The organism is Erythrobacter sp. W302b (genome assembly GCF_046452395.1).
Lineage (GTDB): Bacteria > Pseudomonadota > Alphaproteobacteria > Sphingomonadales > Sphingomonadaceae > Erythrobacter.
In genome coordinates this window covers 1-56,832 of the sequence record NZ_JBKFDH010000005.1, presented here as the reverse complement: position 1 = coordinate 56,832, position 56,832 = coordinate 1, and the positions used below count along the sequence as shown (strand labels likewise).

The following is a 56,832-nucleotide window of genomic DNA, read 5'->3' as shown; positions in this document are numbered from 1 at the left end:
CGCGGCGGTGGTGACGTCGGTGGCAACTTCATCGCCAGCCGCTTCGGCATCGGCGGCCATCGCGTCGACAGCTTCTTCGGTTTCGGTTTCGGTGGATTCGCTGCACGCGGCCAGACCGAGGGCCGAGGTGGCGATGGCGGCAGCGAGGATGATCTTGCGCATGGTTTGAATTCCTTATCTCTGCGATTGCAACGCGATGCTGGGCAATGCGCGCCGAAACCGGTTTCTCTCTCGTCCGGTTCACAAAAGTAGATAGGGGGGGAAGCCCGGCTCGACAAGGCAGAATAAGGCGGCTCGCCCCAATTTCGCCGTATTTTTGCCACAATTGAGATGCGCATCGGCGTGATCCAGACCCCTACCCGCAACGCACGGCGGGTGCTAGCAGGCGGCATGGCCGAAAAGCACCACCTCTATCTCGTCGATGGCTCATCCTACATCTTCCGCGCCTATCACCGGCTGCCGCCGCTGACGAACCCGGAAGGCACGCCGGTCGGCGCGGTCTATGGCTACACCACTATGCTGTGGAAGCTGGCCGCCGATCTCGACGCGGCGGAGGGGCCGACACACCTCGCCGTGATCCTCGATGCCGGATCGATCAGCTTCCGCAATGATCTCTACGAACATTACAAGGCGCACCGGCCCGAGCCGCCCGAGGACCTTGTCCCGCAGTTCCCGCTGATCCGCGACGCCACCCGCGCCTTCAGCCTGCCCTGCATCGAAGTGCCGGGGCTGGAAGCGGACGATCTGATCGCCACCTATGCCCGCCGCGCGCAGGAACGGGGCTGGGATGTCACCATCGTCAGCTCCGACAAGGACCTGATGCAGCTCATCGGCGAGGTGAATGGTGCCCGCATCGACATGCTCGACACGATGAAGAACCAGCGCATCTGGCTTGAAGAGGTCGAGGAAAAATTCGGCGTCGGCCCGGAACTGGTCGGCGATGTGCTGGCCTTGATGGGCGATGCGGTCGACAATGTGCCCGGCATCTACGGGATTGGGCCCAAGACCGCATCGAAGCTGATCGCCGAACACGGCTCGCTGACCGCCGCGCTCGATTCGGCGCCGGCGATGAAACCCTCCAAGCTCAAGGAGCGTCTGATCGAAGGTCGCGCCGATGCAGAGCTCAGCAAGGTGCTCGTCACGCTGAAGGATGATTGCGACCTGCCGCAACCGCTTGAGGACATGGTGCTGGGGCCGGTCCCGCCCGAACCGCTGGCGGCGTTCCTCCAGCAGCACGGCTTCACCTCACTGCTGCGGCGGCTGGATGCGGGAGCGGGCAGCCCTTCGCGGACGACCGATCTCAACCCGCCCAAGCCGACAACGGCGGCGGCGAACGGGAGCGGCGAGGGAAGCCGTCAGCCGCTCCCCGAAATGGCCCCGATTGACCACAGCGCCTATGAAACGGTGCAGACGCTCGAACGGCTCGAAGCGTGGGTCGCGCGCGCCACCGCCGCGCGGCTGGTGGCGGTCGATACCGAGACCACCTCGCTCGATCCGATGCGCGCGGAGCTTGTCGGCGTCAGCCTCGCGCTCGGCCCGAATGATGCCTGCTACATCCCGCTCGCGCATCATAATGTCGGGGGGGGTGGCACCGACATGTTCGCGCAGAAGCCCGAGCAGGTGCCGGTGGCGCAAGCCCTCGCCGCGCTGAAGCCGCTGCTGGAGGACGAGGCCGTCCTCAAGGTGTTCCAGAACGGCAAGTACGATCTCAACATCCTCGCCCGGGTCGGGATCGCCGTCGCCCCAATCGACGACACCATGGTAATCAGCTTCGCGCTCGATGCCGGGCGCGGTGAGGAGGGCATGGGCGGCGGCCACGGGATGGACGAATTGTCCCAGCGCCACCTCGGCCACACCCCGATCCCGTTCAAGGACCTGTGCGGCACCGGCAAGAAGGCGATCCCGTTCGGCGAAGTCCCGCTGGACCGCGCCACCGCCTATGCCGCCGAGGATGCCGACGTCACCCTGCGGCTTTACCGCCACCTGAAGCCGCGCCTTGCGGTGGAGGGCGGCAGCCGGGTGTACGAGCGGGTCGACCGCCCGCTGATCCCGGTCGTCGCCGCGATGGAACGCGAAGGCATCCGGGTGGACCGCGCGCGGCTCGCCAAGCTGTCGGAGGAATTCGCGATCGAAATCGGCCGGCTGGAGGGTGAGATTCACGCATTGGCGGGGCAGGAATTCACCGTCGGCAGCCCCAAGCAGCTCGGCGACATCCTGTTCGACAAGCTCGGCTACAAGGGCGGCAAGAAAGGCAAGAGCGGGCAATACTCCACCGATGTTTCGGTTCTGGAGAAACTCGCGGTCGAAGGTGCGCCGATTGCCCGCAAGGTGCTGGAATGGCGTCAGCTGGCGAAGCTGAAGTCGACCTACACCGATGCCTTGCAGGAAGCGATCAACCCGGCCACCGGGCGGGTGCACACCAGTTACTCGCTGGTCGGCGCGCAGACCGGGCGCTTGTCCTCGACCGATCCGAACTTGCAGAATATCCCGATCCGCACCGCGATCGGCCGCCAGATCCGTGAGGCCTTTGTGCCGGAGCCCGGCAACGTGCTGCTGGCGGCGGACTACTCCCAGATCGAACTGCGCCTCGCCGCCCACATGGCCGATGTCGCCAGCCTCAAGGAAGCCTTCGCCCACGGCGAGGACATCCACGCCCGCACCGCGCGCGAAATGTTCGGCGATGTTACCCGCGACACCCGAGCGCGGGCCAAGACCATCAACTTCGCGATTCTATATGGCATCAGCCGCTGGGGTCTGGCGGGCCGTCTGGAGGTGCCGCCGGAAGAGGCGCAAGCGATGATCGACACCTATTTCCAGCGCTTCCCCGGCATTCAGCGCTATATTCACGAAACGCTCGAAAGCGTGCGGGCCAAGGGCTATTCCGAGACGCTGTTCGGGCGCAAGACGTGGTTCCCGCGGATCAATTCCAAGAACCAGGCCGAACGCCAGGGATCAGAGCGTGCCGCGATCAACGCGCCGATCCAGGGCACCAGCGCCGACATCATCAAGCGCGCGATGGCGCGGATGCTTCCGGCACTGGCTGACGCCGGGTTGCATGACGTGCGGATGCTGTTGCAGGTGCACGACGAGTTGGTGTTCGAACTGCCCGAAGCCCGCGTGGAGGCGGCGACCTCGATTATCCGGCAGGTGATGGCCGAGGCGGCCTTGCCTGCGGTCGAGCTGTCGGTGCCGCTGGGTGTCGAGATCGGGACGGGGCTGAGCTGGGACGCGGCGCACTAGCCTAATCGTCACCCCAGCTCTGTCTTTCGTCACCCCAGCGAAAGCTGGGACCTAGAGCGGCCAGCGCTGTACTAGACAGCCCTAGGTCCCAGCTTTCGCTGGGATGACGGGTTGTCGCTGGGGTGACGCGTCACGGCAATGTTTCACGTGAAACATTTCACGAACATCGCCGGCCTCAATCGTGCTTCCTGTCCCGTGTCGGGGTCAACGTCTCCGGTGGGAAGAAGCCGATCGGCTGGACGGCGGCGGCGCGCTTCTTCAGCTCGCCGCGCATCTTCTTGTATTCGTCCTCCATCTCGATCGTGACCGTCGCGCGCGAATCCGCCAGCGCGGCCTCGAAGTCCTGCGCCGCGACCTCGGTGACATCGCCGCCCAAGCGCCGCAGCGCCGAGAGGCCCGCGCGGCGCACCACATCTTCCAGGTCCGCGCCGGTGAAGCGCTCGGTCTTGCCCGAGAGCATCGCCAGATCGACGTCCTGCGCCAGCGGCATCTTGGCGGTGTGAATGCGGAGAATATGCTCCCGCCCGGCCTTGTCCGGGGTGCCGACATAGACCAGTTCGTCGAACCGTCCCGGTCGCAGCAATGCCGGATCGACCAGCGTCGGCCGGTTGGTCGCGCCGATCACCACCACCGATTGCAGCTCCTCCAGCCCGTCCATTTCCGCAAGGATGGTGTTGACCACGCGCCCCGTCACCTGCGGCTCGCCCTGCCCTGATCCGCGCGCCGGAACCAGCGAATCGATCTCGTCGATGAACACCACGCAGGGCGCCACCGCGCGGGCGCGGGCGAAGAGCTTGGCGATCTGCTGTTCGCTCTCGCCGTACCACTTGGAGAGCAGGTCGCTCGACTTCATCGAGATGAAGTTCGCCTCGGCCTCCTTGGCGACAGCCTTGGCGAGCAGAGTCTTGCCGGTGCCCGGCGGCCCATAGAGCAGGAAGCCCTTGGCCGGACGGATGCCCAGGCGGCGAAACGCATCGGGGTTTTTGAGCGGAAGCTCGATCCCCTCACGCAGCTTGTCGGTCGCCTCGCTTGCGCCGCCAATATCGTCCCAGCCGACATTGGGCACCTGCACCATCACTTCGCGCATGGCCGAAGGCTGGACACGCTTCAAGGCGCTGAGGAAATCGTCGCGCGACACGCACAGGTCTTCGAGCACTTCGGGCGGGATGGTACGCTCATCAAGGTCGAGGCGCGGCATGATCCGGCGCACGGCTTCGATCGCGGCCTCCCGCGCCAGCGCGGCAATATCCGCACCGACAAAGCCGTGGGTGACGCGGGCGAGCTCATCCAGATCGACCGCGCCTTCCAGCGGCATCCCGCGGGTGTGAATGCCGAAAATCTGCCGCCGCCCGCGCTGGTCGGGGACACCGATCACGATTTCGCGGTCAAACCGGCCGGGACGGCGCAGCGCTTCGTCGATCGCGTCCGGCCGGTTGGTGGCGGCGATGACGACGAGGTTGGCGCGCTTTTCCAGCCCGTCCATCAGGGTGAGGAGCTGGGCGACAAGCCGCTTTTCCGCCTCGCCCGGCACCTGCGTGCGTTTGGGGGCGATGGAGTCGATCTCGTCGATGAAGATGATCGCAGGCGCAGCGCGGCTGGCTTCCTCGAACACTTCGCGCAGGCGCTTTTCCGATTCGCCATAGCCCGAGCCCATGATTTCCGGGCCGTTGATGATGAAGAATTCCGCGTCGCTTTCATTCGCGACAGCCTGCGCGAGCCGGGTCTTGCCGGTACCCGGCGGGCCGTGGAGCAGCACCCCCTTGGGCGGTTCGACACCGAGGCGGATGAACAGTTCGGGGTAGCGCAGCGGCAGCTCGACCATTTCGCGCAGGGCGCGGATGGTCTCCTCCATCCCGCCGACATCGTCATAATTCACCACCGCGCGGCCATGGCTCGGATCCTCGAATTCGGCGCGCAGTTCGACTTCGGTGTTCTCGTCGATATGGACGATGCCTTTGGGGCTGGTCGACGCGACGATGAGGCGGATCTGGGTAAGGGCATAGGCGGGCGCGCGCAGCAATTGCCGCACGTCGGCGGGCATGTTCTGCACCGGCTGCTGCCCGGTGGTGGCCACCAGATCGCCCGCCATCAGCGGACGGCGGAAGAAGTTGCGCTTCAGCGCCTGCGTCGGCCCTTGCAGCCGCATCTCGCGCTGGGCCGGAGCGAAGACCACGCGGGTGGCGGGGCGCGATTCGCCGCGCACGATCTCGACATGCTCGCCCGATCCACCCTGGGCATTGCCGCGCTGGAGGCCATCGAGCCGCACAACATCCAGTGCGTCATCTTCGGGGTAGGCGGCCATGGCGATCGCCGCGGTGGTGCGCTTGCCGCGGATCTCGACCACATCGCCTTCGGTTATGCCGAGCTTCTGAAAGGCTGAACGCGGCATCCGCGCGATCCCGGCTCCCGATTCTTCCTGCCGCGCGGGGGCAACCTGTAACCGCACGCTGCGGATGGATGGGGCGATGTCGGCGTCGGCCATGGGGCGTTCCTGTGCATTCGAAGAGATTCTTTTAGCGAGACCGATAGCTAGGAACGGCAGCAATCGAATGCAATCGGAGGCTTGGCCGACAGAGGCGGACACGCGCCAGGCAACAGCCAACCAACGCCCGGCGACGCAGAGCGAGCGCGCAAGAAAAAAGCCCGGCACTGGGTGCCGGGCTTGAAAAGTTTGGGAGAGGATGCCTGAAAGGCAGGTTCTAAATGGCGCAACCGGCCTCATTGTGCAAGTGCGAAACAGCCCTATTTTGTTGCAAAGAACGCAACTTGACCCCGAAAATGTGCAGGTTTGTGCGCAATCTTGCAAATTTCTGCCCAAAACGGCGGCAGGCGCTTAAGGATTGGGCAGATTTCAAGAGTGTGACGGTATTGCGACGCAACATGAACCGCGATTCGACTTTACCCATCGGTGGGCGTGACAGCGGCACGGTAACGCTCTAGTCACGGCGTCGATCCCGAGAGGAGGGATTGACCTTGCCCATGACGACAAAAGGCAGACAGGCCCGATGACCAAGCTCTATCCCGACGCCGCCAGCGCGCTCGCCGGTGTGCTGCGCGATGATATGCTGATTGCCGCAGGAGGCTTCGGCCTGTGCGGTCTGCCCGAGCGGCTGCTGGATGCCATCCGCGATTCGGGTGTGAAGGGGCTGACCTTCGCCAGCAACAATGCCGGGATCGACAACGAGGGCATCGGCAAGCTGCTGCGCACGCGGCAGGTGAAGAAGATGATCTCCTCCTATGTCGGCGAGAACAAGGAGTTCGAGCGGCAATATCTCAGCGGCGAGCTGGAAGTCGAGTTCTGCCCCCAAGGCACGCTCGCCGAACGGATGCGGGCGGGCGGCGCGGGCATCCCCGGCTTCTACACCCGCACCGGCGTCGGCACCGAAGTCGCCAAGGGCAAGGAGCACAAGGACTTCCCCGACCGTGACGGGGTGATGCAGACCTACATCCTCGAACACGGGATCTTCGCCGACCTCGCCATCGTCAAGGCGTGGAAGGCGGACGAGACCGGCAATCTCATCTTCCGCAAGACCGCGCGCAACTTCAATCTGCCCGCCGCGACCTGCGGCAAGGTGTGCGTTGCCGAGGTCGAGGAGGTGGTGCCCGCAGGCGCGCTCGACCCCGATCAGATTCATCTGGCGGGCGTCTTCGTCAACCGGATCGTCTGCGGCGCGCCTTATGACAAGAAGATCGAATTCCGCACTGTCCGGGAAAGGGAGACAGCATGATGGGCTGGAACCGCGACCAGATGGCGGCCCGCGCCGCGCGCGAGCTGAAGGACGGCTACTACGTCAATCTCGGCATCGGCATCCCGACGCTGGTGGCGAACCACATTCCCGAAGGGATGATGGTGACACTCCAGAGCGAGAACGGGATGCTCGGCATCGGGCCCTTCCCCTATGACGACGAGGTTGATCCTGACCTCATCAACGCCGGCAAGCAGACCATCTCTGAACTGCCGCACTCGGCCTATTTCGATTCTGCGATAAGCTTCGCGATGATCCGCGGCGGGCATATTGATCTCACCGTGCTCGGTGCAATGGAGGTGGCCGAGAACGGGGACATCGCCAACTGGATGATCCCGGGCAAGATGATCAAGGGCATGGGCGGGGCGATGGACCTGGTCGCGGGGGTCAAGAAGATCATCGTGGTAATGGACCACACGTCGAAGGACGGCGCGCCCAAGTTCATCCCGCAATGCACCCTGCCGCTCACGGGTGCGGGGGTGGTCGACATGATCATCACCAACCTCGCGGTGTTCCAGCGCCCTGACCACAATTCGCCGTTCCGCCTGATCGAGATGGCGCCGGGGGTGAGCGAAGCCGACATCGCGGCGACCACCACCGCGCATTACGTGGTCTGATGCGGCGTGGCATTGCGCTTGGGCTGTTTGCGCTGGTTCTCGTGATCGGGAGCATGCTCGCCTTCACCTCGCCCCCGCGGCTGCTTTCGCTCTATGACCGGGCGCGCGGTGGGACGGCGGGCGCACAGCAGGTGGCTGAGGGCGTGGCGTTCGGCAGCCACGGGCAGATGCTCGATATCTGGGCGCCCGAAGCGGCGGGCGGCGCGGCGCGGCCGGTGGTGATCTTCTGGTACGGCGGCGGCTGGGCCAAGGGCGACCGTACCTCCTACGCCTTTGCCGGACGGGCCCTGGCGCGGGCGGGCTTTCTGGTGGTGATCCCCGACTATCGCAAGGTGCCGCAGGTGCACTTCCCCGCCTTCCTCGATGATGGAGCCGAGGCGGTGGCGTGGGTCGAAGACAATATCGCGCAGTTCGGCGGCGATCCCCGGCGTCTCGCCTTCATGGGTCATTCCGCCGGGGCTTACGAGGCGGTCATGCTCGCGCTCGATAGCAAGCGGTTGGTGGCGGCGGGGGCCGATCCGGCCAATGTGAAGGCAGCGGTTGGGCTGTCGGGGCCCTATGACTTCTACCCCTTCACCTCCGATCGCGCGATCAACGCCATGAGCCGGTGGCCGCGCCCCGAAGAGACGCAGCCGATCACCTTCGCCCGCGCGGACATGCCGCCCTTGCTGCTTGTGACCTCGGACGGCGATGAGACCGTTCGCCCGAAGAACGCCAACAACCTCGGCGCCAAGCTGCGCGCGCTGGGCGCGCCGGTGGAGGTGAAGAACTACGGCCCGCTCGATCACGAGGAGATCGTGATGGCGCTCTCAGTCCCGTTCCGAAGCAAGGGGCCGGTGCTGGCCGATTCGGTCGCGTTCCTCCGCAAGCATCTGAGGGAATAGGCCATGTGGCTTTCCGAACCCCGCAACCCCAACGCCCCGCTCGCCGGGCTCAAGGTGGTCGAACTCGCACGGGTGCTGGCCGGGCCGTTCTGCGGGCAGATCCTCGCGGATCTCGGCGCGGACGTGATCAAGGTCGAAAGCCCCGAGGGCGATGGCACGCGGCTGTGGGGCCCGCCATGGGTTGAGCGCACCGATGCGAACGGCACGGTCCACCGTGAGGCGGCCTATTACCATGCCTGCAATCGCGGCAAGCGCTCGATCATCGCGGACTTCGGCAAGGTCGATGACCTTGCGCAGGTGCGCGGCTTGTGCGCCGAAGCCGACGTGGTGATCGAGAACTTCAAGACCGGCAGCCTCGCCAAGTTCGGGCTCGATTACACCAGCCTGGCCGCCGCCAATCCGGGCCTCGTCTATTGCTCGATCACCGGCTTCGGCCAGACCGGGCCGCGGGCGCACGAGGCGGGGTACGACTTCGTCGCGCAGGGCATGAGCGGGCTGATGTCGCTCACCGGCGAGCCGGAGGGTGACCCCGTCAAGATGGGGATATCGATCAGTGACCTCGCCACCGGGGTCTGGGCCGCCAACGGCGTGCAGGCGGCACTGTTAATGCGGGCGCGCACCGGCAAGGGCCAGCAGGTCGACATGAGCCTGATCGAGTGCTCGGTCGGTCTCCTTGCCAATCAGGCGACCTACTTCTTCACCACCGGCCACAATCCGCCGCGGATGGGCAATGCCCACGCGCAGGTCGCGCCTTACGGGGTGTTTGCGGTGCGTGATGGCCACGTGATCCTCGCCCCTGCCAATGACGGGCTCTTTCACAAGCTGATGGCGGTGCTCAGGCTCGATCATCTCGCCAGCGACCCACGCTTCGCCACCAACGGCGACCGGACGGCGAATGCCAAGGCGCTCGACGCCGAGATCGCGGCGGCGACGGCAAGCTGGACCAAGCAGGGCCTGCTCGATGCCTGCCACGCCGCGGGCGTTCCGGCTGGGCCGATCAACCGGCTGGACGAGGTCTTCGCCGATCCCCAGATCATCGCGCGCGGAATGCGGGTGGAACTGGGGGGCATGGCAGGGGTGCGCAGCCCCTTCGTCTTCTCGGACGCGGAACTCGCGCTCGACCGGCCCTCCCCAATCCATGGGGAACACACGCCCTAGGGTTTCCGCTTGCGCCCATCTCGAATTTCTGTATTTTCAGAAATTGAGAAAGGAGCGGCGAGTCGTGGCCAATCTGATGGACATTCCCGAGGCCCGCGCCTTCATCCTCCACTGGGGGGAGATGGGCAGTGCCTGGGGCGTGAACCGCTCGGTCGCGCAGATCCACGCGCTGCTCTATCTCAGCGACGGGCCGCTCCATGCCGAGGAGATCACTGAGGTGCTCGGCCTCGCTCGCTCCAACGTCTCAACCGGGCTGAAGGAGCTGCAAGCCTACGGCATCGTCCGCCGCGTCCATATCGAAGGCGACCGGCGCGACCATTTCGTGGCCGAGACCGACCTGTGGGAGGTGCTGATGCGTCTCGCAGAGGAGCGCAAGAAGCGCGAGCTTGACCCCACCATCCGCCTGCTTGGCGAACTCACCGAAAGCGTCACAGCGCGCGGCGAAGTGCCGCCCCATGTGCGCGAGCGGATCGGACGGATGCATGAATTTATCGGCACGCTGACCGGCTGGTATGCCGATGTGCGCCACCTGCCCAAGCCGACGCTGGTGAAGCTGATGAAGCTCGGCCGCGGCATCGCCCGCTTCCTGCCGGGTATGGGCGGCGGCGAGAAATCCTGATCTGAACCCCTGACAAAGGAGAACCCTCTCTTGGAACATACCTGCATGTAGTAATTTCGGAACTTCCAGAAATAACAGGAGAAGAAGATGTACGATATCTATGCCTATGTCGCTTACCTGATCGTCAGCATCGGCCTCACCATCTGGGTCGCGCGGACCCTGTCGAAGAACGGCCTCGTCTTCCTCGTCGAATGCTTCGGGCATGACCGGACGCTGGCGGAATCGACCAATCATCTGCTGGTGGTGGGGTTCTACCTCGTCAATCTCGGCTGGATCCTGCTGACCCTGCGCTTTGGCGCCTCGCCCGAGAGCGCGGCTGACGTGATCCGCTTCCTCTCGACCAAGATCGGCCTCGTCGTCGTGGCGCTCGGGATCATGCACTTCTTCAACATGAACGCCATCGCCAAGTTCGGCCGCAAGGTCGGCACCTGGTTCCGCGAGGAACAATGGGCAGCCCAGGCGCGGCCCGCGAGCCCCGAGGCCTGATCAATCCGCCGAGGGGGCGGCCTGCCTGCCGCCCCCTTGGCTTGCGAGGAAACTGCCATGACCAACGCCTTGATCGCCTTTGCCCGCGCAGTCGGCTGGGGGACGCTGGCGGGCGCCGTGCCCTATATGGCGCTGCTGCTTGCGCCCATGCTTTTGAGCCTCTGGGACGGGGAGGATCCGCTTTCGGCCGCGATGCTGGTGCTGTTCCCGCTCGCCCTGTCTGGGGCCTTCGTGCTGGGATCAGCGCTGCTGTTCGGCTTGCCGCTGACCTTTTTTCTCAGCGAAAGCGCGCAGGAGCACGGTGGCACCTATGCCATGGCGGGAGCAGTTCTCGGCCTGCTGATGCCGGTGGCAGTGACATTGTCGATGAGCGGGAGCGTCGGCGGGGAAGTGCTGTTCCTCAGCCTTCCCGGCGGCTTCGCGGGCCTCGTCACCGGCACCAGCTGGGGCCGCTGGCGCGAGGCGCAGCGCGCGGTGCAGGACGCCCTTTAGGACAACGCCCTCGCGCCCGCCCGCCACAGTCGCTCGAAGGGGCCTTGCCCCACCTTCGCGACCCACCACGGCGACCACGCCAGCATCGCCGCCACCGGCACCAGCCCGAGCGCGAGTGATTGCCAGCGGGTGACCTCGCCGAACAGTCCCAAGCCCCAGCTTGCAAAGATCAGCGACAGGATCACGCTCGTCATCAGGTAATTGGTCAGCGACAAGCGGCCCACCATCGCCAGCCTGCGCGTCACGCCGCTGTCCCGGGTGAGAAACGCCATCGCCAGCGCGGCGTAACTCAGCGCCAGGGCCATGTCGAAGGGGGCCGAAAGCACCAGCGCGACCGGCCCCACCAGCGCGGCGGGAAAGCCGGTCTCTTCCAGCCACAGCGCCAGAAGCAGCAGCCCCGGCAGCGCCACCAGCGCGCTGATCCCGGCGATCCGTTGCAGCCGGAAGGTGCGCCATTCGCCCTTCAGCATCCCGCCCCGCCACAGCCCCATGCCGAGCGCGATGGCGGACAGGTTCAAGGGCAGGGACGCCGCCACCGTGGCCAGCTGGGCCGGAATGCCGAGGCTGCGGCGCGCCACCCGCTCCGCCAACCCCTCGCGGCCCTGTTCGAGCAGCATCGCAAGCGTCGGCGCATCGCGGCCGAACTGCCGCTCGGCCCAGAGCAGGGCATCATGCCCGCCTTGCCCCACATGATAAGCGACCAAGGGGGCGCCCAGCGCGACGAGGCCCAGCGCGACGTGAACCAGCAGCAGGCCCAGCGCGATGTTGATCAGTGCCCGCGCCGAAAGCCCCGTCAGCAGCGGCAGCGCCATTCCGGCCAGGGCATAGGCGCGCAAAACGTCATTGCTGGCGAGCAAGGTGGCGTGCGCAAGGCCAAGGACCAGCAGCACCGCCATGCGCGCATAATGCGCCCGCCATGGTGCCGGCCCGCTCCGTTCGATAAGGATCAGGCACCCGGCGCCGAACAGCATCGCGAACAGCGTGCGGAACTTGTCCTCGATGAAGACGAAGCTCCCGAGCCACACCCAGTAATCCACCGCGCTCGTCGCGCCGTAGGACAGCGGGTTGTAATAGGCTGGCCCCGGCAGGGCGAAGGCGTGGACATTCATGCCCACGATCCCGATCACCGCGATACCGCGCAGGGCATCAAGCGCGAGGATGCGGTTCGGGGATAAGGGCAGGGTCATGAACCCGACCATAGCGCATTTACGGGATGAACAGACCCACACCCGTTCGTCCTGAGCTTGTCGAAGGACTGTCCTTCTTCGTCAGGCCCGCGCAATAATTTCAACGGAAAAGCAGCCCTTCGACAGGCTCAGGGCGAACGGAAATGGGGGGCCGCGTCCCACTGCCGAGTCCGGCCCCCACGTCCCAAAAATCAGGCCAGTGCAGCCTTCAGATCGGCCACCAAATCGAGTCGCTCCCACGGGAAGAAGTCGCCCTCTGCCGCGCGGCCGAAATGGCCATAGGCGGCGGTCGGCTGGTAGATCGGCTTGTTGAGGCCGAGATGGGTGCGGATCGAACGCGGGGTCAGCCCGCCGAGCTTGGCGATGCCGAGGATCGCCTGCTCGATCTTGTCGTCGCCCACGGTGCCGGTGTCATGCGTGTCGACATAGAGCGACAGCGGCTTCGACACGCCGATGGCATAGGCGATCTGGATCGTGCAGCGCGTGGCGAGGCCCGCAGCGACCACGTTCTTGGCGAGGTAGCGGGTGATGTAGGCGGCCGAGCGGTCAACCTTGGTCGGATCCTTCCCGCTGAACGCACCGCCGCCATGCGGGGCTGCGCCACCATAGGTGTCGACGATGATCTTGCGACCCGTCAGACCCGCATCGCCATCCGGCCCGCCGATTTCGAACGTGCCGGTGGGGTTGATGAAATACTCGGTCTCACGCAGCAGCACCGGCGGGATCACGTCGGCGACCACCTTCTTGACGTAGGCTTCCAGTTCCGCCTGCTTGGCCGGATTGTTCTCGTCATAGCCCGGCTTGTGCTGGGTGGAGACCACCACCGCAGTCGCAGCGACCGGCAGCGACCCTTCGTAGCGCAGGGTCACCTGGCTCTTGGCATCGGGTTCGAGGAACGGGGCCGCGCCCGAGTGGCGGTCCGCCGCCATGCGCTCGAGGATCTTGTGGCTGTAATAGAGCGTCGCAGGCATGTAGCCCGGGGTCTCGTCGGTGGCATAGCCGAACATGATCCCCTGATCGCCCGCGCCTTCATCCTTGTTCTCGCCGGCGTCCACGCCCTGCGCGATGTGCGCCGACTGGCCGTGCAGGCGGTTGATGAATTCGAACTTCTCCCAGTGGAAGCCGTCCTGCTCATAACCGATGCGCTTCACGGTTTCGCGCACGGTCGCTTCGATTTCTTCCTGAGCGCCGGGTGCCCATTCATTGTTCTCGAACACGCCCTTGCAGCGGATTTCCCCGGCGAGGACGACCAGCTGAGTCGTGGTCAGCGTTTCGCAGGCGATGCGCGCTTCGGGGTCTTTCGAGAGGAACAGATCGACGATCGCGTCCGAAATCTGGTCGGCAACCTTGTCGGGGTGGCCTTCGGACACGCTTTCCGAGGTGAACAGGTAATTGGTGCGCATGAATACTCCGGGGGCTGGAGAGTGCGGATCGGGACGGACGTGAAGGCTGCCTTATAGAGATATAAGGAAACCTTTATGTCCTACTTTCCTACCGATCGCCCTAGCCGCGCGCGCGGGTGAGCGCAAGCACTCTCGGCAGCGCAAGGCCGAGGATCAGGAACAGCCCCGCCCAGGCCAGCGTCAGGGCGTGGCCGAACTGCGCGAACAGCGTAGCGGGCTTGGCGGCGGGGATCATGCCTTCCAGCTTGTCGGCCTTGCCCGTCGCAATATGCCCGCGCACCACGCCGTCCGCGTCGATCACCGCGCTGATCCCGGTGGTGGTCGAGCGCAGCACCGGCAGGCCTTCCTCGGCCGCGCGCATCCGCGCTTGGGCGAGGTGCTGCGGCGGCCCCCACCAGCCAAACCAGCCATCATTGGAAGGGTTGAAGATGTAGTCCGGGCGATTCGCCTTGTCCGCCACCGCGCCCGAGAACACGATCTCGTAACAGATCATCACCCCCGCCTGGCCATGCACCCCGAGATCGAGCGTGCGCGGGCCGGGGCCGGGGAGATAGTCGATGCTCCCCGCCACCAGCCGCGACAGGCCCAGCGGTTCGAGGATCGGGCGCAGCGGCAGATATTCACCGTAAGGGACCAGATGCGCCTTGTCATAGCCGCCGATGATCTGCCCCTCGCCATTCAGCGCCATCACCGAATTGCGTGCGCTGACGGCACCGGGGACGGTACCGGGACGCGGTGCGATGTTGAGGTTGACCACGCCGGTCAGCAGTGTCGATTGCGGGCCGATCACCGTGCCGATCCGCCGCCGCGCCAGCCTGGGATCACCGCCCGCGGTCATCTGGAGATAGTAGCGCGTCGGGTAGCCATCCTCGAGGTAGTCCGGCAGCGCGCTCTCCGGCCACAGCACTAGCCGCGATTGATCGCGCGACGGGGTGGTGAGCCGGGCGATGCGGACGAATTGCTCGTCGAACTTCGACCCGTCGTTGATTTCGGATTGCGGGAGATAGGGCTGGACGAGGGTGTAGCGGACGTCGCTCTCCCGAGCGGACGTCACAGGCACAAGCATGATCGCAGCCAGAGGCACCAGCGGCACGATCAGACCTGTTGCCCGTTTGCGAGTGATCGCGATCAGCACACCACAACCCAGCAGCACCGTGAGACCAGACAGCGCATAGGTGCCCATCCACGGCAGCACCCTTGCCAGACCCGGCGTACCCCACCCTCCCAGCAACATCAGTCCAAGTGGCGGCCACGGATAGCCCGTGAACACCCATCCCCGCAGCCATTCGGTGACGATCCACGCGCCCGCCAGCACCAGCCCGAAAGCCCAGAGCGGGCGCTTCTTCGCCAGCATATGCGCGGCAAGCGCTGCCAGCGCGGGATACCATGCGAGGTAGATGCACAGCAGCGGCACCGCCAGCCAGCCGAGGAACTCGGGCATCTTGGCCTGGTGGGTGAAGGCCGTCGCGATCCAGTTGTTGGCGAGCGTCAGATGCGCCCAGCCAAAACACCACCCGATCCCCAGGGCCGCGCGCTTCGTCGGGGCGGCGTGAACCAGCCACACGAACCCGGCCAGCGCGGCGAGACCCAGTGGCCACAGCTGCAGCGGCGGGTAGGCGCAGGCCCCGATCAGCCCGAAGAAGATGGCGGCAAGCGCCGGACGGCGCTGCATCAGCGCCGCAACCGCAGCCAGCCGCTCCATCATCGCAGCCTATTCGACCGTTTCGAGCGTGCCGCCGGTTTCGCCTGAGCCGCCATCGTCCCCGCGAATCGAGGGCGGGAGGATCGACGAATCGATTACGGAGCGGTCATCATCAGCCGCCTTGCGCGGGCGACGTGCCCGGACGGGCTTCTCGGCGCGGGGTTCAACCGGCTTCTCGGCCCGCGGCGCTTCATCCCGCTCGGGGCGGCTTTCGCTGCGCTCGGGGCGCTCGGCCCGTTCGGAACGCGCGCCACGCGGGGCGCGGTCATTGCGATCCTGACGGTTGTCGTCACGTCCGCCCTCTCTGGGCTTACGCGGCTGGCGACGTGCATTCGGCTGACGCTCGCCGCGATCATCTTGGCGCCCGTCATCGCGACCGGCGTCGCGATCATCGTTCAGAAAGCTCTCGCCTTCCTGACCGGGCTCGCCCTCTTCCATGTCGGAGCGCGGGGCATTGTCCGGCTGTTCGTAGCGCGAGCGAGTCGGCTGCTCGGTGCGGCGGCCCGAGCCGAAATCCATATCGTCATCGCCATATTCTTCGGTTTGCTCGCGCTCGTCATTGCGGCGCGAACCGCCGCGCTGCTCGTCCATGCGGGCCTTGTTGTCGGCGATCACGCGGAAATAGTGATCCGCGAACTGGAGATAGTACTCCATCTGCACGCGGTCGCCATTGTGGTGGGCGTCCTGCGCGAGCTTCTTGTACTTATCGAGCATCTGCGGGGCATTGCCGCGCGCCCGGCTGTCGATCCGGTTGAGCTGGGCGCCGTTGCCGCTCTGATTTCGGTTACCGCGCCCACGGCGACGGTTGTTCCGATTATTGTTATTGTTATTCAAGGAAGTAGTTCCTTATCAGCGACCCGCCGCAAAAAATGCCTGCACGCGCGGTCAACAGACCCCTTGTCCCTGCGCCTTACGTCAGGCCCCGACATCATGTCGGACCGGACGTGCTGCGCGCTCCGCGCTGCCGCAGTCGGGGACAAGCCCTGACGGCCGTATCAGCTGAGTTTAGGAGCTTGGCTCAGCGATTTGCGCCCTTCGCAGATCATCTGGCCTTAGGCGGACGTAGCGATGCCAAAGCGGTTTGCCAAGCCCTGCCTTGCTTTTCTGTCACATCAGAATCAACGCACGCGGCCGGCCGGCGAGGTCACGGCGCAGCCTCGTGGCAAAGCCTGATGCCGTTGCCAGCGCACCGACAGCCTCGGCCTGATTCGCTCCGATCTCGAGGATCGCGATGCCATCCGCGTTCAGCATGGCGCGCAATTGCGGGATCAGGACACGGTAATCGTCCAGCCCCTCCGGCCCGGCAAACAGCGCGCTGGCAGGCTCATGATCGCGCACCTGCGGGTCGAGCTGCGCGTCCTCCTCGACATAGGGCGGGTTGCACAGGATGAGGTCGAAGCTGCCGAGACCCTCCGTCCAGCCGGGCGTGTGCCAATTGCGATGATGCCATGCGCTCCGCTGCGTCAGGCCGAGCGCGGCAGCATTGCGTTCCGCCACCGCCAGCGCATCCTCCGAGGCGTCGATCCCGACCCCCTCCCAGCCTTCGCGGTTCGCCAGCACAGCGAGCAGCAGCGCGCCAGAGCCGGTGCCGAGATCAAGCGCGCGGCCCAGCTCACCCTCGTGTTCGCGCGCCGCTTCGATCAACGTCTCGCTGTCACCACGCGGGATCAGCGTGGCGGGGGTAACGGCCAGCGTGAGGCCGTAAAACTCAGCGGTGCCGGTGATATAGGCGACGGGTTCGTGCCCCACTCGGCGTGCGATCAGCGCCGCGAAGCCTTCGGGCGCAGGGTCGCGCATGTGGCGCAGCAGCATGTCGGAACGGCTCACCCCGAGCGCATGCGCCATCAGCCATTCGGCATCGAGCCGGGCGGTGTCGCTGACGGAGGCGAGCGTCTGAGTGGCGGCACGGATGGCTTCACCCACCAGAACCAAATCCGTTCGCCCTGAGCTTGTCGAAGGGCCGTCCTTCACTTTGACCTCGCACTGAAAAGATAAAAACGGTGCTTCGACAAGCTCAGCACGAACGGATTGTGAGTTTATTCCGCCAGCGCCGCCAGCCGCTTGCCCTCGTCCTCGGCGATCAGCGCGTCGACCAGCTCGGCGAGGCCCGGCCCGGCGAGCACTTCCTCGAGCTTGTGCAGGGTCAGCCCGATGCGGTGATCGGTGACGCGGCCTTGCGGGAAATTATAGGTGCGGATGCGCTCCGAGCGGTCGCCCGAACCGACCATCGCCTTCCTCGCCTCGGCCTCGGCCCCCTGCGTCGCCTCGCGCTGCGCGTCGTAGAGCCGCGTGCGCAGCACCTGCATCGCCTTTTCCTTGTTCTTGTGCTGGCTGCGCCCGTCCTGACAGGTCACCACTGTGCCGGTGGGCAGGTGGGTGATGCGCACCGCCGAATCGGTGGTGTTGACGTGCTGGCCACCCGCGCCCGAGGCCCGGTAGACGTCAATCTTGAGGTCCTTGTCCTCGATCTGGATGTCGACCTCGTCGGGCTCGGCCAGCACCGCGACGGTCGCCGCCGAGGTGTGGATGCGCCCGCCGCTTTCGGTGACAGGCACGCGCTGGACGCGGTGGACGCCGCTTTCGAACTTCAGCTTGGCGAAGACCCCGGTGCCGGTGACGTTGGCGATGACTTCCTTGTAGCCGCCGATATCCGAGGCGTTGATGCTGACCGGCTCGACCTTCCAGCCCTGCTCGGCGGCGTAGCGTTCGTACATGCGGTAGAGATCGGCGGCGAAGAGCGCGGCCTCGTCGCCCCCGGTGCCGGCGCGGATTTCGAGCATCGCGGGCTTGGAGTCCGCCGAATCGCGCGGCAGCAGCGCAATGGCGAGGCGGCGTTCGAGATCGGGCAGCGTGGCCTTGAGGTGGGCAAGCTCCTCCTCGGCCATGGCCTTCATCTCGGGATCGGCGAGCATGTCTTGCAGCCCCGCCATCTCCTCGCGCGCCGCCTTCACCTCGGCGGCGATTTTCGCCACCGGTTCGAGTTCGGCATAGTCGCGGCTGGCGCGCACGAAGGCCTCGCCCTCGAGCGTGCCCGAGGCCATGCGCGCTTCCAGCTCCGCAAAGCGGTGCGCGATCTGGTCAAGGCGTTCGGGGGGGATTTGCATTTCTGGTTTCTAACTCACCGTCCCGGCCACCGAGCCGGGACCCCGCTTTCTATTGGAGCGGCGGAAAAAGGGAAGCGGGGCCCCGGGTCAAGCCCGGGGCGGGGGTTGAGGCAATCAATCTGGACGATCGTAAACGACGCCTTTGATGCGCTCGGCAAGATCGTCGTCGATCGACTTCATCCGGATATCGGGATGCCCATCGACGAGCGAATACACGACGATTGCTGACGCACCCAGTTTAGCACCTTTATCGTAGCGTTTCCGCGGGCTCCCAGCAGCAACCAACTCGCTAGACATTCCCGCTTGGCGCAGGGCAGAGTTTGCAGAAATCCCCACTGAGACGAGGCTGTCATCCTCGACAATCACCGCCACTTGAAGCGCATCCTCCTCCCGCGCCCCCACCAGCATCGCCAGCCGCTCGATCCCCGCGGCCCAGCCGACCGCCGGCGTCGGGGCACCCCCCAACGATTCCATCAGCCCGTCATAGCGCCCGCCCCCCAGTACCGTGCTCTGGCTCCCCAAGGCCGCTGCCGAAGCACTCCCCTCGTCGGGGATGAATTCAAAGGCGGTGTGGCGGTAGTAGTCGAGGCCGCGCACGAGGCTCTCGGCGCGCACCCACTTCACGCCCGCCGCGTCCAGCCCGCTGGTGACGGCGGCGAAGAAGGCGCTCGCCTCCTCCGACAGGAACGCATCGATCTTGGGCGCGTCGGCGAGGAAGGGCTTGTCCCTCGGGTCCTTCGAATCGAGTATCCGCAGCGGGTTCTTCTCCAGCCGCTCCTGCGATTCCTCGGAGAGCTGGTCTTTCACCGCCCGGAAGTAGTCGATCAGCGCCGCCCGCCACGCCTCGCGGCTTGCGCCATCGCCCAGCGTGTTGAGGTGCAAGGTGACGTCGTTGATGCCCAGCTCCTTCAAGAGCTGGTCCGCCATAGCCAGCAGCTCCACATCCGCCTGCGGCTCACCTGCGCCGATCACCTCGGCGTCGATCTGGTGGAACTGACGGTAGCGGCCCTTCTGCGGGCGCTCGTAGCGGAACAGCGGGCCGTGGGTCGCCACCTTCAGCGGCGCATATTGCTGCCAGCCGTTGGTGAGAAACGCGCGCGCGATCCCGGCGGTGAATTCGGGGCGCAGGGTCAGGCTCTCGCCGCCGCGGTCGTCGAAAGAATACATTTCCTTCGAGACAACATCGGTGGTCTCGCCCAGCGAGCGGGCGAACACCTCGGTCTTTTCGAACACCGGCATTTCCACCCGGCGGAAGCGATACAGGCGGCGCACGCGCTCGAAGGTTTCGACCACGTAGGCGAAAGCCTCGGCATCGGCGCCGAAGATGTCCTGGGTGCCGCGGATGGCCTGGGGGGTCTTGGCGGAGGTTTTTGTGCTCATAGGGCTGCGCGATTAGGCTTACGCAGGCTCTTTCGCAATCCTGCGGCACGCATTAAGGGCCCGCGCGTTACCTCTCTCATTCCCAAGCCAAAAAGAGACCTGCCATGCGCATCGACAAGATCCCCACCGGCGTGAACCCCCCTGACGATCTCAACGTCATCATCGAAGTGCCGACTGGCGGCGAGCCGGTGAAGTATGAATTCGACAAGGAAAGCGGCGCGCTGTTCGTCGACCGCATCCTGCACACGCCGATGCGCTATCCGGCCAATTACGGCTTCGTGCCGCATACCCTCAGCCCCGATGGCGATCCGCTGGATGCGCTGGTGATTTCGCGCTCACCCTTCATTCCGGGCTGCGTGGTTCGCGCGCGTCCCATCGGCGTGCTGAACCTCGAAGACGAGCAGGGCGGGGACGAAAAGCTGGTCTGCGTGCCGGTGAACGAGACCTTTCCCTATTACGCGGAGGTCAAGGAAACCACCGACCTGCCGAGCATCATCTTCCAGCAGATCGAGCACTTCTTCACCCACTACAAGGATCTCGAAGCCGAAAAGTGGGTGCGCGTGGGCAAGTGGGGCGATGCCGCCGAAGCGCGCAAGATCACGATCGAGGCGATCGAGCGTTATCAGGCGGGGAAGTAAGCCCTCGTCCCTCCCCGTCCTGAAAGGATGGGGAGGGACTGATTTCAACCAATTCTGGCCGATATGCGCTAGGATCGGTCGCTTCAGCCACCGCAAGGCCGGAGTCCGCCTACCACGGAGCGAAAGAATAGCGCCGTGTATGAGCGGGCGAAGGCCCGCTCGCAAACTAGAACAGGCTCAACACCGCCTTGAACACCAGCGTCAGCCCGAAGGGCAGGCCGATCGCCAGCGCCCACAGCGTCATCACGTCGCGCTTGAAAACCGGAGCGTAGGACGGGTCGACCGCCTCGCCATCACTCAGCACCGACCAGCGCTTTTCGAACCAGCGGCACACCGGGATGATCCCGGCCACCAAAACCACCAGCGCAAGATAGGGCAGCAGGCTCGACGTGCCCTCCGCCAGCGCCTTGACCGTCACGAAGATTTGCAGCGCCGTATAGACCAGCAGGCCGTAAGCGACATGATCGCTCATCGCCTTGCGCCAGTCCCGCGCCCGCGTGGCGGACAGTGCCTGGCTTTTCGCCCCCTCATCGGATTTCATCATGCTCGCCGCTCCCCAACGGTCTGTCGTGTGGGGGGCAGTATCGCAAAGCTTCTCCAAGGTTGCAAGAAGGCGCAGAAATCCGCCATTTTGTTGCGTCAAACGCACAGAACGAGGTTCAAGCTGCTCAAATGACGGGGGCTTTGCCTGACGTTGCGGTAGGACGACCACGACTGGTCAGCACTAAGCAAAAATCCTGCCAAACGCCTCGCGCCCCTTTTCTGCGGCTCGAAGGCTGCTAAAGCTCGCAGACACATGACCACGACCCTTTCCGATCCGCCCAGCGAGGCAGTGCCGGTTCAACCGCTCGGCAGCGGGCTTGAAGTGATCTCGATCGCCAAGAGCTATGACAAGCGCGCGGTGTTGACCAATATCTCCTTCGAGGTGGCCAAGGGCGAGGTGTTCGGCCTGCTGGGCCCCAACGGGGCGGGCAAGACAACCTGCTTCTATTCGATCATGGGGCTGGTGAAGCCGGATTCGGGCCGCATCCTGATGGATGGCGAGGATGTGACCAAGCTGCCGATGTATCGCCGCGCGATCCTGGGCCTCGGCTATCTGCCGCAGGAAACCAGCATCTTTCGCGGCATGACCGTGGAGCAGAACATCGCCTGCGTGCTCGAACTGGTCGAGCCCGACAAGGCGACGCGCGCCAGCGAGTTGGAGCGGCTGCTCGACGAATTCGGCCTCACCCGTCTGCGCGAATCGCCCGCGATGGCGCTGTCGGGCGGGGAGCGGCGGCGTTGCGAAATCGCGCGTGCGCTGGCGGCCAAGCCCTCGATCATGCTGCTCGACGAGCCCTTCGCGGGGATCGACCCGCTCTCGATCAGCGATATCCGCGATCTGGTGAAGGACCTGAAGCAGCGCGGCATCGGGGTGCTGATCACCGACCACAACGTGCGCGAGACGCTCGACATCGTTGACCGCGCCTGCATCATCTATGGCGGCCAGGTGCTGTTCGCGGGCTCTCCGCAGGAACTGGTCGCGGACGAGAACGTGCGGCGCTTGTACTTGGGTGAGAGCTTCACGCTTTAGATCATGCGCTATGCTCCATCATCCGTTCGTGCTGAGCTTGTCGAAGCACTGCCCTTCTTTCTGACCAACGGAACAAAGGAAGTGCAGCCCCTCGACAAGCTCAGGGCGAACGGGGTCTGAGGCCACCGCCATGGCCTTGGGACCAAGGCTCGATATCCGGCAGACGCAATCGCTGGTGATGACGCCGCAATTGCAGCAGGCGATCAAGCTGCTGGCGGCGTCAAACCTCGAAATCGAAAGCTTCATTGCCGAGGCGCTGGAGGCCAATCCGCTGCTCGATACCGGCGGGCCTTCCGAACCGGGGGAACCCGAACGCATCGAAGTCGCCGCCCCGGCCGGGGAAGAGGCGACCGCCGATCAGCTGATGCTGGCAGGCGGGGGCGAGGGGGATGCGCCGCTCGATCTCGGCGCGGTGGATCGCGATTTCGATACGGGCGACGGCGAAGGCCCCTCCATGCGCGATGCCGAATGGGGTGCGGCCTCGGCGTCGGGCGGCGATTTCGATGACATGCCCGACTGGGAGCAGCTGCGCGCTGCCGAGGTGACGCTGGCCGAGCATCTGGAAAGCCAGATCGGCGCGGTGGCCAGCGATCCGCAGACCGCCTTCATCGCCCGCCACATCATCGGCCTGCTCGACGAGGCGGGCTATCTCACCATCCCGCTGGAGGAGGTGGCCGAGGATCTCGGTGTCGATTTCTTCGACGCCAAGGCTGGCTTGCGGCTGGTGCAGTCGCTCGATCCCTCGGGCGTCGGCGCGCGCAATCTGGCCGAATGCATCGCCATCCAGGCGCGTGAAGCGGATCGCTACGATCCCTGCATGAAGGCGCTGATCGACAATCTTGATCTGGTGGCGCGCGGCGAGGTGGAGCGCCTCAAACGCCTGTGCCGCGTCGATGACGAGGATTTCGCCGACATGCTGCGCGAATTGCGCAGCTACAACACGCGCCCCGGTCTCGCCTTCCTGCCGTCCGACAGCAGCTCTGTGGTGCCCGATATCCTGATCACCGCCAACGCCGCCGGCGGGTGGGACATTGCGCTCAACGAGGACACCCTGCCCAAGCTGATCGTGAACCGCGGTTACTTTCTGGAATTGAACGCCGGGACCACATCCAAGGAATCGCAGGGCTGGCTCAAGGAGAAGCTTGCCGATGCGCACTGGCTGATTCGCGCGCTCGACCAGCGGCAGAAGACGATCCTCAAAACCGCTGCGGAAATCGTGAAGCAGCAAGACGGGTTCTTCCGCCGGGGTGTTTCCGAACTGCGTCCGCTCACCTTGCGCGAAGTGGCCGAGAAGATCGAAATGCACGAAAGCACCGTGAGCCGGGTGACCAGCAACAAGTACCTCGCCTGCGCGCGCGGGACGTTCGAGCTGAAGTATTTCTTCACCAGCGGGGTCGCCTCGGCGGACGGCGAAGGCGCGTCCTCCGCCGCGATCAAGGCCCGCATCAAGGCGCTGATCGACGCCGAGACCGCCAAGAATATCCTGTCAGACCAGCAACTTGCCGAAATGCTCCAGAAGGAGGGCTTCGACCTCGCCCGGCGCACCGTAGCGAAATACCGCGAGGCCATCGGGCTGGGCTCCAGCGCGGAACGGCGGCGGGCCAAGAAGCTGGCGGGCGCGTCTTAGGATTTGCCTGCATTGGGCAACCCATCCGTAAACGCCTCACCCTGCGCCATAATTCGCTGCTGCGGGGGTGTGACTCGAAAGACTCACTTCAAAACGTTAACGCGCTAAACTTCTTATTAACCTTTTTTGGTGAGAAGTGGCGTGGTTAACAGACGGCAACCTCTCCTAAGCAGGGGTTACCAGGGGACAGACAGGGGACTAAGATGCGCGTTCTGCTGATCGAAGACGAACCGACCACTGCCAAGGCGATCGAGCTGATGCTCACCACCGAAGGCTTCAATGTCTATTCGACCGACCTCGGCGAGGAAGGTTTGGATCTCGGCAAGCTGTATGATTACGACATCATCCTGCTCGACCTGAACCTGCCCGACATGCATGGCTACGACGTGCTCAAGAAGCTGCGCGTCGCCAAGGTGCAGACCCCGGTGCTGATCCTTTCGGGCATCTCGGAAATGGATTCGAAGATCCGCAGCTTCGGCTTCGGCGCCGACGATTACGTCACCAAGCCGTTCCACCGCGAAGAACTGGTCGCTCGCATCTATGCCGTGGTGCGCCGTTCGAAGGGCCACTCGCAGTCAGTCATCCGCACCGGCAAGCTGGCCGTGAACCTCGACGCCAAGACGGTCGAAGTCGATGGTGCCCGCGTGCACCTCACCGGCAAGGAATATGCGATGCTCGAGCTGCTCAGCTTGCGCAAGGGCACGACGCTGACCAAGGAAATGTTCCTCAACCACCTCTATGGCGGGATGGACGAGCCGGAACTCAAGATCATCGACGTGTTCATCTGCAAGCTGCGCAAAAAGCTCTCGCTGGCGTGCGGCGGCGAGAACTACATCGAGACCGTCTGGGGCCGCGGCTACGTGCTGCGCGACGACGAAGCGGTCGTCGAAGCGGCGTAACTCATTGCGAGGGCGCCTCCGCGCCCTCGTCCTTGGCGCTGTTCCTTCGCTTCGCTCCGGGCGCCAGCGGATCGCGCCGTGCGCTCGCGGCCCTGCGGGCCGAAGCAACACTCTTTGTGATCGATAGCGCGCCATTTCTGTTTGCGGAGACGCCCGAAGACCTGGACCCCGGGCGTTCGCGCGGCGGCCTTTAGCGCACCGTCAGATCGGCCTCGATCCGCTTGAGGAAATTCTGCGTCGACCAGTCGAAATCGGTCATCTCGATATCGGGCGTGTAGAACTCTCCATTGCCGCGCGCGCGGTTCACATACATTTTCATCGGGATGATCCCGCGCGCCATGCCCGAAGGCAGCGCCGGGTTGCGAACCTCCATATAGGTCGAATCCGCGCTTGAGGGCGCGCCGATCAGGATCGTGTTGGGGAACAGCTTGAAGACGTCGATCGCATCGAGGCATGCACTGGCGCATTGACCGGGAACCACGACGTAGACCGGCACGGACAGCAGCGGTGCGGGCGGCGTGGCATCGGACTTGGCGGGTGGGTCGAAATCCGGTTCGACAAACCACGTCTCGCCCTCGGCGATGGCATTTTCGAACAGCGGGATGAATTGGGCCACGATCGCAGCCGTTTCGGCATTGCCCTGACTGTTGAGCAGATCGACGAAGCTGCGCACCTCCGCGAGGTTGCCGGCGGTCGGTCGCCACCAAACGGCGGTCTTCTCGGAGCGCTTGGCGGCACGCATGCTGACCGCCTCCTTTCCCCACAAGGATTCGGCGACGCGGCGGCTCCACAGCGAGGATCCGCCATTGTTGAACCGCAAGTCCAGCACGACCGCCCGCGCACTGCGCAAGGTGTCGGCCTTGGCGTCGAGCGCTTCGAACAACGTCTGATAGGCCGCCGCACCCGCCTCATCGGGAGCGAAATCGGGCAGCGCGATCCAGTGAATGCCGGGCGCACGCTCCTCCAGACCGATCGGCAGCAGATCGCCATTGATCGATCCATTGCGCCATTCCTGATAATAGTCCGGCACCGGGCTCCAGCTGAGCGTGCGATCCTCGGCTGCGCCGCCGGACACGAACCGGCAGATCTGTGGCAGGGTGGCAAAGGGATTGCCGTCGTCGATCAGCGCCAGCCGGGCCGACGCCCACCACGCGCCGGGGATGCTCGCACCGCTGCGCCAAGCGAACACCCGCGTCCTGACGAGCTCTGTGATCGGGGTGCCGTCGCAGCTTTCGATCCGGCTGCCTGCCGCCGGGCCGCCCTCGGCAGACTTGTAGACATACATTGCATCGCCGCGCCACGCCGCCACAAAGCCGGGCCAGCGGATGGTGGGGGAATATTCCTCGGGCAGAGTGGCGTAAGCGCCCGCGTGGCCATCATTGAGCACGGCGGTGAAGCGATCGAGGCTCGCTTCGAACCCGGACGCCGTGGTCGCCATTCTGGCATAGGCCAGCGCCTCGCTGCGCGCCTGTTCGAGCAATCCCGGGAAGCCGGGGTTGACCGGATCGTGCATCCCCGGATGGTTGGCCTTGGTTTCGGCATAAAGCGCCTCGACATCCTGCACGGCGAGCGCGGCCCAATCCGGGGTTTCAGCGGCGAGCGGCGTTGCAATCAGCGCAGCGGCACACAGGGCGAGATGCTTCACGTTGACCTCCTTGAACAGGCGGGGACATTCCTAACCCCCGCGCCGCCGGATCGCGAGAGGCGGATCGACGAACCGCAGCGGTTTTTCCATGCTGGAGCGGTCCGCAGCTTTTGCTAAGGGCTGCGCCCATGACAGCGTTCAAGGAAGGCGATCCGACCACCATTGCGCGGCTTTATGGCCGCTCGGTCGGGAAGAAGTTGCGCAAGTATCAGCAGGGGTTGGTCGATACCCTCCTGCCGCAGATTTCCGTGCCTGCCGAAGGCCCGGTGACCAGCGAAGCGCTGTTCGGCGATTCGCGCCCGCTGCATTTCGAGATCGGCTTCGGCGGGGGCGAGCATCTCGCTTACCGTGCCGATCTGCTCCCCGATCACGGCTTCATCGGCGCTGAGCCTTTCGTCAATGGTGTAGCGCAGGCGCTGACCCATGTGGCCGACCAGCGCCTCGCCAATATCCGGCTGCATCATGGCGACGCGCTGGAGGTGCTCCAGCGCATCCCGGATGGCGCGCTGACGATGGCCTATCTGCTCCACCCCGACCCTTGGCCCAAGGCGCGCCATGCCAAGCGGCGCATGGTCAATGACGGCCCGATCAAGCTGCTCGCCGCCAAGCTGAAACCCGGCGGCGAGTTCCGGTTCGGCACCGACCACGCGGTGTACCTGCGCCACGCGCTGATGGTGATGCAGCGCCACACCGATCTGTTCGAATGGGTGGTCGAGAAACCCGCCGACTGGCAGGTGCGCCCCTCCGGCTGGCCCGAGACGCGCTATGAGCACAAGGCCCGCACGGTCTATGGGCACGAGGTGTGGTACTTCCGCTATCGGCGGCGATAGGACTCAATCCCGGTCAGCGGGCAGGATCGCGTAGGTGACGACATAGGCGTCGTGATCCGACAGTTTGCCGCCGGCATCCGGCCCATCAAACCACGCTTCGATCCGCACCGGGCGGAGGCGTGTGCGGGCGCCGTCATCGTAGATTTGCAGGTCCTGCGTATCGAACCACGGCTCGTCCCCGTCGAAGCTCATGCGGATGTCGCAGGCTGGCTTGGCCGGATCGGCGCGCGCTTCGAGGCAATAGCGGCGCGCCAGTTGGTAGCCGTTCTGCTGCTCGAAAGCATCGAACCGCGCGGGGTTGCGGCGCATGTTGAAATCACCTGCCAGCACCAGCGGACTGGCGACCTGGCTGACCCGGTCGAGGAAGTCGGCCAGTTCGGCTGCCTGGGCATTGTGGGCGGCGAGGTGCTTTTCCGGCGGGGCCTTGGAAGCGCCTTGCGCGTTCATATGCGTGGTGGCGATCTCGATGGGATCGGCGAGGCCGGGCACCGCAATCCGCACCAGCATCACGCCCTTGTTCGCGAGACAATCCCACCCCGCGCAAGAGGTCGGGCCGTAGGGCTGGGAAAAGCTCGCCGTGATCGGATAGCGCGAGGCGATGGCGATGCCGCTGCCCATGAAGCGGATGCCCCATTCGCCGCGCAGATAGTTGCGCTTGCGCAAAATCGGATCGCGGCTCTTGGGCAAGCCGGAGCGGGTCGGCGCGCGCGGGCCAAGCGCGACATAGGGATGCGGGGTCGCGGTGGCGGTGCGCAGCGCGGCGGTGCTGAAGGCTTCCTGAAACAGGATCACGTCAGGCAGGACACCCGCCTGCTCCATCCGCGCAAATTCCGCTGTCATCGCCTCGAGGAACGGTGCGCGCCCGGTGCGCGCGGGCCAGGTCAGACCTTCGATATTGTAGGTCATCACGCTGAGCGTGGCGGGTGCCGGGCCTGATGCAGGCGCGACTCCGGCGACCGGCGCCGCCACATCGGGATAGGACACGCACCCACCCAGCGCCAGCGCCAGAGCGGCAGCCCGCCAGCCCGCGCGGATCATTCCGCGGCGCTTTTCACAATCACCCCGTCCTTCATGATGACGGTGAAATTGCGCGCCGGATCGCCGATCAGGTCGATATCGGCCAGCGGATCGCCGCGCACCAGAATGAGATCGGCGAGCGCACCCGGCTCGACCACGCCGAGCCGCCCTTCATAGGGCGTGCGCGGGCCGGACAAGGCGAGCAGTTCGGCATTGCCCGAGGTCACCAGCTTGAGCAGTTCGGCAGGCGTGAAGTAGGGTTTCAGCCGCAGAATGTAGGCGTTCTGCTGGGCGTTGAGATCAGGCTCGAACAGGAAGTCCGTGCCCCAGGCGAGCTTCACGCCCAAGCGTTTCGCCATCGGCCAGACAATCTTCTGCCCCTCGATCACGGGCTTGCGCTTCTCGCGCCGCTTGGGGTCCATCGCCTCGGTCGAATCGACCAGCATCTGCCCTGACAGCCAGATGCCCTTTTCCGCCATCAGCCTGAGCGTGTCTTCATCGAGCAGATTGCCATGCTCGATTACCTTCACCCCGGCCTCGATCGCGCGGCGCACCGATTTGGGGTGGTAGGCGTGGACGGTGACGTAGGTGTTCCAGTCGGAGGCGGCATCGACCGCCGCCTTCATCTCGTCGAGCGTGTATTGGGTGACGTCGAGCGGGTCATATTCCGAACTTGTGCCGCCGCCGGCCGCGATCTTGATCTGGCTCGCACCGCGTTTGAGGTTCTCGCGCACGGCGGTCAGCACCTCGTCGCGCCCGTCGGCGACGACGCTCGCCCAGATTTCCTCGGCCTTCGACATTTTGCCGGAAAAGCGGCGCGAGGGTTCGCTCGGATGGCGCAGGTCGGCATGGCCCGAGGTCTGCGAGATCATCGGCCCTGACGGCCAGATGCGCGGGCCGATCACCTTGCCGCTGTCGATCAACCGCTTCAGCTCAAACGAGGGCCCGCCGACATCACGCACCGCGGTAAAGCCGCGCAGCAGCATCGCCCGCGATTGCGCGGCGGAGAGCGCCATCACCTTCTCAAGGCTCATGTCAGGCGCGGCCATCTCGGCGGGCGAGAGGCTGTTGAACATCATGTGGACGTGGTTGTCGATCAGGCCGGGCATCAGCGTCTGCCCCGTGCCGTCGATGATGGTCGCTTCCGGCGCGGGGGGCGCGGCGTCAGGCCCGATGGCGGCGATCACGTTTCCGCGCACCACCACGGTGGTCGGCGCAGACAGACTGTCGGCGGTGCCATCGAACACCCGGACATTGGTGAACACCACCTCCTGCGCGGCGAGCGGTGCAAACGGTGCCAGCAGGCACGCGGTCAGCGCGGCAAGGCCAGCGCGCAGATAGGCCGACATCATGTTATTCCCCCCTCGTCCCATGATCGCGCGGCAAGGATGCCATGCCGCTTTCAACATGCCAATGTTTTGTCAGGGAATTGGTTTCCCAAGCTGTCCGCTCGGCCCCGCCCGCCACCACGGCATCAGCGCGAACACCGCCTGCCCTGCCAGCCCGAGCAGCGCGTGCGGTTGCCGCAGCCCCGCGAGCCACTGCGCGGGGGTCTCCCCCGAAAGCACCCCGGCCAGCGCGCACTCCGCCGCCATCAGGATCGCGAAAGCCAGCACGCCAAGGGTCAGCGCCTCGCGCCGGGTGGCTATGGCGAAGCGGCGCAGGATCCATCCGGCCGCAAACCAGCTCGCTGCCAGCATGATCGGCAGTTCCAGCAAAGTCGCGGGCATCAGCCCCACCAGCGGGATGATCCAGAGCACCCGCACGGTGCCCAGCACGAAGCCCAGCACAAACACGATGGCCCAATAGGTGACCGCCGCCGTCCCGACCCGCATGGCCCCTGCTCCCGTCTCGCCCTGCCGCAGCCAGCCTGCGGTTCATCCGATCCCCGCAGCTTACCACACCCATGTCAGAACATCGCGGACCGGTTGGGGCCAAAAAGGAATGGGGGTGCAATCATTCACCGGAGACGACCAACATGACCATCACGACGCTCAAGGATCTCTACGTCGATCAGTTGCAGGACCTCTACAGCGCCAATCGCCAGGCGATCCAGGTCACGCGCGAGCTGAAGGAAGCCGCCAGCTCGGCCCAGCTGCGCAAGGCGCTGACCGCAGGCGTGGACGGGATCGCAGAGGGCATGGAGCACCTCAAGACCCTGATCGAAAATCACGACGCCAACCCGCGCGGCGAACATTGCAAAGGAATGGAAGGCCTCGCCGCCGAAGCGCGCGCGCATGGGGTCGAAGCGGATTTTGCCGACGAGGACGTCCGCGATGCCTCGATCATCGCGCAGTACCAGCGCATGACCCACTACGGCATTTCAGGCTATGGCACGGCAGTGGCATTCGCGCGGCGGCTGGGGCTGGAGGATGATGCGAGCGTGTTGGCGCAGTGCCTCGAAGACACCCGCAGCGGCGACACACACATGACGCAGATCGCTTCGGGCGAGGTCAATCCCGCCGCCGCCGAAGCGTAAACGTGGCAGGAGCCCGGCGGACCACGCCGGGCTCCGCTACGATCTCACCCCACGACACCTGCCCCTGCCAGCACGGCCAGGGTCAGCACATCGGGCACGCTGGCGGTCATCGGCACGATCTGCACCGGCTTTTCCATCCCGATCAGCATCGGCCCGATCGTGGCATTGCTCCCCAATTCGCGCAGCAGCTTGGCCGACAGGTTCGCCGATTGCAGCCCCGGCATGATCAGCACATTGGCCGGGCCGGAGAGGCGGCTGAACGGGTAGAGCGCCATCACCTTGGGATTGAGCGCGGCGTCGGGCGCCATCTCGCCTTCATATTCGAAGCCCGGATCCTCCCGGTCGAGAATCGCCACCGCCTCACGGATCGAAGTCAGCCACTGGCCCGAGGGGTTGCCGAAGGTCGAATAGCTGAGGAACGCCACGCGCGGCTCATGCCCCATGCGCCGGGCAACCGCGGCGGTTTCCTTGGCGATATGCGCCAGCTCGGCGGAATTGGGCCGCTCGTTGATCGTCGTATCGGCGAGGAAGGTGGTGTGGTTCTTGCCGATCATCATGTGGATGCCGAACGGCAGCGCGCCCTGCTTGTGATCGAGCACCAGGTTCACCTCACGCACGGTCTGCGCGAAGGTGCGGGTCATGCCGGTGATGATTCCGTCCCCGTGGCCAAGCGCGACCAGCAGCGAGGCGAAGACGTTGCGGTCCTGATTGACCATGCGCCGCACGTCACGCTCGGTATAGCCGCGCCGCTGGAGCCGCTTGTAGAGGTAATCGACCATCGCGGGCACGTGCTCGCTATCGGCCGAGTTCTGAATCTCGAAGCTGCCCGGATCGCCGACCGACAATTGGTGCAGTTTGTCGAGCACCGCCTTGGTGCGGCCGACAAGAATCGGCGTGCCATAGCCGAAATCGCGGAACTGGATCGCGGCGCGCAGCACCACTTCCTCTTCCGCTTCGGCAAAGACCATCCGCTTGGGGTTCGCCTTGGCCACTTCATAGACGCCGCTCAACACCGACGTGGTGGGGTTGAGGCGGCTGCGCAGCTGTAGGCGATAGGCGTCGAAATCCTCGATCCGCGCCTGCGCCACGCCCGAATCCATCGCCGCCTTGGCAACGGCTGAGGAGACGACCTCGATCAGCCGCGGGTCGAACGGGGCGGGGATGATGTAGTCGGTGCCGAACTTGTGGTTCTTGCCATAGGCGCTCGCCACTTCCTCGGGCACCTGGCGGCGCGCGAGTTCGGCGATGGCCTCGGCAGCGGCGACCTTCATTTCTTCATTGATGGTGGTCGCCTGCACATCGAGCGCGCCGCGGAAAATGAAGGGGAAGCCGAGGACGTTGTTGACCTGGTTGGGGAAGTCCGAGCGGCCGGTGGCGATGATCGCATCGGGGCGCACGGCCTTGGCTTCGTCGGGCATGATTTCCGGGGTGGGGTTGGCCATCGCGAAGATGATCGGCTTGTCGGCCATCTTGCTGACCCATTCGGGCTTCAGGGCCCCCGCCGCCGACAGGCCGAGGAAGATGTCCGCCCCCACCAGTGCCTCTTCGAGGCTGCGCGCCTTGGTCGGCACGGCGTGGGCGCTCTTCCACTGATCGACATCCTCACGGCCGGGATAGATCGGGCCGGTGCGGTCGCACACGATCACGTTTTCATGGGGCACGCCCATCGCCTTGATCAGCGCGGTGCACGCGAGCGCCGATGCGCCCGCGCCGTTCACCACCATCCGCACGTCCTTCAGCGAGCGGCCGGTAAGGTGGCAGGCGTTGATCAGCCCCGCCGCCGCGATGATCGCAGTGCCGTGCTGGTCGTCGTGCATCACCGGGATCTTCATCCGCTCGCGCAGGGCGGCCTCGATGATGAAGCATTCGGGGGCCTTGATGTCTTCAAGGTTGATCCCGCCGAAGGTCGGCTCCATCAGCGCAACGGCGTTGATGAAGGCTTCGGGGTCTTCGGTGGCGAGCTCGATGTCGATCGAATCGACGTCGGCGAAGCGCTTGAACAGCACCGCCTTGCCTTCCATCACCGGCTTGGAGGCGAGCGCGCCAAGATTGCCAAGGCCGAGGATCGCGGTGCCGTTGGAGATCACCGCGACAAGGTTCGCCTTGGCGGTGTAACGCGCGGCGAGCGAGGGGTCGGCGGCGATGGCTTCGACCGGCACGGCGACGCCCGGGGAATAGGCGAGGCTCAGGTCGCGCTGCGAGGTCATCGGCTTGGTGGCGACGATCTCGAGTTTACCCGGGCGGATCGTCTCGTGATAGAACAGCGCCTCGCGCGCGGTGAAGCCGCCCTTGTTCGGTGTGGCGTTCTCATCGGCCATGATGCCTGATCCCTCTGCTTGTCCGAATGGAAAATCGCGTTCCGCTTAGCCTCACCAAGGCCGTTGCGATAGGCCGGAAATGGCGCGGCGCGGGGGAAAGCCGTAGCGGCGGACATTTGCGAATCGCAGGCGATGGGGCAATGCCGCAATGATGGCCGCGCTTCCCGATTCCAAACCCACGCCGATGATGGCGCAATACCTCGCGCTGCGCGAGGAGGCGGGCGATGCGCTGCTGTTCTACCGGATGGGCGATTTCTTCGAACTGTTCTTTGAAGACGCGCGCACGGCCGCCCAGATTCTCGACATCGCGCTGACCACCCGGGGCGAACATGGCGGCGCGCCGATCCCAATGTGCGGGGTGCCGGTGCATTCGGCGGAGGGTTACCTTGCGCGGTTGATCAAGGCGGGCTGCCGGGTCGCGATTGCCGAACAGGTCGAAACGCCCGACGAGGCCAAGGCGCGGGCCAAGCGCGAAGGCACGCCCTCGTCCAAGGTGCTGGTGGGCCGCGCGATCGTGCGGCTGGTGACGGCGGGGACGCTGACCGAGGAAGCGCTGCTTGAACCGCGCCGGGCGAATGTCTTGGCAGCGCTGGCAGAATTGCGCGGCACGGTGGGGATTGCCGCCGTCGATGTGTCCACGGGGGCGATGGTTCTGGAAGAATGCGCCGCCGATCAGCTCGGCGCAGCGCTGGCGCGACTTGGCCCAAGCGAGATCATCATTCCCGAAGCGGGTGCTCGTGAAGACGAGGCCCCCGTCTTCGCGGGGGTTCACATCCCTGTAGAGCCCATTCCCCGGCCGCGCGGCACTTTCGCGAGCGATGCCGGGGCCGAGCGTCTGAAGGCGGTGCATGGGGTGGCGACGCTTGATGCCTTCGGTGATTTCTCGCGCGCGATGCTGGGCGCTGCGGGGGGATTGATCGCCTATCTCGACCATGTCGGGCGCGGCAAGCTTCCGCTGCTGCTGCCTCCGGTGGTGCGCGCTGCCGAGGCGGGCATGGCGATGGATGCGGCAACGCGGGCGAGCCTCGAAATCCTGGAAAGCACCACCGGGGGACGCGCGGGCAGTCTGATCGGGGCGGTCGATCGCTGCGTCACCGGGGCCGGCTCCCGGCTTCTCGCGGAGGATCTGTCCGCGCCCCTGCTCGATATGGCGCAGATCGAAGCCCGCCTCGCGCTGGTGCAGTTCTGGCGCGACCGGCCGATTGAACGCGCGCAATTGCGGGAGGGCTTGCGCGCCATTCCTGATCTGGGCCGCGCCCTGGGCCGCGTGGTGGCGGGCCGGGGCTCTCCCCGCGATCTCGGCCAGCTGCGCGACGGGCTGTCCGAGGCCATGCGCCTGCACCATTGGCTGAGCGGTGCGCCGGATCGGCCCGCGCTGCTCGATGCCGTTCTGGCGAAGCTCACCGGCCATGGCGCGCTGACCGATCTCTTGAGCCGCGCGCTGGTACCCTCCCCCCCGACCGAGCGCAGCGGCGGCGGGTTCATCGCGGACGGCTATGACGCCGCGCTCGACGAATTGCGCGCGACCTCCGGCGATGCCCGCCGCGCGATTGCGGCGATGGAAGCACGCTACCGGGACGAAACCGGCATCGCCACGCTCAAGATTCGCCACAACGGCGTGCTCGGCTATTTCATCGAAGTGGGTGCGCGCTATGCCGATGCGCTGATGGCGCCCGACAGTGGCTTCACCCATCGTCAGACGATGGCCGGCGCGGTGCGGTTCAACTCGCTCAAACTGCACGAGGAAGCCGCCCGCATCGCCGAGGCCGGGGGCCATGCGCTGGCGGCGGAAGAAGCGCATTTCGAGGAACTGGTCGCCGAGATCGTCGCCGCGCGCCACGCCATCGCCGCCACCGCCGCCGCGCTCGCCCGGATCGATGTCGCCGCCGCCAATGCCGAACGCGCCGCCGAGGGTGACTGGTGCCGCCCCGAAATTGCCGAGGACGCAGGCCTTTCCATCATCGGCGGGCGTCATCCGGTGGTCGAAGCAGCCCTCGCCAAAGCGGGCGAGCGATTTGTGGCAAATGATTGCCAGTTGGCCGAGGCCAATCGCCTCTGGCTGATCGGCGGGCCGAACATGGGCGGCAAGTCCACCTTCCTGCGCCAGAACGCGCTGATCGTTCTGTTGGCGCAAGCGGGGTGCTTTGTACCATCATCGGCGGCGCGTATCGGCCTGGTAGACCGGTTGTTCAGCCGGGTGGGCGCGGCCGATAACCTCGCGCGGGGCCGTTCCACCTTCATGGTCGAGATGGTCGAGACCGCCGCCATTCTGGCGCAGGCGACCGCCCGCAGCTTCGTGATCCTCGACGAAGTGGGGCGCGGCACCTCGACTTATGATGGCCTGGCGCTGGCCTGGGCGGTGGCCGAGGCGGTGCACTCCACCATCCGCTGCCGGTGCCTTTTCGCGACCCATTACCACGAACTCGCCCGCCTCGCGGAAAGCTGCGAGGCGTTGAGCCTCCACCATGTCCGCGCGCGCGAATGGCAGGGCGATCTGGTGCTGTTGCATGAACTGGCCAACGGACCGGCGGACCGCTCCTATGGCCTTGCGGTCGCGCGGCTGGCCGGGGTGCCAGCGCCGGTGGTTGCCCGCGCCCAGGCGGTGCTCGAAAAGCTCGAAGCGACCCGCACCGCAACCGGGGGCATCGCCGCAGGTCTCGGCGATCTGCCGCTCTTCGCCGCGCTGGCTGCCGAACCGGCACCCCCCTCGCCCGAACAGCAGCTCGCCGAAGCCCTGCGCAATGCCGATCTGGACGCGCTTACCCCGCGCGAGGCGCTCGACCTGCTTTACGAATGGAAGCGGGCGCTGCCCAAATCGAAGCATTGAGCGCCAAGGCGCAACGCAATCACCGCGTCAGGGTTGGCCGGTTTCGTGCAAAGCATCAGGCCCGGCGTCGTCATCCTCCTCATCCGCGTCCGCGCCACTGTCGCGATAGCGGGTGGGCTCATCGTCATGTTCCGGCTCGCCGGCAAAGGCCGAATTGTCGATCGTGCCGGTCTCTTCCATATGGTTCATGATGTCGATCAGATCGGCCTCGTCCCCGTCGTCATCGGCGAGGCCAGTCGCAGGCGACTTGCGGCTTTCGGTTCCTCCGGCGCGGCCTGACTCGGGATCAAGCGCATCGGCGGCGACATCCTGCGCCTGTTCACCGCTCTCATCCTGTTCGGCGTTGCGGGTTTCATGCGCCAGCCCTTGCGGACGGCCATCGTCAGTGGAGGAATCGGGGGTCTTATAGTCGGACATGGTTCTTCTCCTTGCCCGCGCATAAGCCTTCACACCTCCCGCATGTTGCACCGCGGGCGACAGTCCGGTTGCCCAGCGGGACAGAGCACTTTGCACGAAGTTTTAACCGCAGTCGGGCTAGGCACGCGCCATGTACAAGTCGGTGTTCCAGAGCAGCAAAGCCGCGCTCGCTTTTGCCGGACTGACCGTGTTCAGCGCGGTATCGCTCGTCGGCACTTCGGATGACAGCGGCATCGTCGGCAAGGCAGCCGACTTTATCAGCGCCCAGCGCGCCAACATCGCGAGCGAGGCCCAGGCTTTTGCCGAGGGCCAGAGCCAGGGCGACACTCCGGGCCAGGCCGGCGCAGGCTCGGGCAGCGAGAATGCGGTCTTCGGCGACTATGGAGCGGACGACGCGAGCGGCGCGAAGGCCTCCGGCGGAACCGCAAGCCCAGCCGGCAATCCGATGACCGCGCCACTATCGCCGACCGCGACGGTGGATCACCGCGGACCCACGACAACCGGCGAGCCGTACATCTCGGACCGCGAAATGACGATTGAGCTGAAGTAACCCCTCAGCGGGTCGGAACGGGAACCTCGCCCGTGTAATCGTAGAACCCGCGCCCGGTCTTGCGGCCGAGCCAACCGGCCTCGACATATTTCACCAGCAGCGGCGCCGCGCGATACTTGCTGTCGCGGGTGGTGGTGTAGAGCACGTTGATGATGTCGAGGCAGGTGTCGAGCCCGACGAAATCCGCGAGTTGCAGCGGCCCCATCGGGTGGTTGAGGCCGAGGCGGCAGCCCTTGTCGATATCCTCGATCCCGGCCGTGCTCTGACCGAGCACGAACACCGCCTCGTTGATCATCGGCAGCAGGATGCGGTTGACGACGAAACCGGGTTCGTCCTGGCTCAGCACCACTTCCTTGCCCAGCCCTTTGGCGAAGGCGGTGACGCGGTCGGTGGTGTCCTGCGCCGTGGCGAGACCGGGAATGACCTCGATCAGCCCCATCACCGGCACCGGGTTGAAGAAGTGCAGCCCGATGAAGCGCGCCGGATCGGGCGAGTGGTTGGCCATGCGGGTGATCGGGATCGACGAGGTGTTGGACGCCATGATCGCTGCGGGAGCGAGCACCTTGCCCGACTTCTCGAAGATCGCGTTCTTGATCTCCTCGCGCTCGGTCGCGGCTTCGATGATGAGGTCGGCATCTGCGAAGGGCGCATAATCGGCGACGGGGGTAATGCGCGCCAGCAGGCTTTCGGCCTCAGCCGCTTCGATCTTGCCGCGCCCCATCAGCTTGACCAGCGCCTTTTCGACATTGGCCTTGCCGGCCTCGGCCCGGGCGAGGTCAACATCGGTCAGCATCACGTTCATGCCGTGGGCGGCGATCGTCTGGGCGATGCCGGTGCCCATTTGTCCGGCCCCGATGACGGCGATGGTGCGCATGATGTGTCCTTCGCAAGTGCAGCAATTGGCCGCGCTGTTAGCGACGGGCTCAGGCAAAAGCTAGCGATTAGCGCCGGGGACCCACTTCACATCCATCCGGCCATTGTCGTTCACCACGCGGGCAAGGACGAAGAGGTAGTCGGACAGGCGATTGATATAGGCCAGCGCCGCCGGGTTGACCGGGAGTTCCGCGGCCAACTCGACCATCGCGCGCTCTGCCGCGCGGGTGGTGGCACGGGCGACGTGCAGACGCGCGGCAAGTTCGGTCCCGCCGGGCAGGATGAAGCTGGTCAGCGGTTGGAGCGCGGCGTTGCAGGCATCAATCCGCTGCTCGAGCCATTCGACCTGCGCGGGCACGATCCGCAGCACCATTTCGGACGGGGTGAAGTCGTCTCCGGGCGTGGCCAGATCGGCGCCGAGATCGAACAGGTCGTTCTGGATGCGGGTGATCTCTGCCCCCGGTGCGCCCGTCATCTTGACGGCGGCAAGCCCGATCGCCGAGTTCGCCTCATCCACCAGCCCCATGGCGTTGATCCGCGCCGAATGCTTGGGGCAGCGCGACCCGTCGACCAGGCCCGTCGTGCCGTCATCCCCGGTGCGGGTGTAGATCCGGTTGAGCTTGACCATCGGGCGCTCAGCGCGAAGCGGCAAGGATGATCGCGACCACCACGATGGCGAGCGCCTGATACTTGATACGCGCGAACATTGCCTTGTTCTGTAGCAGTTGCATATCGGTGGCGGTCTCGCTCTTGCCGGTTTCAAGATCGATCTTGGTCGTCTTGAGGAAGGCAACGATCCCCTTGATCAGCGAAAAGGCCACCAGTCCCATGAGGACAAGCAATACGGGCACGAGGACGTAGTTCATGCGTGCCTAAATGGACGCATGAACGTCAGGTTCCAAGTGACAAATGTTGCAACCTGAGTTGCTCGGCAAGCATCCGCCCATCCTCACCCGCGGCGCGGCGCTCGGCCAAGGCCGGTGAGCCGCGGCGTTTGGCGAGTTTTTCACCGTCTGCGCCGAGCAATAACGGGTGGTGATGCCAGCGCGGCACCGGGAGGTCGAGCAGGGCTTGCAGGGTGCGGTGCACGTGGCTGGCGGCGAAGAGATCCGCCCCGCGCGTCACCAGCGTCACCCCGTCCGCCGCATCATCCAGCGTCACGGCGAGGTGATAGCTGGCGGGCAAGTCCTTGCGCAGCAGCACGACATCGCCAAGGCCGGAGAGATCCACCGCTTGCGATCCGGCGAGGGCGTCATCCCAGATCAACGGCCCGGTCTCCGCCATCGCCTTGGCCACATCGAGCCGCCATGCTGCGGGGCGTGCAGGGTCGGGCGGCTGGCGCTTGCAGGTGCCCGGATAGATAAGGCCATCCGAGCCTTCCACTGCTCCCGCCGCCTCGATCTCCTTGCGGGTGCAGGTGCAGGGATAGAGGAGCCCGCGCGCCTTCAGCGCCTCGGCCGCAGCGGCATAGCTGGCAAGCCGCGTCGATTGCGCGGGCACTTCGTCCCATTCGAGCCCGAGCCATGCGAGATCGCGGCGGAATTCATCCGCCAGCTCCGGGCGAGAGCGCGGCCCGTCGATATCCTCGATCCTGAGCAGAAACTGCCCCCCGCTTGCGCGCGCCAGATCATGCGCAACAATCGCGCTCAAAGCATGGCCGAGATGCAGCCGTCCGTTGGGGCTGGGCGCAAAACGGGTCACCTGAGGCACGCAAACCGACATGGCCGCCCCATGCCACAGGACATATTGTTGCGCTATCCACAGCCTCTCCACAGCGCGTCCCTGTGGATACCCACCCTGTAACGGGTTTGACTCTTTGTCGTGCCACGTCAGGATGCACGTCAATCAGGGAGGAACGCGCATCGTGTTCAATGCCGAACTGATCGAAAGAGTGGCACGGTTCCGCGGGGTTAATGAGGACCCGACGCGCAACCTGTCGGCCTGCCCGGCGCTGGTGCTCAACGCCGATTACACCCCCTTGTCCTATTACCCGCTGAGCCTGTGGCCGTGGCAGACCGCGATCAAGGCCGTGTTCCTCGACCGGGTGGACATCGTCGCCAGCTATGACCGCGAAGTGCACTCGCCCAGCTTCGACATGAAAATTCCGAGCGTGATCGCGCTCCGGCAATATGTGAAGCAGAGCGAATTTCCGGCCTTCACCCGGTTCAACGTGTTCCTGCGCGACCGCTTCCAGTGCCAGTATTGTGGCAGCACCGAACATCTGACCTTCGACCACGTGACCCCGCGCCGGCTCGGGGGCCGGACAACGTGGGAGAACATCATCACCGCCTGCGCCCCGTGCAACATGAAGAAGGGTGGCCGCACCCCCAAGCAGGCCGGAATGCCCGTCCACCAGACGCCGATTCGTCCGACCAGCTGGCAGTTGCAGCAGCATGGCAAGCTGTTCCCGCCCAATTTCCTGCACGAAACCTGGCGCGACTGGCTCTATTGGGACGTCGAACTGGAAGCGTAGTCGCGCCGAAACGGCTTGTCCTCAACGCGACCAGCGCGCCTCGCGCCTGCTGCGGCTGATGCGTAACGTGGCGGGATCATCGCCGTTCCGACGCGCATAGGTGAAGCCGTCAGTCGCCGGATCGTCCCACAGGGCAGGCGTCATGGGTTCGCCTTCCGGTGACAGCCACGCGCCTTCCTCGGCAAAGCGGATGTAGGACGCAAGGTGCCGTGCGCGCGCGGCGGCGAGTGCGGCAACATGATCCTCCAGCGCGAGATCGCGCCCCACCCAGTCCACCGGCATATCCTGGCAATAGGCGTTGTTGTTGCCGTGCTGGGTACGCCCGAACTCGTCCCCGGCAGTCAGCATGATTGTGCCGGTCGAGGCGAACAACGTCCCCAGCAGCGCCCGCGCATCGGCGGCGCGGCGGGCACGGATGGCGGGGTCGTCAGTCGGGCCTTCCACGCCGCCATTCCACGAGTGGTTTTCGCCATGGCCATCGCGGTTATCCTCGCCATTGGCGTGGTTGTGGCGGTGTTCGTAGGCGACCGTATCTGCCAGCGTGAAGCCATCATGCGCGGCGAGGAAATTGACGCTGCGGCAGTCGGCGCCGAACAGATCGGACGAACCTGCGATGCGGGTGGCGAGCGCTCCCACGCTCCCGGTCCCGCGCCAGAAGCGGCGGACATCGTCGCGGAAGGTGTCGTTCCATTCGAGCCAGTTGGCCGGAAAGCGTCCAAGCTGGTAGCCGCCGGGGCCGATGTCCCACGGCTCGGCGATCATCACCCGGTCGGCGAGGCGCGGGTGGGCGGCGAGTTCGGCGAAGATCGGGGCGTGAGGATCGAACCCCGGCCCGCGCGCGATCACCGGCGCGAGGTCGAAGCGGAAGCCGTCGATGCCGCAATGGCGCACGAAGTGGTCGAGCGTGTCGATCATCAGCCGCCTGACCGCCGGATTGGCGAAGTCGAGCGTGTTGCCGCAGCCGGTGTCGTTGATGAGGCTGCCATCGGGCGCGCGCGCATAGGCTTGCGGGTCAAGCCCGCGCAGGGAGAGTGTGCCGCCGTCGACGTCGCTCTCGCCCGAATGGTTGAACACGAGGTCGAGGATCACCCCGATCCCGGCATCGTGCAGCGCTGCGACGGTCTCGCGCAGTTCGGCCACACCGCCGGGGCACAGTCCGGGGTCGAGCGCCATCATCGCCACGGGGTTGTAGCCCCAGTGGTTGGCGAGGCCGAGTGGCGGCAGGTGCCGCTCGTCGATCCAGGCGATGATCGGCATAAGCTCGATCGCGCTGACGTGGAGTTTCTTGAGGTGCGCGATCACTGCCGGATGAGAGAGCGCAGCGATGGTGCCGCGCTGGGCCTCGGGCACCTCGGGGTGGAGCGCGGTGAACCCCGCGACGTTCAATTCGTAGATCAGCCCGCCGCGCTGGAAATGCGGAGGCTGGTGCGGCACTTCCGGCAAAGGCCCGGTGACGATGGCGCGCGGGACAATGTCGGCGGTGTCCTCACCATATCGCGCGAGGCGCGGGTGCTGGACGAAGCGGCGGTCGAGTTCCAGCGCGTAAGGGTCGACCAGCAGCTTGGCCGGGTCGAACCACAGGCCCTGCTCCGGCGCGTAGGGGCCGTGCGCGCGGTAGGCGTAGCGGGTGCCGGCGAGCTCGCCGGGGAGGTCGAGCGTCCAGACTTCGCCCGTGCGGGTCATCGGCAGGCGGGTTTCGGCCGCGCCATCGAACAGGCACAGGTCCAGCCCCTCGGCCAAGGGCGCGCGCACCGCGAAGCGGGTGGTTTTCCCCTTGACGGCGCTGCCCAATTCCACCCCTACCTCCGTTCGCCTCGAGCGAAGTCGAGAGGCCCTGCTTGTGTCTCGACTTCGCTCGACACGAACGGGCTGGTGGTCATGTCACCACATCGGGCGCGGTTCGCCCGGTGTGCGCGGCGATCCCGGCGATGGCTTCGGCAGCGGCAATGAGGTCGGCGAGCATCGCGGGGGTTGCCTCCGCCAGTCGCCCCTCCGGGCCTTCGTAGCGTTCGAGATAGACCCGCAAGGTCGCCCCTTCGGTGCCCGTGCCCGACAGGCGGAACACGATCCGCGAGCCGCAGGCGAACATCACGCGCACGCCCTGATTGCGGCTCACCGAGCCGTCGACCGGATCGGTATAGGCGAACTGGTCGGCGGCGTTGACGGTCAAAGGCCCGAAGGCCTTGCCTGGCAGACCGCCGAGCGAGCCCTCCAGCGCCGCCATCAGTGTGTTCGCCTTGTCGGTCGCGATCGCCTCGTAATCATGGCGCGCATAGTAGTTGTGCCCGAAGCGCGCCCAGTGTTCCTGCGCGATCTGCGCCACGGGCTTGCCCGTCACCGCCAGAATGTTGAGCCACAGCAGCACCGCCCACAGCCCGTCCTTTTCGCGCACATGGTCGCTGCCGGTGCCGGCGCTTTCCTCGCCGCAGATTGTGGCCTTTCCGGCGTCGAGCAGGGTGCCGAAGAACTTCCACCCCGTCGGCGTCTCCCACAAGGGAATGCCCAGCGCCTCGGCCACCCGGTCGGCGGCGGCGCTGGTGGGCATGGAGCGGGCGATGCCCTTGAGGCCCCCGGCATAGGCCGGGGCCAGATGGGCATTGGCCGCCAGCATCGCCAGCGAATCCGAGGGGGTGATGAAGACCCCCTTGCCGATGATGAGGTTGCGGTCCCCGTCCCCGTCCGATGCCGCGCCGATGGTGGGCGCGCCTTCGGCCATCATCAGGCTGTATAGCTCTGCCGCGTGAACGAGGTTAGGGTCAGGGTGGTGCCCGCCAAAGTCCTCCAGCGGCACGCCGTTGCGCACCGTCCCGGCGGGAAAGCCGAGGCGGCCTTCGAGGATCTCGCGCGCGTAAGGCCCGGTCACCGCATGCATCGCGTCGAACGCCATCGTCAGCGCCCCGCTTGCCACGGCGGCGCGGATCGCGGGGAAATCGAACAGTTCCTCCATGAGGTCGGCATAGTCAGCGACGGGATCGATCACTTCGACCACCAGGTCGCCCACCTGCGACGTTCCGATCCGGTCGAGATCGACTTTGCCTTCGACCATCATCCAGCGGTCGATGGTCTGCGTGCGCGCATAGATCGCCTCGGTCACCGCCTCGGGCGCGGGGCCGCCATTGGCGATGTTGTACTTGATCCCGAAATCCTCGTCCGGCCCGCCGGGGTTGTGGCTGGCCGAGAGGATCAACCCGCCGCTCGCCCCATACTTGCGGATCACATGGCTGGCGGCGGGGGTGGAGAGGATGCCGCCTTGCCCCACCAGCACGCGGGCGTAGCCATTGGCCGCCGCCATTTCGACCGCCCGGGCAATCACCGCGCGGTTATGGAACCGCCCGTCCCCGCCGATCACCAGCGTCGAACCAGCGGCACGCTCCGCCACGTCGAACACCGACTGGATGAAGTTCTCGGCATAGTTCGGCTGCTGGAACACCCGCACCTTCTTGCGCAGGCCCGACGTGCCGGGCTTCTGGCCGTCGAACGGCGTCGTGGCGACGGTGGTGATCATCCCTGTTCCTCGATCAGCTGCCGGTAGAGCCCGGCATAGGCCGCGCCGCTCGCCCCCCATGAGAAATCCGCCCGCATCCCGTTTTTCTGGAGCCGTTTCCACTCAGCGGGCTGCGCATAAAGCGCGACGGTGCGGCTCACCGCCATGGCCAGCGCGCCGTGGCTGACGGTGTTCATCTGGATCCCGGTCGCGACCCCTGCGGCGAGCGCGGCAGGGTTGGCATCAATCACCGTATCGGCGAGCCCCCCGGTGCGCGAGACCACGGGCACACAGCCGTAGGCCAGACCGTAAAGCTGGGTCAGGCCGCAGGGTTCGAACCGGCTCGGGATGAGGATCGCATCCCCGCCGCCCTGCAAGCGATGGGAAAGGCCCTCGTCATAGCCGAGCCTCACACCAATCCGCCCGGGATGGCGCGCGGCGGCGGCGAGGAAGGCCTCGGCAATCTCCGCGTCGCCCGAGCCGAGCAGCGCCAGCCGCCCACCAATCCCGACGAGGTGATCGAGCACGGTTTCGAGCACATCCATGCCCTTCTGCCAGGTGAGCCGGCTGACCACCACGAACAGGGGGCCATCATCGCGGTCGAGCCCGAATTCCCGCTCCAACGCGCGCTTGTTGGTCGCCCGCGCGGCCAGCTTGCCCGGCGTGAAACGAGCGGCGAGGTGCGGGTCGCTCGCCGGGTTCCATTCCGCCGTGTCGATCCCGTTCAAGATGCCGTGGACGCGGTTTGATCGCGCCAGCACCACCCCTTCCAGCCCCATCCCGAATTCGACCGAGCGGATCTCGCCCGCATAGGTCGGGCTGACCGTGGTGATCGCCTCGGCGAGCTGCATCCCGGCCTTGAGGAAACCGACCCCACCGTAAGACTCAACGCCGTCGACCGTCCACGCCGCTGGCGGCAGGCCGAGCTGCGGGAAGATTTCGGCAGGGTAATAGCCCTGAAATGCCATGTTGTGGATGGTCATGACACTCGGCACCGCGCGCCCGCCCGTCAGCGGCGCGAGGCGCAGGTAGGCGGGCACCAGCCCCGCCTGCCAGTCATGCGCGTGGACGAGATCGAAGCTGCGGCCCTTGACCGCGCCGCCCGCTATATCCGCCGCCGCGCGGGCGAAGGCGGCAAAGCGGCGCCAGTTGTCGTCCCAGTCGCGGCCCGCAGCGTCGGCATAAGGCCCGCCCTCGCGCCCGAACAGCGCGGGCGCGTCGAGCACCAGCAGCGGATGCTCCCCCAGCTTGCCCGCGAGCAGCCGTGCGGGCACGCCGAGCAGCGCGTCCCACCTGTGCACCGCCTTCGCCTTGCCGAGCTTCGCCAGCACCGCCGGATAGCCGGGGATGAAGGTCGTCACCTCCACGCCCTGTGCTGCCAGCGCCGCCGGCAGCGCACCCGCCACGTCGGCCAGACCACCGGTCTTGACCAGCGGGGCAGCCTCCGAGGCGACCGAGAGGACTTTCACCGTCATCCCTGCAAGCGCGCCATCATGTCGCGGGTGACCAGCACCACGCCCTTCTCCGACACCCGGAACCGGCGCGCATCGAGTTCGGGGTCTTCGCCGATCACCATGCCTTCGGGGATGCGGACGCCGGAATCGATGATCACTTTGCCCAGCCGCGCCCCACGCCCGATGTTGCAATAGGGCAGGATCACCGCCTCGCGCACATTGGAGAAGCTTCCGATCTTCACGCCCGTGAACAACAGGCTGCGGCGCACTTCCGATCCGGAGATGATGCAGTCCCCCGACACCAGCGAGGACACCGCAAAGCCGCGCCGCCCGTCCTCGTCATGGACGAACTTGGCCGGCGCGGCGACCACCGCATCGGTCCAGATCGGCCAGTCACGGTCATAAAGGTTGAGCTTGGGCACCGTATCGGTGAGGTCGAGATTGGCTTCGAAATAGGCGTCCAGCGTGCCGACATCGCGCCAATATTCCTCGATTTCCTCGGCAGCGCGGATGCAGGAATTGGTGAAGCGGTGCGCGACCGCTTTGCCGTGCTTGACGATATAGGGGATGATGTCCCCGCCGAAATCGCGCTTCGAGTTCGGATCGTCGGCATCGCGGCGCAGCTGTTCGAACAGAAAATCGGTGTTGAAGACGTAGATCCCCATCGAGGCGAGCGCCATGGTCTCGTTGCCCGGAATGCCCGGCGGGTCTTTCGGCTTTTCGACGAAGGCGGTGATGGTGTCCTTGTCGTCGACCTGCATCACGCCGAACCCGGTCGCCTCCATCCGGGGGACGACCAGACAGCCCACGGTCACGTCCGCGCCCGAATTGACGTGCTGTTGCAGCATCAATTCGTAGTCCATCTTGTAGATGTGGTCGCCCGCCAGGATCACCATGTATTTGGGCGCAAGGCTGGCGATGATGTCGATGTTCTGGAACACCGCATCGGCCGTGCCTTCGTACCACTGGTTTTCCGAGACGCGCTGGCTGGCGGGCAGGATGTCGAAGCTTTCGTTGCGTTCCGGGCGCAGGAAGGTCCAGGCGCGCTGCATGTGGCGGATCAGCGAGTGCGCCTTGTATTGCGTCGCAACGCCAATGCGGCGGATGCCGGAGTTGATCGCGTTCGACAGCGCAAAGTCGATGATGCGCGATTTGCCGCCGAAATAGACCGCGGGCTTGGCGCGCCGGTCGGTCAGTTCCATCAAGCGGCTGCCGCGTCCGCCCGCCAGCACATAGGCCATCGCGTCACGCGCGAGCGGTCTGCCCGAAGTCCTCTCAATCATCCCATTATCTCCCCGTGGATCTGGCTTTTGCGCCTTCTTATCCTGTGAATTGCAGCATTATCGTGGCGAGTGGCGGCAGCACGATCTGGACCGCGCCGTCGGTGGCTGTGACATGCCCCATGTTGCCCTTGCCGCTGCCGCCGTAGATGTCCGCATCGCTGTTGAGCACCTCGGCCCACACCCCGTCATGCGGCAGCGGAACGCGGTAGTGGCTGTGGAGCGCGGGCGTCATATTGGCGATCACCGCCACTGGCGCCGCCCCCGGCGCCTTGCGCAGCCAGGCGAAGACCGAGTTGTCGGCATCGTCCGAGATCAGCCATTGGAACCCCTCACCCTCGCAATCGCGCGCGTGGAGCGCGGGCGTGGTGCGGTAGAGGCGGTTGAGATCGCGGATCAGATCGGCCACGCCGCGATGCGCGGGCGCGTCCATCAGGTGCCAGTCGAGCGCGCGCTCCTCGCTCCATTCGCGGCGCTGGGCGAATTCCTGGCCCATGAAGAGGAGCTTCTTGCCGGGATAGCCCCACATCATCGCATAATAGGCGCGCAGGTTGGCGAATTGCTGCCAGTCGTCCCCGCTCATCTTGCCGAGGATCGTGCCCTTGCCGTGGACCACTTCATCGTGGCTCAGGGGGAGGACGAAGTTCTCGGAGAAGGCATAGACGAGGCCGAAGGTGATCTCGGAATGGTGGTATTTCCGGTGGATCGGATCACGCGCCATGTATTGCAGCGTGTCGTGCATGAAGCCCATGTTCCACTTGAACCCGAAGCCCAGCGCGGTGCGCGGGCCTTCGTCGAAGGCGGGCTGCGAGACGCCGGGCCATGAGGTCGATTCCTCGGCGATGGTCATGGTGGCTGCGTGGGTGCCATAGAGCGCGCGGTTGGTGGCGCGCATGAATTCGACCGCCTCCCAGTTCTCGCGGCCCCCTTCGGCATTGGGGATCCACTCGCCGTCCTTGCGGGAGTAATCGCGGTAGAGCATCGAGGCGACGGCATCGACGCGCAGGCCATCGACATGATACTGCTCGGCCCAGAACAGCGCGTTGTTGATGAGGAAGCTGCGCACTTCCTTGCGTCCGAAATTGTAGATCGCGGTGTTCCAGTCGGGGTGGAAGCCGAGGCGCGGGTCTTCGTGTTCATACAGCGCCGTGCCGTCGAACCGGGCGAGGCCGTGCTCGTCGACCGGGAAGTGCGCGGGCACCCAGTCGATCAGAACCCCGATCCCCGCCCGGTGCGCCCCGTCGACGAAGCGGGCGAAGCCTTCCACGTCACCGAACCGGGCCGACGGGGCATAGAGCCCGGTGGTCTGGTAGCCCCAGCTCGGATCATAGGGGTGTTCGGAGACCGGCAGGAACTCGATATGGGTGAAGCCCATGTCGGCGGCATAGGGGATCAGCCGCGCGGCCATCTCGTCCCAGGTCAGGAACCAGCCATTGTCGTCGCGCTGCCATGAACCGGGGTGGACTTCGTAGATGGAGATCGCCTCGCGCCGGGGATCGACGCTGGCCCAATGCGCGCGGTGGGCATCGTCGCCCCATTCGCGCTTGCCGGGGCGGGCGACGATGCTGGCGGTCTTGGGCCGCAATTCGCTGGCGAAGGCGAAGGGATCGGCCTTCAGGGGCTGCACCGCGCCGTCGGGGCCGATGATGCGGTATTTGTAGGCCGTGCCTTCGCCGATGTCGGGGATGAAGATTTCCCACACGCCGATATCGACCCGGCGGCGCATCATGTGGGCGGCCGGGTTCCAGCCGTTGAAATCGCCCACAAGGGTCACGCTGCGAGCATTGGGTGCCCATACCGCGAAGTGCACGCCATCCGCGCCCTCGTGATGGATCACATGCGCGCCCAATTTGTCGAACAGGCGGAAATGGGTGCCCTCGGCGATCAGGAAGTCGTCCATCGGGCCGAGGACGGGGCCGAAGGAATAGAGGTCGGTCACCCACCACTCCGCCCCGTTCCCCCGGCAGCGATAGCGCACCGGCTTGGGCTTGCCGCGCAGCTTGCCCTCGAACAGCGGGCCATCGACGCGGGTCATCTTGCCCAGCCTGCCGCCCTTCAGCGAGAAGGCCTCGGCCTCCTCCGCGCCGTGCAGGATCGCGCGGGCGAAGGTGCCTTCGGGGCCATCATGCGGGCCGAGCAGCGCGAAGGGATCGGCGTGCGACCCGTCCAGCAGCGCGGCAATGGCCTCCGCCGGTGGTTTCACTTCACACCCCAGATCTCGCGCGCATATTCGCCGATGGTGCGATCGGACGAGAACCAGCCGACATTGGCGATGTTCATGATCGCCGACTTGCGCCACGCCGCGCGATCCTCCCACCGCGCATCGACATCGCGCTGGGCGGCGGCGTAGGCATCGAAGTCGGCCGCGACCATGAACCAGTCGGAATTGTAGAGCGCGTCCATCAAGCCGGCATAGCGAGTCGGCTCGTCCGGGCTGAACACCCCGTTGGCGATGGAATTCACCGCCTGACACAATTCGCGGCTGCCCTCGATCACTTGGCGGGGGTTGTAACCCTCGGCGCGCTTGGCGGCGACCTCCTCGGCGGTGAGGCCGAAGATCACGATATTCTCGCGGCCCACGTGCTCCATGATCTCGATATTCGCGCCATCGAGGGTGCCGATGGTCAGCGCGCCGTTGAAGGCGAACTTCATGTTCCCCGTGCCCGAGGCTTCCATGCCCGCCGTGGAAATCTGCTCGGAAAGGTCGGCGGCCGGAATGATCTGCTCGGCCAGAGACACGTTGTAATTGGGGACGAACACCACCTTCAGCAGCTCGCCCACGCTGGGATCGGAATTGATCCGCCGCGCGATATCGTTGGCGAGTTTGATGATGAGCTTGGCGTTGTGATAGGTCGGCGCCGCCTTGCCGCCGAAGATCTTCACGCGCGGCACCCAGTCGCGTTCCGGGTGGCTGCGGATCTGGTCATAGAGCGCGACCGTCTCGATCAGATTGAGCAGCTGGCGCTTGTATTCGTGGATGCGCTTGATCTGCACGTCGAACAGCGCGTCGGGATCGAGCCTGAGGCCGGTCAATTCGCGCAGATGGTTCGACAGGTCGACCTTGTTCGCGCGCTTCACCTCGTCGACCCGCTCGCCGAGCGCGGCATCGCCCGCCATCGCGGCGAGGTCCGAGAGCTTCTCCGCATCGGCGATGAACGCGCTGCCGATCGCCTCGCGCACCAGGCTGGTCAGGCGCGGGTTCGACTGGTGCAGCCAGCGGCGCGGGGTGACGCCGTTGGTCTTGTTGTTGATGCGGGTCGGATAGAGCTTGTGGAGATCGGCGAAGACCGTCTCTTTCATCAACCCGGTGTGGAGCGCCGCCACCCCGTTGATCGAATGCGCGCCGACGAAGGCGAGGTTCGCCATCCGCACGCGGCGCTCGCCATGCTCGTCGATCAGCGAGATCGCGGCGATGGCGGCATCGTCCAGTCCCGCCTTGCGCGCCTCGCGCAGCACCTTGGCGTTGATCGCATAGACGATCTGCATGTGGCGCGGCAGCAGCCGTTCGAACAAGGGCAGCGGCCAGCTTTCAAGCGCTTCGGGCAGCAGGGTGTGGTTGGTGTAGCCGATGGTGGCGCGGGTGATGTCCCATGCTTCGTCGAAGTCCAGCCCGTGCTCGTCCTTCAGCAGCCGCATCAGCTCGGCCACGGCGACGGAGGGGTGGGTGTCGTTCAGCTGGATCGCCGCCTTCTCGGGCAGAGTGCGGATATCGCCGTAATATTGCACGTGGCGGCGAACGATGTCCTGGATGCTGGCCGACGAGAAGAAGAACTCCTGCCTGAGGCGCAATTCCTGCCCGGCCGGGGTCGAATCCGCCGGATAGAGCACCCGCACCAGACTGTCGGCGCGCACCTGCGCGGCAAGCGCGCCCGCGTGGTCGCCCGCATTGAAGGCAGCAAGCTGGATCGGGTCGAGCGCATTGGCGGTCCACAGCCGCAGCGTGTTGACCCGCTTGCCCTGCCAGCCCACCACCGGCGTATCGACCGCTGTCGCTTCGATCTTTTCGCCCGGGGCCCAGTGGATCTTGCCCCCATCGCTCGTCACCTCCCCACCGAAACCGACGAGGTAGGAGCTTTCGCGCCGCTCAAACTCCCACGGGTTGCCGTGGGCGAGCCAGGTTTCGGGCAGCTCGACCTGCCAGCCATCGTCGATGCGCTGGCGGAACATGCCGTTGATGTAGCGGATGCCATAGCCGAAGGCCGGGATGTCGAGACTGGCGAGACTCTCCATGAAGCAGGCCGCGAGCCGCCCCAACCCGCCATTGCCAAGCGCGGCATCGGGCTCCAGCTCCTCCAGCACCGCCAGATCGAGGCCATGTTCGCGCAGGGCCTGCTCCATCTCGCGGGTGACGCCAAGGTTCGACAGCGCATCGCGCAGCAGGCGGCCGATCAGGAATTCGAGACTGAGGTAATAGACCCGCTTGGCCCCGGCCTTATGCGCGCGGGAGGTGGAGGCAAACCAGTTGTCGATGATGTCATCGCGCAGGGCGAGCACGGCGGCATTGTACCAGTCGTGCGGCTTGGCCGCGCGTTCGTTCTTGCCTACGCGGTGGCGCAGGGCGCCGACAATGCGGGCGTCGAGTTCCTGGGACTTGCCATCGGGGCGGTTGGTCACGCGGGACAGTCTCCTTGGTTGAACCGGCCCGGGAACCCTGTCCGGCGCAGCCTTGCCGCCGCCGTTTGCCCCCCGGCATTGCCCGCCACACTAACCAGTTGCGTGCGAACGCAGCAATCGAAGATGTGGTGTGACAGTCGTATTCATGGCTGATTGTGCCGCGTTGCGGCCTCTCAGGCTTGCCAGACGCGGCGAAGCGCCCGATGCGAGGACGAAGGGAGGCGGCGATGGAGCAACTGCACGCGCTGGCACAGGCCGCTGGGGTGGCGCGCGAATGGACCGACGTGGAAGGCCGCCAGCAGATCGTCGCTGACGATGCGTTAGCGGCGGTGCTGACGGCGCTCGGCCATGAAGCGGGCAGCGCGGGGCAGATCGCCCGCAGCCTCGCCACAGTCGGGCAACGCCGCGCCGCGCTCCCGCCGATGCTGGTCGCCGATTGCGGGGCAAGCATCCCCCTGCCCTTCGCCCCCTCCCGCGCCGAGGCAACCGGTGAGGACGGCGGCACCCGCCCGCTGGCGCTTGATGGTGACCGGCTGACGGCCCCCGATACGCCGGGCTATTACGATCTCGTGCTGGATGGCCGCGCGCTGAAGCTGGCGGTCGCGCCGGCCCGATGCCCCTTGCCTGCCGCCGCCGCTCGCCGCCCGTGGGGCGTATCGCTGCAAATCCCGGCATTGCGCAGCGCGCAGCCCTCGCCCTTCGGCACCTTTGGCGACTTGGCCGAGGCCGCCTGGGTTCTCGGCGCGGCGGGTGCGGACGCGCTGGCGATCAACCCGGTGCACGCGCTGTTTCCGGGGCATGGGGTGGGATACAGCCCCTATTCGCCCTCCAGCCGCCTGTTCCTCAACGGCGCGATGGGCGATCCCGCGCTGGTGGGCCTGCCGCCGCTGGCGCCATCGCCCGAGGCCGGGCCGCTGATCGACTGGGCGGAGGCCTTGCCGCAGCGTTTGGCCGAATTGCGCAAGGTCTTCGCCGCGCTCACCCCGGCACAGCGCGCGAGGATGGCCGCGACGGACGATGCGATGCTGCGCCGCCACGCGCTGTTCGACGCGCTCGATTGCCACTTCCGTCCGGCAGGCGCGCATGGCTGGCGCGATTGGCCTGCCGCCTTCCATGACCCCGCAGGCTCCGCCGCCAGCCGCTTTGCGGCCGAGCACCCGGACGAGATCGCCTTCCACCTCTTCGTCCAATGGCTTGCGCGGGAGGGGCTTGAGGCGGCGCAGTCCGCCGCGAGGGGCGCAGGCATGGGCGTCGGCCTGATCGCCGACCTGGCCGTCGGCGTCGATCCGGCGGGCAGCGATGCCTGGTCGCTGCGCCATGCGATGCTGGACGGGCTGACCATCGGGGCACCGCCCGATCCACTCGGGCCATTGGGGCAGAACTGGTCGATCACCGGCTTCTCGCCCGAGGGCCTGCGCGCCTCCGCTTACGAACCGTGGATCGCGATGATCCGCGCCGCCATGAGCGCTGGCGGCGGGCTGAGGATCGACCACGCCTTCGGCCTCGCGCGGCTCTGGGTCATCCCTCAAGGCGGCGCGACGCGGGACGGGGCCTACCTCAGCTACCCCTTCGACGATCTCATCCGCCTCGTCACCTTGGAAGCGCACCGCGCCAAGGCCTTTGTCATCGCCGAAGACCTCGGCACCGCGCCCTACGGCTTCACCCAGGCTGTCACCGAGCGGCAAATGCTGGGGATGCGCGTCCTGTGGTTCGAACGCGCCGCCGATCACGGCTTTATCGGCCCGCAGGATTACGAGCCGCTTAGCGCCGCGATGAGCGGGACGCATGACACCGTCACCGTCGCGGGCTGGTGGCGCGGGCGCGATCTCGACTGGGCGGAAAAGCTCGGCCGGCTGCCCGAAGGCACCAGCCGCGCCGAGGCCGAGGCGATCCGCGACTGGGATCGCGGGCTCTTGTGGTCCACGCTCGACCATACCGCCCCTCGCCCTGCGCCCGACAACCCCGCCCCGGTGGTCGATGCCGCCATCGCCCACATCGCCCGCACGCCTGCGGCCATCGCGCTGGTGGCGCTGGAGGATCTGCTGGGGCTGGAGGAGCAGCCGAACCTGCCCGGCACCATCACCGAGCATCCCAATTGGCGCCGCCGCTGCAACGCGCCGACCGCCGATCTGATCGCCGACGCGCAAGTCCGGCAGCGCTGCGCGACGCTCGGCGGCCCAGACGCTCGCTAGGCGCAGCTTTCGGGCCATCCCAACAAAATTGACGATACGCCCCGCTCCCCAGCTCGGCTATCCCCTTGGGCCACAACCGCGACCAGGGAGAGGTGCGCTATGGATCTGGGACTCAAGGGCAAGAAAGTCATCATGAACGGCGGGGCGCATGGCCTCGGCCTGCAAGCGCTCAAGCTGTTCGCGGCCGAGGGCGCGGATGTCGCCTTCTTCAGCCGCAAGGAAGACAAGATCGAAGCCGCCAAGGCCGAGATCGACGCTGCCGGGCCGGGCAAGGTGTTTGCCGAAGTCTTCGACATGGCGACCGGGACCGAGGCCTATCAGGCGTGGCTCGAGAAGGCCGTCAAGGAACTGGGCGGCTGCGATATCTTCGTCCACACCGCGTCTGCCTCCGGCACCGGCGGGGCGGGCGACTGGCAGGCCTGCCTCGACATGGACCTGAAGGGCGCGGCCTTCGCAGTCGAGACGCTGACGCCTTACCTTGAAGCCTCGGGTACCGGGTCGATCGTGATGCTCTCCTCGACCGCCGCGCTCGAGACCTTCATCGCCCCCAACCCCTTCAACGCGATCAAGGCCGCGCTGATCACCTATGCCTCGCAGCTTTCGCAGGCCTATGCGGCCAAGGGCATCCGCGTGAACACCGTCTCGCCCGGCGCGATCTACTACAAGGGCGGCAACTGGGAGATTATCGAGGAGCACATGAAGCCGCTCTACGATGCGACCCTCGCCAAGATGCCCACGGGCCGCTTCGGTGAGCCGGTCGAGGTCGCCAAGGCGATCGTCTTCGTCGCGAGCCCGGCGGTGCCCTACATGACCGGCGCGAACATCGTGGTGGACGGCGGGTTTACCCAGCGCGTCCAGTTCTAATCCCCTACCCGCAAGAGGCCCAAACCATGGCGCAAATCGACCGCGACAAGCTGCTCGACATCTATACCCGCACGATGAAGGTGAACCGCACCGACGAGAAGTTCCGCGAGCTGCTGATGGGCGGCAAGGTCGCGGTGATGTATTACTGCGTGCGCGGGCAGGAGCTGGTCTCGGCGGCGGCGATGGCGGCGCTCGAGAAGGAGGACTACGTCGTCTGCACCTATCGCGGGCAGGGCGAGCAGACCGCCAAGGGCATCCCGATGGAAAAGTGGTGGGGCGAATGCCTCGGCAAGGCGACCGGCACTTGCAAGGGCAAGGGCGGCACCATGCACATCACCGATCCCGAAACGGGGATCATGGTGACGACGGGGGTGGTCGGCAGCGGCCTCCCCATCGCCAACGGCCTCGCCATGGCGAGCCAGAACAATGGTGATGGCCGCGTGACGCTGGTGAGCTTCGGCGACGGGGCGGCCAATATCGGCGGCTTCCACGAGGCGATGAACATGGCCCAGCTCTACAAGCTGCCGGTCGTCTTCCTGTGCCAGAACAACCGCTACGGCGAGCACACGTCCTATGCCGACCATACCGACAGCCCGAACATCGCCAGCCGCGCCGCGGGTTACGGGATGAAGGGCGTCACCGTTGACGGCAATGATGTCCACCAGATCTATCCCGCGATGCAGGAAGCGGTCGAACGTGCGCGGCGCGGTGAGGGTCCGACGCTGGTCGAGGCCATGTGCTACCGCATGATGGGCCACTTCTTCGGCTCGGACTTCAGCTACATGCCGCCCGAGCACATCGCCGAAATGAAGGCCGAGGATCCGCTGCCCAAGCTGCGCAAGGTGATGCTCGACTACCAGTTCACCGAGGAAGAGCTCGACGCCATCGTCGCCGACATTGACGCGCAGATCAACGCCGCGGTCGAACACGCGCTCGCCGCGCCGCTGCCGGATACCGATGAAATCTACAAGGACGTGCTGGAGGAGACCGCCTGATGGCCCAGATCACCATGACTCAGGCGCTGAACCTCGCCATCGACGAGGCAATGGCCGACGATCCGGGCGTGTTCTGCCTCGGCGAGGATGTCTCCGCCAAGCAGGGCGGCGGGGTGTTCAAGGTCACCTCGGGCCTGACCGAGAAGTATGGCGAACACCGCATTCGCGCGACGCCGATCTCGGAAACCGCGATCATCGGTGCCGCCGTGGGCGCCGCGCTCGCGGGCCAGCGCCCGATTGCCGAGATCATGCTGATGAACTTCGTCGGCGTGTGCATGGACCAGATCGTCAACCACGCGGCGAAGCTGCGCTTTATGAGCGGCGGGCAGACACCGTGCCCGATGGTGATCCGCACCACCACCGGCGTCGGCGTCGGCTTTGGCGGGCAGCACTCGGACATGCTCGAAGCGTGGTTTGCCCACGTCGCGGGCATTCATGTGGTGACCCCGTCCAACCCCGCCGACGCGCGCGGGCTGATGCGGGCGAGCATCGACGCCAATGACCCGGTGATCTTCATCGAGAACATCCTGTGCTACGGCCTCAAGGCGGAAGATCCCGGCCCGGGCTACCGCGTGCCGCTCGGCAAGGCGGCGATTGCGCGGGAGGGCAGCGATATCAGCCTCATCACCTATGGCCGCACCGTGCTCGACGCGCTCGATGTGGCGAGCGAGCTGGCCAAGGAAGGCATCTCGGTCGAAGTGATCGACTTGCGCACCATCGCCCCTTACGACGAGGCGACGGTGCTGGCATCGGTCCGCAAGACCGGCCGCGCCATCACCCTGCACGAAGCGGTGCGCCCCTTCGGCACCGGAGCCGAAATTGCCGCCAACATCCAGGAAAAGTGCTGGGACAGCCTCAAGGGCCCGGTGCGGCGGATTGGCGGGACGTTCTCGGCGGTGCCTTTCGCCTCGCATCTCGAACAGGCATGGATCCCGCAGAAATCGGACCTCATCGCACAAATCAAGGCATCGGTAGGTAAGCTGTAAATGGCATCAGAAATCCGCATCCCCAAGCTCGGCATGAGCGCTGTCGAAATGACCCTCGTCGAATGGATGTTCGGCGATGGCGAGCGCGTCGAGAAGGGCGACATCATCTACACCGTCGAGACCGACAAGAGCACGACCGAGATCGAGGCGCAGGCCAGCGGGATCATCCATCCCACCGGCGAGGAAGGCGCGGTCTACAAGGTCGGCGACTTGATCGGGACCATTGAAGAGTAATGCCCTCAAGTAGCGAAGCGGTAGGGCAGCAAGGACTCACGCCGCGCGAACTTCTGGCGAAGGTCTATGCCACGGCCGGCACCCGCGACTGGGCGGCGGTCGAGGCGCTGATCCACCCCGACTTCGTGCTCTACGAGGCCAATTCGCTCCCCTTTCCGGGCGAGTGGCGGGGCAAGGACGCGCTGCAACGCTGCGCCGCGGCGATGTATGGCACCTGGGCCGATACCAAGCTCGAAATGCTCGATTGCACCGGGGGCGACACCTGGGCGGTGATGGTCATCCGCCTGACCATGCACCCCAAGGACGGTTCCGCCCCCTTCACCCAGACGATCTGCGAGGCGGGGTGCTTCGCAGACGGGCTGCTGCGCGAGCTGCGCATCCACTATTTCGACGCCGCCGAAGTCGCCGCGCGGGCGTGAGGGGCGGCGGCTTTCGGGCCGCTCGGATTTCCGGGTGGTCGGCGGGAACGGGGTGGTCAGTTGCCATCGCCCTTGACCGTCGCCCCGTGCTTGACACGGGGCTTGGCTTTTCTTTCTTCGGCCTTC

At 65.9% G+C, this 56,832-nt stretch carries 49 protein-coding genes (1 of these 49 only partly in view); 23 read left to right on the top strand and 26 right to left on the bottom strand.

The annotated features are described in order from the left end of the window. Positions 1-162, bottom strand: partial view of a hypothetical protein gene (locus ACLBKT_RS16845; protein ID WP_410184138.1) — the 5' portion only. It extends 126 nt beyond the left edge of the window; 162 of the gene's 288 nt are visible here — the first part of the coding sequence; the start codon lies at positions 160-162; its stop codon lies off the left edge, out of view. Between the two features lie 228 nt (positions 163-390). Between ACLBKT_RS16845 and polA the strand changes: the two genes are divergently transcribed. After that, positions 391-3,240: a DNA polymerase I gene (polA, locus tag ACLBKT_RS16840; RefSeq protein ID WP_410184208.1), complete on the top strand. Its 2,850-nt coding sequence runs from the start codon at positions 391-393 to the stop codon at positions 3,238-3,240. 175 nt (positions 3,241-3,415) lie between these two features. Here the strand turns inward: polA and ACLBKT_RS16835 are convergent, their stop codons facing one another. Continuing rightward, positions 3,416-5,722: a CDC48 family AAA ATPase gene (locus ACLBKT_RS16835; RefSeq protein ID WP_410184137.1), complete on the bottom strand. Its 2,307-nt coding sequence runs from the start codon at positions 5,720-5,722 to the stop codon at positions 3,416-3,418. Positions 5,723-6,245: 523 nt separating this feature from the next. On the opposite strand from ACLBKT_RS16835, the gene ACLBKT_RS16830 reads away from it, so the two are divergent. From ACLBKT_RS16830 to ACLBKT_RS16800, 7 genes are all read left to right on the top strand, one after another. Further along, positions 6,246-6,968: a CoA transferase subunit A gene (locus ACLBKT_RS16830; protein ID WP_410184136.1), complete on the top strand. Its 723-nt coding sequence runs from the start codon at positions 6,246-6,248 to the stop codon at positions 6,966-6,968. Beyond that, a complete protein-coding gene (locus ACLBKT_RS16825) occupies positions 6,968-7,603 on the top strand; it encodes a CoA transferase subunit B (RefSeq protein WP_410184207.1) in 636 nt (211 codons plus the stop codon). The genes ACLBKT_RS16830 and ACLBKT_RS16825 overlap by 1 nt, the downstream gene beginning before the upstream one ends. Continuing rightward, positions 7,603-8,487: an alpha/beta hydrolase gene (locus ACLBKT_RS16820; RefSeq protein WP_410184135.1), complete on the top strand. Its 885-nt coding sequence runs from the start codon at positions 7,603-7,605 to the stop codon at positions 8,485-8,487. Before ACLBKT_RS16825 ends, ACLBKT_RS16820 begins: the two co-directional genes overlap by 1 nt. A 3-nt stretch (positions 8,488-8,490) precedes the next feature. Further along, positions 8,491-9,645, top strand: a complete 1,155-nt coding sequence (locus ACLBKT_RS16815; protein WP_410184134.1) for a CaiB/BaiF CoA transferase family protein — start codon at positions 8,491-8,493, stop codon at positions 9,643-9,645. 76 nt (positions 9,646-9,721) lie between these two features. Next, positions 9,722-10,264: a GbsR/MarR family transcriptional regulator gene (locus ACLBKT_RS16810; RefSeq protein WP_410184206.1), complete on the top strand. Its 543-nt coding sequence runs from the start codon at positions 9,722-9,724 to the stop codon at positions 10,262-10,264. 87 nt (positions 10,265-10,351) lie between these two features. Beyond that, complete coding sequence (locus tag ACLBKT_RS16805; RefSeq protein ID WP_410184133.1) at positions 10,352-10,750, top strand: hypothetical protein; 399 nt, start codon at positions 10,352-10,354, stop codon at positions 10,748-10,750. 57 nt (positions 10,751-10,807) lie between these two features. Beyond that, entirely contained in the window at positions 10,808-11,242 is a 435-nt protein-coding gene (locus ACLBKT_RS16800) for a hypothetical protein (protein ID WP_410184132.1), read from the top strand. On the opposite strand, the gene ACLBKT_RS16795 is transcribed toward ACLBKT_RS16800, so the two are convergent. The 7 genes from ACLBKT_RS16795 to hisS form a co-directional block, all read right to left on the bottom strand. Continuing rightward, entirely contained in the window at positions 11,239-12,429 is a 1,191-nt protein-coding gene (locus tag ACLBKT_RS16795) for a DUF418 domain-containing protein (RefSeq protein ID WP_410184131.1), read from the bottom strand. The genes ACLBKT_RS16800 and ACLBKT_RS16795 overlap by 4 nt on opposite strands. A gap of 191 nt (positions 12,430-12,620) precedes the next feature. Then, on the bottom strand, positions 12,621-13,832 hold the full coding sequence (metK, locus tag ACLBKT_RS16790) for a methionine adenosyltransferase (RefSeq protein ID WP_410184130.1): 1,212 nt from the start codon (positions 13,830-13,832) through the stop codon (positions 12,621-12,623). Positions 13,833-13,932: 100 nt separating this feature from the next. After that, entirely contained in the window at positions 13,933-15,537 is a 1,605-nt protein-coding gene (lnt, locus tag ACLBKT_RS16785) for an apolipoprotein N-acyltransferase (RefSeq protein WP_410184129.1), read from the bottom strand. Between the two features lie 6 nt (positions 15,538-15,543). Further along, complete coding sequence (locus ACLBKT_RS16780) at positions 15,544-16,368, bottom strand: DUF4167 domain-containing protein (RefSeq protein ID WP_410184128.1); 825 nt, start codon at positions 16,366-16,368, stop codon at positions 15,544-15,546. A 273-nt stretch (positions 16,369-16,641) separates the two neighbouring features. Next, complete coding sequence (gene prmC / locus ACLBKT_RS16775) at positions 16,642-17,457, bottom strand: peptide chain release factor N(5)-glutamine methyltransferase (protein ID WP_410184127.1); 816 nt, start codon at positions 17,455-17,457, stop codon at positions 16,642-16,644. Between the two features lie 113 nt (positions 17,458-17,570). Next, on the bottom strand, positions 17,571-18,638 hold the full coding sequence (prfA, locus tag ACLBKT_RS16770; protein ID WP_410184126.1) for a peptide chain release factor 1: 1,068 nt from the start codon (positions 18,636-18,638) through the stop codon (positions 17,571-17,573). 114 nt (positions 18,639-18,752) lie between these two features. Next, positions 18,753-20,018: a histidine--tRNA ligase gene (hisS, locus tag ACLBKT_RS16765; RefSeq protein ID WP_410184125.1), complete on the bottom strand. Its 1,266-nt coding sequence runs from the start codon at positions 20,016-20,018 to the stop codon at positions 18,753-18,755. Positions 20,019-20,122: 104 nt separating this feature from the next. On the opposite strand from hisS, the gene ppa reads away from it, so the two are divergent. After that, on the top strand, positions 20,123-20,656 hold the full coding sequence (gene ppa, locus ACLBKT_RS16760) for an inorganic diphosphatase (protein WP_410184124.1): 534 nt from the start codon (positions 20,123-20,125) through the stop codon (positions 20,654-20,656). A 166-nt stretch (positions 20,657-20,822) separates the two neighbouring features. Here ppa and ACLBKT_RS16755 read toward each other — a convergent pair whose 3' ends face one another. Further along, positions 20,823-21,200 carry a hypothetical protein gene (locus ACLBKT_RS16755; RefSeq protein ID WP_410184123.1) on the bottom strand — a complete coding sequence of 126 codons (378 nt, stop codon included), beginning with the start codon at positions 21,198-21,200 and terminating at the stop codon, positions 20,823-20,825. Positions 21,201-21,452: 252 nt separating this feature from the next. On the opposite strand from ACLBKT_RS16755, the gene lptB reads away from it, so the two are divergent. From lptB to ctrA, 3 genes are all read left to right on the top strand, one after another. After that, positions 21,453-22,229 (top strand): LPS export ABC transporter ATP-binding protein, encoded by a 777-nt coding sequence (lptB, locus tag ACLBKT_RS16750; RefSeq protein ID WP_410184122.1) that lies wholly within the window; start codon positions 21,453-21,455, stop codon positions 22,227-22,229. Positions 22,230-22,359: 130 nt separating this feature from the next. Continuing rightward, complete coding sequence (rpoN, locus tag ACLBKT_RS16745; RefSeq protein ID WP_410184121.1) at positions 22,360-23,856, top strand: RNA polymerase factor sigma-54; 1,497 nt, start codon at positions 22,360-22,362, stop codon at positions 23,854-23,856. A 203-nt stretch (positions 23,857-24,059) separates the two neighbouring features. Then, positions 24,060-24,755 (top strand): response regulator transcription factor CtrA, encoded by a 696-nt coding sequence (gene ctrA, locus ACLBKT_RS16740; RefSeq protein WP_160759700.1) that lies wholly within the window; start codon positions 24,060-24,062, stop codon positions 24,753-24,755. Positions 24,756-24,945: 190 nt separating this feature from the next. On the opposite strand, the gene ACLBKT_RS16735 is transcribed toward ctrA, so the two are convergent. Beyond that, positions 24,946-26,400: a S41 family peptidase gene (locus ACLBKT_RS16735; protein ID WP_410184120.1), complete on the bottom strand. Its 1,455-nt coding sequence runs from the start codon at positions 26,398-26,400 to the stop codon at positions 24,946-24,948. A 128-nt stretch (positions 26,401-26,528) separates the two neighbouring features. On the opposite strand from ACLBKT_RS16735, the gene ACLBKT_RS16730 reads away from it, so the two are divergent. Continuing rightward, positions 26,529-27,230 (top strand): tRNA (guanine(46)-N(7))-methyltransferase TrmB, encoded by a 702-nt coding sequence (locus ACLBKT_RS16730; RefSeq protein ID WP_410184119.1) that lies wholly within the window; start codon positions 26,529-26,531, stop codon positions 27,228-27,230. Positions 27,231-27,233: 3 nt separating this feature from the next. On the opposite strand, the gene ACLBKT_RS16725 is transcribed toward ACLBKT_RS16730, so the two are convergent. The 3 genes from ACLBKT_RS16725 to ACLBKT_RS16715 form a co-directional block, all read right to left on the bottom strand. Next, positions 27,234-28,268: an endonuclease/exonuclease/phosphatase family protein gene (locus tag ACLBKT_RS16725; RefSeq protein WP_410184118.1), complete on the bottom strand. Its 1,035-nt coding sequence runs from the start codon at positions 28,266-28,268 to the stop codon at positions 27,234-27,236. Next, the gene (locus ACLBKT_RS16720; protein WP_410184117.1) at positions 28,265-29,599 is read right to left on the bottom strand and encodes an amidohydrolase family protein; all 1,335 of its coding nucleotides are present in this window, start codon (positions 29,597-29,599) and stop codon (positions 28,265-28,267) included. Before ACLBKT_RS16720 ends, ACLBKT_RS16725 begins: the two co-directional genes overlap by 4 nt. A 69-nt stretch (positions 29,600-29,668) precedes the next feature. Continuing rightward, entirely contained in the window at positions 29,669-30,082 is a 414-nt protein-coding gene (locus ACLBKT_RS16715) for a hypothetical protein (RefSeq protein WP_410184116.1), read from the bottom strand. 143 nt (positions 30,083-30,225) lie between these two features. On the opposite strand from ACLBKT_RS16715, the gene ACLBKT_RS16710 reads away from it, so the two are divergent. Next, positions 30,226-30,726 carry a ferritin-like domain-containing protein gene (locus tag ACLBKT_RS16710; RefSeq protein ID WP_410184115.1) on the top strand — a complete coding sequence of 167 codons (501 nt, stop codon included), beginning with the start codon at positions 30,226-30,228 and terminating at the stop codon, positions 30,724-30,726. A 44-nt stretch (positions 30,727-30,770) separates the two neighbouring features. Here ACLBKT_RS16710 and ACLBKT_RS16705 read toward each other — a convergent pair whose 3' ends face one another. After that, positions 30,771-33,044 carry an NADP-dependent malic enzyme gene (locus ACLBKT_RS16705; protein ID WP_410184114.1) on the bottom strand — a complete coding sequence of 758 codons (2,274 nt, stop codon included), beginning with the start codon at positions 33,042-33,044 and terminating at the stop codon, positions 30,771-30,773. A gap of 151 nt (positions 33,045-33,195) precedes the next feature. Here ACLBKT_RS16705 and mutS point away from each other — a divergent pair, with 151 nt between their 5' ends. After that, on the top strand, positions 33,196-35,871 hold the full coding sequence (mutS, locus tag ACLBKT_RS16700; RefSeq protein WP_410184113.1) for a DNA mismatch repair protein MutS: 2,676 nt from the start codon (positions 33,196-33,198) through the stop codon (positions 35,869-35,871). 27 nt (positions 35,872-35,898) lie between these two features. Here the strand turns inward: mutS and ACLBKT_RS16695 are convergent, their stop codons facing one another. After that, the gene (locus tag ACLBKT_RS16695) at positions 35,899-36,288 is read right to left on the bottom strand and encodes a hypothetical protein (RefSeq protein WP_410184112.1); all 390 of its coding nucleotides are present in this window, start codon (positions 36,286-36,288) and stop codon (positions 35,899-35,901) included. Positions 36,289-36,418: 130 nt separating this feature from the next. On the opposite strand from ACLBKT_RS16695, the gene ACLBKT_RS16690 reads away from it, so the two are divergent. After that, positions 36,419-36,838 carry a hypothetical protein gene (locus tag ACLBKT_RS16690; RefSeq protein WP_410184111.1) on the top strand — a complete coding sequence of 140 codons (420 nt, stop codon included), beginning with the start codon at positions 36,419-36,421 and terminating at the stop codon, positions 36,836-36,838. Between the two features lie 4 nt (positions 36,839-36,842). Here the strand turns inward: ACLBKT_RS16690 and ACLBKT_RS16685 are convergent, their stop codons facing one another. Genes ACLBKT_RS16685 through gluQRS form a run of 4 tightly spaced genes read right to left on the bottom strand, consistent with a single transcriptional unit; the run spans position 36,843 to position 39,433 of the window. Then, the gene (locus ACLBKT_RS16685) at positions 36,843-37,712 is read right to left on the bottom strand and encodes a 3-hydroxyacyl-CoA dehydrogenase NAD-binding domain-containing protein (RefSeq protein ID WP_410184110.1); all 870 of its coding nucleotides are present in this window, start codon (positions 37,710-37,712) and stop codon (positions 36,843-36,845) included. Between the two features lie 60 nt (positions 37,713-37,772). Further along, positions 37,773-38,339: a cob(I)yrinic acid a,c-diamide adenosyltransferase gene (locus tag ACLBKT_RS16680; protein WP_410184109.1), complete on the bottom strand. Its 567-nt coding sequence runs from the start codon at positions 38,337-38,339 to the stop codon at positions 37,773-37,775. Positions 38,340-38,346: 7 nt separating this feature from the next. Beyond that, positions 38,347-38,577, bottom strand: a complete 231-nt coding sequence (locus ACLBKT_RS16675; RefSeq protein WP_410184108.1) for a hypothetical protein — start codon at positions 38,575-38,577, stop codon at positions 38,347-38,349. A gap of 25 nt (positions 38,578-38,602) precedes the next feature. Then, on the bottom strand, positions 38,603-39,433 hold the full coding sequence (gene gluQRS / locus ACLBKT_RS16670; RefSeq protein ID WP_410184107.1) for a tRNA glutamyl-Q(34) synthetase GluQRS: 831 nt from the start codon (positions 39,431-39,433) through the stop codon (positions 38,603-38,605). 142 nt (positions 39,434-39,575) lie between these two features. Between gluQRS and ACLBKT_RS16665 the strand changes: the two genes are divergently transcribed. Beyond that, positions 39,576-40,184 carry an HNH endonuclease gene (locus ACLBKT_RS16665; RefSeq protein WP_410184106.1) on the top strand — a complete coding sequence of 203 codons (609 nt, stop codon included), beginning with the start codon at positions 39,576-39,578 and terminating at the stop codon, positions 40,182-40,184. A gap of 21 nt (positions 40,185-40,205) precedes the next feature. On the opposite strand, the gene glgX is transcribed toward ACLBKT_RS16665, so the two are convergent. From glgX to ACLBKT_RS16635, 6 genes are all read right to left on the bottom strand, one after another. Further along, on the bottom strand, positions 40,206-41,981 hold the full coding sequence (glgX, locus tag ACLBKT_RS16660) for a glycogen debranching protein GlgX (protein WP_410184105.1): 1,776 nt from the start codon (positions 41,979-41,981) through the stop codon (positions 40,206-40,208). A 79-nt stretch (positions 41,982-42,060) separates the two neighbouring features. Further along, the gene (locus tag ACLBKT_RS16655) at positions 42,061-43,689 is read right to left on the bottom strand and encodes an alpha-D-glucose phosphate-specific phosphoglucomutase (RefSeq protein WP_410184104.1); all 1,629 of its coding nucleotides are present in this window, start codon (positions 43,687-43,689) and stop codon (positions 42,061-42,063) included. After that, on the bottom strand, positions 43,686-45,143 hold the full coding sequence (gene glgA / locus ACLBKT_RS16650) for a glycogen synthase GlgA (protein WP_410184103.1): 1,458 nt from the start codon (positions 45,141-45,143) through the stop codon (positions 43,686-43,688). The genes ACLBKT_RS16655 and glgA overlap by 4 nt, the downstream gene beginning before the upstream one ends. Beyond that, on the bottom strand, positions 45,140-46,405 hold the full coding sequence (glgC, locus tag ACLBKT_RS16645) for a glucose-1-phosphate adenylyltransferase (protein WP_410184102.1): 1,266 nt from the start codon (positions 46,403-46,405) through the stop codon (positions 45,140-45,142). The genes glgA and glgC overlap by 4 nt, the downstream gene beginning before the upstream one ends. A 37-nt stretch (positions 46,406-46,442) precedes the next feature. After that, on the bottom strand, positions 46,443-48,605 hold the full coding sequence (gene glgB, locus ACLBKT_RS16640; RefSeq protein ID WP_410184101.1) for a 1,4-alpha-glucan branching protein GlgB: 2,163 nt from the start codon (positions 48,603-48,605) through the stop codon (positions 46,443-46,445). Continuing rightward, positions 48,602-51,016, bottom strand: coding sequence for a glycogen/starch/alpha-glucan phosphorylase (locus ACLBKT_RS16635; RefSeq protein ID WP_410184100.1), 2,415 nt, complete (start codon positions 51,014-51,016; stop codon positions 48,602-48,604). Before ACLBKT_RS16635 ends, glgB begins: the two co-directional genes overlap by 4 nt. Positions 51,017-51,243: 227 nt before the next feature. Here ACLBKT_RS16635 and malQ point away from each other — a divergent pair, with 227 nt between their 5' ends. The 6 genes from malQ to ACLBKT_RS16605 all read left to right on the top strand — a co-directional run bounded on the left by malQ (position 51,244) and on the right by ACLBKT_RS16605 (position 56,706). Continuing rightward, the gene (gene malQ, locus ACLBKT_RS16630; RefSeq protein ID WP_410184099.1) at positions 51,244-53,208 is read left to right on the top strand and encodes a 4-alpha-glucanotransferase; all 1,965 of its coding nucleotides are present in this window, start codon (positions 51,244-51,246) and stop codon (positions 53,206-53,208) included. A 99-nt stretch (positions 53,209-53,307) separates the two neighbouring features. Continuing rightward, positions 53,308-54,072: an SDR family NAD(P)-dependent oxidoreductase gene (locus ACLBKT_RS16625; RefSeq protein WP_410184098.1), complete on the top strand. Its 765-nt coding sequence runs from the start codon at positions 53,308-53,310 to the stop codon at positions 54,070-54,072. A gap of 26 nt (positions 54,073-54,098) precedes the next feature. Next, on the top strand, positions 54,099-55,067 hold the full coding sequence (locus ACLBKT_RS16620; RefSeq protein WP_410184097.1) for a thiamine pyrophosphate-dependent dehydrogenase E1 component subunit alpha: 969 nt from the start codon (positions 54,099-54,101) through the stop codon (positions 55,065-55,067). Beyond that, positions 55,067-56,053: an alpha-ketoacid dehydrogenase subunit beta gene (locus tag ACLBKT_RS16615; protein ID WP_410184096.1), complete on the top strand. Its 987-nt coding sequence runs from the start codon at positions 55,067-55,069 to the stop codon at positions 56,051-56,053. Before ACLBKT_RS16620 ends, ACLBKT_RS16615 begins: the two co-directional genes overlap by 1 nt. Next, positions 56,054-56,287 carry a biotin/lipoyl-containing protein gene (locus ACLBKT_RS16610; RefSeq protein WP_017665057.1) on the top strand — a complete coding sequence of 78 codons (234 nt, stop codon included), beginning with the start codon at positions 56,054-56,056 and terminating at the stop codon, positions 56,285-56,287. Further along, complete coding sequence (locus tag ACLBKT_RS16605) at positions 56,287-56,706, top strand: nuclear transport factor 2 family protein (protein WP_410184095.1); 420 nt, start codon at positions 56,287-56,289, stop codon at positions 56,704-56,706. Before ACLBKT_RS16610 ends, ACLBKT_RS16605 begins: the two co-directional genes overlap by 1 nt. The last annotated feature ends 126 nt before the right edge of the window (positions 56,707-56,832 follow it).

Excerpts from the sequence above, each read along its gene's own strand:
- ACLBKT_RS16675 (WP_410184108.1), bottom strand. The coding sequence starts at position 38,577 with ATGAACTACGTCCTCGTGCCCGTATTGCTTGTCCTCATGGGACTGGTG.
- hisS (WP_410184125.1), bottom strand. The coding sequence starts at position 20,018 with ATGAGCACAAAAACCTCCGCCAAGACCCCCCAGGCCATCCGCGGCACC.
- metK (WP_410184130.1), bottom strand. The coding sequence starts at position 13,832 with ATGCGCACCAATTACCTGTTCACCTCGGAAAGCGTGTCCGAAGGCCAC.
- lptB (WP_410184122.1), top strand. The coding sequence starts at position 21,453 with ATGACCACGACCCTTTCCGATCCGCCCAGCGAGGCAGTGCCGGTTCAA.
- ACLBKT_RS16730 (WP_410184119.1), top strand. The coding sequence starts at position 26,529 with ATGACAGCGTTCAAGGAAGGCGATCCGACCACCATTGCGCGGCTTTAT.
- ACLBKT_RS16805 (WP_410184133.1), top strand. The coding sequence starts at position 10,352 with ATGTACGATATCTATGCCTATGTCGCTTACCTGATCGTCAGCATCGGC.
- ACLBKT_RS16820 (WP_410184135.1), top strand. The coding sequence starts at position 7,603 with ATGCGGCGTGGCATTGCGCTTGGGCTGTTTGCGCTGGTTCTCGTGATC.
- ACLBKT_RS16810 (WP_410184206.1), top strand. The coding sequence starts at position 9,722 with ATGGACATTCCCGAGGCCCGCGCCTTCATCCTCCACTGGGGGGAGATG.
- gluQRS (WP_410184107.1), bottom strand. The coding sequence starts at position 39,433 with ATGTCGGTTTGCGTGCCTCAGGTGACCCGTTTTGCGCCCAGCCCCAAC.
- ACLBKT_RS16685 (WP_410184110.1), bottom strand. The coding sequence starts at position 37,712 with ATGCGCACCATCGCCGTCATCGGGGCCGGACAAATGGGCACCGGCATC.
- ACLBKT_RS16755 (WP_410184123.1), bottom strand. The coding sequence starts at position 21,200 with ATGATGAAATCCGATGAGGGGGCGAAAAGCCAGGCACTGTCCGCCACG.
- ACLBKT_RS16815 (WP_410184134.1), top strand. The coding sequence starts at position 8,491 with ATGTGGCTTTCCGAACCCCGCAACCCCAACGCCCCGCTCGCCGGGCTC.
- glgC (WP_410184102.1), bottom strand. The coding sequence starts at position 46,405 with ATGATTGAGAGGACTTCGGGCAGACCGCTCGCGCGTGACGCGATGGCC.
- ACLBKT_RS16800 (WP_410184132.1), top strand. The coding sequence starts at position 10,808 with ATGACCAACGCCTTGATCGCCTTTGCCCGCGCAGTCGGCTGGGGGACG.
- ACLBKT_RS16655 (WP_410184104.1), bottom strand. The coding sequence starts at position 43,689 with ATGATCACCACCGTCGCCACGACGCCGTTCGACGGCCAGAAGCCCGGC.
- lnt (WP_410184129.1), bottom strand. The coding sequence starts at position 15,537 with ATGATGGAGCGGCTGGCTGCGGTTGCGGCGCTGATGCAGCGCCGTCCG.
- ctrA (WP_160759700.1), top strand. The coding sequence starts at position 24,060 with ATGCGCGTTCTGCTGATCGAAGACGAACCGACCACTGCCAAGGCGATC.
- ACLBKT_RS16715 (WP_410184116.1), bottom strand. The coding sequence starts at position 30,082 with ATGCGGGTCGGGACGGCGGCGGTCACCTATTGGGCCATCGTGTTTGTG.
- ACLBKT_RS16615 (WP_410184096.1), top strand. The coding sequence starts at position 55,067 with ATGGCCCAGATCACCATGACTCAGGCGCTGAACCTCGCCATCGACGAG.
- mutS (WP_410184113.1), top strand. The coding sequence starts at position 33,196 with ATGGCCGCGCTTCCCGATTCCAAACCCACGCCGATGATGGCGCAATAC.
- ACLBKT_RS16620 (WP_410184097.1), top strand. The coding sequence starts at position 54,099 with ATGGCGCAAATCGACCGCGACAAGCTGCTCGACATCTATACCCGCACG.
- ACLBKT_RS16795 (WP_410184131.1), bottom strand. The coding sequence starts at position 12,429 with ATGACCCTGCCCTTATCCCCGAACCGCATCCTCGCGCTTGATGCCCTG.
- ACLBKT_RS16605 (WP_410184095.1), top strand. The coding sequence starts at position 56,287 with ATGCCCTCAAGTAGCGAAGCGGTAGGGCAGCAAGGACTCACGCCGCGC.
- ACLBKT_RS16610 (WP_017665057.1), top strand. The coding sequence starts at position 56,054 with ATGGCATCAGAAATCCGCATCCCCAAGCTCGGCATGAGCGCTGTCGAA.
- ACLBKT_RS16830 (WP_410184136.1), top strand. The coding sequence starts at position 6,246 with ATGACCAAGCTCTATCCCGACGCCGCCAGCGCGCTCGCCGGTGTGCTG.
- ACLBKT_RS16835 (WP_410184137.1), bottom strand. The coding sequence starts at position 5,722 with ATGGCCGACGCCGACATCGCCCCATCCATCCGCAGCGTGCGGTTACAG.
- ACLBKT_RS16725 (WP_410184118.1), bottom strand. The coding sequence starts at position 28,268 with ATGATCCGCGCGGGCTGGCGGGCTGCCGCTCTGGCGCTGGCGCTGGGT.
- malQ (WP_410184099.1), top strand. The coding sequence starts at position 51,244 with ATGGAGCAACTGCACGCGCTGGCACAGGCCGCTGGGGTGGCGCGCGAA.
- glgA (WP_410184103.1), bottom strand. The coding sequence starts at position 45,143 with ATGACGGTGAAAGTCCTCTCGGTCGCCTCGGAGGCTGCCCCGCTGGTC.
- ACLBKT_RS16720 (WP_410184117.1), bottom strand. The coding sequence starts at position 29,599 with ATGATGTCGGCCTATCTGCGCGCTGGCCTTGCCGCGCTGACCGCGTGC.
- ACLBKT_RS16825 (WP_410184207.1), top strand. The coding sequence starts at position 6,968 with ATGGGCTGGAACCGCGACCAGATGGCGGCCCGCGCCGCGCGCGAGCTG.
- rpoN (WP_410184121.1), top strand. The coding sequence starts at position 22,360 with ATGGCCTTGGGACCAAGGCTCGATATCCGGCAGACGCAATCGCTGGTG.
- ACLBKT_RS16625 (WP_410184098.1), top strand. The coding sequence starts at position 53,308 with ATGGATCTGGGACTCAAGGGCAAGAAAGTCATCATGAACGGCGGGGCG.
- ACLBKT_RS16695 (WP_410184112.1), bottom strand. The coding sequence starts at position 36,288 with ATGTCCGACTATAAGACCCCCGATTCCTCCACTGACGATGGCCGTCCG.
- ACLBKT_RS16705 (WP_410184114.1), bottom strand. The coding sequence starts at position 33,044 with ATGGCCGATGAGAACGCCACACCGAACAAGGGCGGCTTCACCGCGCGC.
- ACLBKT_RS16710 (WP_410184115.1), top strand. The coding sequence starts at position 30,226 with ATGACCATCACGACGCTCAAGGATCTCTACGTCGATCAGTTGCAGGAC.
- polA (WP_410184208.1), top strand. The coding sequence starts at position 391 with ATGGCCGAAAAGCACCACCTCTATCTCGTCGATGGCTCATCCTACATC.
- ACLBKT_RS16690 (WP_410184111.1), top strand. The coding sequence starts at position 36,419 with ATGTACAAGTCGGTGTTCCAGAGCAGCAAAGCCGCGCTCGCTTTTGCC.
- ACLBKT_RS16680 (WP_410184109.1), bottom strand. The coding sequence starts at position 38,339 with ATGGTCAAGCTCAACCGGATCTACACCCGCACCGGGGATGACGGCACG.
- ppa (WP_410184124.1), top strand. The coding sequence starts at position 20,123 with ATGCGCATCGACAAGATCCCCACCGGCGTGAACCCCCCTGACGATCTC.
- prfA (WP_410184126.1), bottom strand. The coding sequence starts at position 18,638 with ATGCAAATCCCCCCCGAACGCCTTGACCAGATCGCGCACCGCTTTGCG.